Origin of the sequence: Micromonospora sp. ATCC 39149, from assembly GCF_000158815.1 — a bacterium.
GTDB lineage: Bacteria > Actinomycetota > Actinomycetes > Mycobacteriales > Micromonosporaceae > Micromonospora.
Map to the genome: position 1 here is coordinate 5930149 of NZ_GG657738.1, position 57671 is coordinate 5987819.

A 57671-nucleotide genomic window follows, 5' to 3' on the forward strand; every position below is an offset into this window, starting at 1 on the left:
AGAGCCTTTTCCCGGCAAGTTCGCCTGTGACAGTTAGGCGGCCCGGCGCAGGACCTCGTTCTCCTGCTCCAACAACCTGATCCGCTTGCGCGCTTCGCGCAGCTCGGCGGACTCACTGCTGGCTGTCCCGGACGTGGTCCCGGCGTCGACGTCGGCCTGGCGCAGCCACTTGAACAACGTCATCGGGTGAACCCCGAAGTCCTTCGCGACCTGCTCAACGGTCACTCCCGCCTCGCGGTCACGAGCGACCCGCACGACATCATCACGAAACTCTCGGGGGTAGGGCTTGGGCACAGCGATATCCTTCCAGCCTGCCCGCAGGGCAAGCCATCTCAGATGCCACCTATCGGTGCAGCAGACCCCCTCGGGGTCCTGCATGACGACGTGCCCGAGGACGTCGCCGTACCACTCCTCGCGGACCACCGTCGCGCCGGCGGCGACCAGGTCGGGCACTTTCTGCCGGATTAGTCGGGCGCGCTCGACCATGTCCCAGGGGCCTGGACCGGCCACCCGGATATCGATATGCATACGGTTCTTGCCGGACTTGCCCTCTCCGAGACGCGGGAGCAAACGCGGCCCGAAACGCCGGATTGACGCTGACCCTTGGCCTGCTCCGCCTCATGCAACCACTGCGAAGAACACCTTCAGGTCGCAAGCCACCGCCGTGGCGGTGTTAGCCGTGACCGCGTTAGACGTGCGATAACCTGCGGTGGCCTGTAGAGATGCCCGCAGGAACTCGGGCGATACGCCGAGGGGGATACCGAGCGCCCACGCCCATCGGGTCAGGCAGTAGACCAGGGCAACCGCGGCGGCGATGTAGGTGACGGTACGCCCCCAGCGTCGCACAGCCGAAGCCGGCGCAATGTCAGCAACCGGCGCGGCTCAGCGGGTCCGGTAGCGCGCGTAGATCAGTCCGCTGTCGAAGGCACGTTCCTCGACCAGCTCGAGTTCGAGGCGCACGCCGTCGGGAAAGAACCGCTTGCCGCCGCCGACCACGCTCGTGGTGATGAACAGGTGGTACTCGTCCACCAGGCCGGCCGCGATCGCCTGGGCCGCGAGGTTCGGGCCGTCGACGGTGAGGTCGTGATCGGCCTCGGCCTTGAGCTTGCGCACCGCGTCCGGGTCGAAGGTCCGCTCGATCCTGGTCTTTGCGCTGGACACCGATTCCAACGTCGTGGAGTACACGACCTTCTCCGCGGCCTGCCAGTCGCGGGCGTACTGCAGGATGTGCGGCGGCAGGTCGGGCTCGGTGTGCGCGGTCTCCCAGTAGACCATCGTCTCGTACATCCGCCGGCCGTAGAGGTACGTGCCGACGGGACGGAAGACGTCGTTGATGAAGGTGTGCACCTCCGGATCCTCCGCCCCGGTGCCGAGGTTTCCGTCCGCCGCCTCGGCGTAGCCGTCGAGCGAGGTGATCATCGAGTAGATGAGCTTTGCCATGGGTCTCCTTCAGGTGGTGGTGTGGGTGGTGTGCTCGGGGTCGGGTGGAAACACCGCGAGCCGGGCATCGGTGACGTTGTCGAAACGGGCATCCCCTCCGCAGATGAGCACGAAACGCCTGGAGATCGCGGCCTGATAGACCAGCAACCGCCCAGCCGGTTCGAGGTTCTCCGGCACTAGCTGGTGACCGGTCGGCAGGCGGGTGTTAAGCAAGCTCACTGGTCGGCTTTTGAAGACGTAGGGGATCGCCTGGGAAGACCACCCAGTCAGCGTTCAGACAAGGCCCCAGTCGCCTGTCGGCGTGCCGGCTGAGGGGTCGGCTACGACCTGCCGCGAGGTTGCAGCCACGGCGGGTTGACGGAGATTGTTTCGGGAGTGAGGCCGTATTGGTCGGCGACTTCCCGCAGCCGCTGTTCGCCACGGCCGAGGGTGAAGCGGTGTCCATCCGGGTCGCGTACGACGAAGTCCCGCATGCCATAGGGACGGGAGGCCACCGGGTCGGCGATGTCGGCGCCGGCCTGCTGGTACTCCGCGCACAGGGCGTCGGGATCCTCGACGTACACGTAGGCGGACTGCGGGGGCGGTGGGGAGTCGCTCGCCCACGCGGCGAGCAGCAGCATCTCGATCTCGCCGCTGGCCAGTGCGGCTAGGTTGCCGTCGGCGGTGCGCCAGGCGAGGTGAAGGCCGAGCGCTTCCTGGTAGTAGGCGACCGAGCGGTCCATGTCGGTGACCGGAAGCTTCGGCATCAGGTGCAGCCAGGTCGTCAGGTCGGTTGGTGCGTCAACGGTCATGTGGTCCTCCTGAGTGAGTGCGTCCACCGCTTCCAGTAGGCGGCGGACTTCGTCGAGGCGGGCCTCCAGCCGCGCGCGGTGGTCGCGGAACAGTTGGCGCCGTTCCGTGTCGCTGGTACCGGCGAGGATGCGGCGGATGTCGGCGATGGGCATGTCCAAGGAGCGGAGCAGGGCGATCGCCCGGGCGGCGCCGGTCTGGCCGCGCGTGTAGTAGCGGTAGCCGGACTGCGCTTCGCGGCCGTCAGGTTCGAGCAGCCGCAGCCGGTCATAGCGGCGTAGTTGCGGGATGCTCAGGCCGACAAGCTCGGCGAACTGTCCGATCTGCCACCGCCCGGATCGGTCGTCCGTGTGATCGTCGTCCATGAGCCGATTCTGGGAGGCTGACCCGCATCAGGGTCAAGACCCGGACGTCATCCTTCGACAACGTGGATGGCGGCAGGCCAAGGCGGTCTGTGTTCGAGTGGCCGGTGAACCGACAAATGAGGCGGTGGGTTCAGCTACCAGTCCTGCGCCAGGTCCGACTGCTGCGTGGCTGCGCTCGTCGGGGTATACGGGCCCCGGTCCCCGCGGTCGGTGAGGGGGCGCTCGGCTTTTGGGCTGCACTGCGGCGGTCTTTTCGGACACCCGGTGTCGGCGACGCGTGAAATCGGACCCCGGGTCGGCGGGTGAATCTGGACCCCTCTTCGAGGATCGGAGGGGTGTTGAGCATGGAGAACTGGGCGGAGATCCGTCGTCTTCATCGGGCTGAGGGGATGCCGATCAAGGTGATCGCCCGCACGCTTGGGGTGGGTCGTAACACGGTGCGGCGGGCGTTGGCCGCGCAGGGGCCGCCGAAGTACCAGCGGCCGGCGAAGGGTTCGATCGTGGACGCGGTGGAGCCGCAGATCCGGGCGTTGCTGCGGGAGTGGCCGTCGATGCCGGCCACGGTGATCGCGGAGAGGATCGGTTGGACGCGGTCGTTGACCGTGCTCAAGGAGCGGGTGCGCCTGTTGCGGCCGTTGTTCATGGCGCCGGACCCGGCGCAGCGCACGGAGTATCTGCCGGGCGAGTTGGCGCAGTGTGATCTGTGGTTCCCGCCGGCGGATGTGCCGTTGGGGTTCGGGCAGGTGGGTCGGCCGCCGGTGTTGGTGATGGTGTCCGGCTATTCGCGGTGGCTGTCGGCGGTGATGATCCCGTCGCGGCAGTCACCGGACCTGCTGGTCGGACACTGGACGTTGATCTCCGGCTGGGGACGGGTGCCCAAGGCGTTGGTGTGGGACAACGAGTCCGCCATCGGTCAGTGGCGGGCCGGCAGGCCGCAGCTGACGGAGGCGATGAACGCCTTCCGCGGCACCCTCGGCATCAAGGTGATCCAGTGCCGGCCGGCGGACCCGGAGTCCAAGGGCCTGGTGGAGCGGGCCAACGGCTATCTGGAGACCTCGTTTCTGCCCGGACGCCGCTTCTCCTCGCCGGCCGACTTCAACGCCCAACTCACTGAGTGGTTGGTGCGGGCGAACAACCGCCAGCACCGGACGCTGGGCTGCCGGCCGGTGCAGCGGTGGGACGCCGACCGGCAGGTGATGTTGCCGTTGCCACCGGTCGCGCCGGTGGTCGGCTGGCGGCAGACCACCCGCCTTCCTCGTGATCATTACGTGCGCTTGGACGGCAACGACTATTCGGTGCACCCGTCGGTGGTCGGCCGCCGCGTCGAGGTCACCGCCGATGTCGATCGGGTGGAGGTGTTCTGTGATGGTCGGGCGGTGGCCCGGCACGATCGTTGCTGGGCCAAGCATCAGAGCATCACCGATCCCGTCCACCGCCGGGCCGCCGCGGATTTGCGTATCGCCGCGCAACACAAGCCGGCGGCCGCCGTCGACGGCCAGGTCGAACGGCGGCCGTTGAGTGACTACGACCGCCTGTTCGGCCTGGATGAGGTGGCTGCGTGATGGCCGCCAAGACCAGCCGCAACGTCGTCTCGGAGATCGCGTTCCTCACCCGTGCCCTGAAGGCGCCGTCCCTCGCGGCGTCGGTCGAGAGGCTGGCGGAGCGGGCCCGGGCGGAGTCGTGGACGCATGAGGAGTTCCTCGCCGCCTGCCTGCAACGCGAGGTCGCTGCCCGTGAGGCTCATGGCGGTGAGGGCCGCATCCGGGCGGCGAGGTTCCCGGCCCGCAAGAGCCTGGAGGAGTTCGACTTCGACCACCAACGGTCGTTGAAGCGGGAGACGATCGCCCACCTCGGCACCCTCGACTTCGTGGCGTCGAAGGAGAACGTGGTGTTCCTCGGCCCGCCTGGCACGGGCAAGACCCACCTGTCCATCGGCCTGGGGATCCGGGCCTGCCAGGCCGGACACCGGGTCGCGTTCGCCACCGCCGCCCAGTGGGTGTCCCGCCTCGCCGATGCCCACCACGCCGGCCGTCTCCAGGACGAGCTGGTCAAGCTCGGCCGGATCCCGCTGCTGATCGTCGACGAGGTCGGCTACATCCCCTTCGAAGCCGAAGCCGCGAACCTGTTCTTCCAACTCGTGTCCAACCGCTACGAACGAGCCTCGCTGATAGTCACGTCCAACAAGCCCTTCGGCCGGTGGGGCGAAGTGTTCGGCGACGACGTCGTCGCCGCAGCCATGATCGACCGCCTCGTCCACCACGCCGAAGTCATCTCGATGAAGGGCGACAGCTACCGACTCAAAGACCGCGACCTCGGCCGCGTTCCTGCGGCTACCAAGACCAACGACTGAGTAAGGTCATACCCAGGCAAAGGGGTCCGATTTCAGACGTCGCAGCAGGGTCCGATTTCACGCGCCGACGACACCCGGGAGCAAGTTGGAGCTGACGACCCCATCCGACGTGCGCCGGGTTTGGGCGTGGGCCCGCGTCGGCGAGTCTGTAGCCGTAGGGTGGCCTGCCGCCGAGGTGGCAGGGGTTCCGGGCACTGCAGTTGGTCGGCGGCGAACGCGTGTCCGTATTCGCCGACTACGGTCGTGTCGAACCCGTGGCTTGCATCGGGGAGCGTGGCCAACAAGGTGGTGGCCTGCAAGGGCTGCCGCCAATCGTGGCGGCGCGAGTCGCCCACGTCGAAGTACTTGGCCACGATCGCTTCGTGAGTGGCGACGAGCTCGGTGGTGCAATAGCGCCGGTGCTGGGAGGTCATCCGATCCTGGTGCTCTCCGCGGTCAAGCCGGACAGGTAGTCCGGCCGCACTCTGGACGATCCGGGCCGGAGCTGGTGGTAGTCGGTTGCGTGTCCTGCTGCGGTGCTCCATGATCTGGGTCGTGTCTGATGTGAAGGGCGGCCTCCGCCCCATTCGATGAACGCGCCGGTGCCGATGGGTGGATCGGCGGATCTGGCGTGGTTGGACGATGCTCTCCGTGCAGGTGACGTCGGCAGGTACGGTCCTGCTCGGTCGAGGGTGTTCGAAGCCGCCGAGCTCGAACGCGACGGCGTGGTCGTCCGGCACCTGCTGGCTCGCGTTGCCAGTAGTTCTTCCGATGTCCGACCGGCGGTCCCGGCGGTCCTTGCCGATCTGTGTCCGCAGGCGGGTCTGTGGCCGGCAGCCGCTGACGCCGCAGCGGTTGCCCTCGGCGACCCCGATGAGCGGGTACGGCGTGCGGCGGCCTGGTTGTTCGTGGCGGCGGCCGGCGCGGACGAGGGGACTCTGCTGCTGTTCGGGGCGTCTGATCCGGTCACGCGAACGGCGTTGGCGGAGGCGTTGTGGCTTCGGATGCTGCAGCGGGGCGACCGTGGTGACCGGTGGGTCGGCCTGGTCGAGCGGATGTGGCGTGACGACAATCCGGCGGTGCGTTTCCTCGGTGCCTGCGCTGGCTTGCTGACTGCCGCCCCGCCCGATTGGCCGAGGCTGGACACCGCGGTTCGCGGGGACCTGGTGCCGGCCGCCGAGGCACTCGGCGGGGAGGGCGGACGGATCTCGTGGAGTGCTGGCGAGCGGTGGGCGATCGTCCTGCGGCGCAGGGATCGGGAGCAGGACGCTTACGCCGCGGTGGCGCAGTTGGTTCGCGCGGGTGAGGAAGAGTGCGTTCGTCAAGCGGGCCTGGCGATCGCGGCGGAGGCGATGCGGGCGTGGCGGGCTGCCCCGGTCCGGCTGGCACCGGTGCTGTCGGCCGTGTTCCCGGAACGGGCCTCGGCGGTGCGGATCGCAGCTGTCGGCGTGGTGTGCGCTTCGCTGACCGCCACGCGTCTGGTCGCTGAACAGCTCACGCGGATGCTGGTCGAGCCGGCCGTGTCGGCGGAGGTCGCGGTGGCTCTGGGCTGTGTCGGGGATACTCGCGCGGTTCCGGAGTTGTTGCGTCTGCTGGGCGACGACGATCCGCCTTCTCGGCTCGGTGACGCGCTCGCCATGGTGGCGTCGGCGTCACCCGATCCGACGGGCCTGGTCCGGGCTGCGCGGCAGGTGCTGGCCGGCCATCCGGGGTCCTGCCGCGAGGGACCGCACCGGCACAGGTGTCCCACGCGCGTGGCGGTGCGTCTGCTGTCGGCGCTTGGCCCGCATGCGGCGGACGCGGTGCCCGATCTGGCTGCCCGGCTCGCCGACGCGATGCAGCGCGGTGTCCTGCCCGAGGCCCGGCCGGTGGTGGGTGCGCTCGCAGCGATCGGTGCGGCGGCCGCGCCGGCGGTGCCGCTTCTGCGCCGGTTCGCCGTCTCGAACGATGCGGCGGCGGATATCGCCGTGCGCGCGTTGCTCACGATCACGGGGGACCGGCGCATCGCGGACGACTACCTTGGCGCCCGCCCGGAACGGCCCCGCCGTTGTCGCATCGCCCCGGACCTGTTCGACTGGCTGGCCCAGCACGGTGGCCTCACGGATCGGCAGGTCCGGCAGCTGAACCACCTGTTCACCCAGCGGGAAGGATGGGCGTCACCACGGCCCGCCAGCCGCTTCAACGCTTCTGAGCACGCTTCCCCCGTACTTCGACGACGACGCGTTCGCGCCACCGGTCATGAAGGCCCTCGCCGCGATGGGCCCACATGCCCGGCCGGTGATCCCCGTGCTCGATCGTCTGATCACCTCCCGGCACCGCGTTGCGGTGTACCTGGGCGACGCCGACGCCGAGATGCGCGCCGACGATCACCTGCTGCAGCAGGCCCTGGCCGCCCGCGCCCAGATCACCGCCGCCCCCATCTGACCGGCCCCCGCAGGAGCCGCAGGGCCGTCAAGACCAACCGACCCGTGCAACGATCAGGAGGAACCATCGCTGTGCCCAAGACCAGACGTGAGCGTGAACAGGAAAGCTTGCGCCGCCGGCTGGAAGTCCTCCGGCTTCCCGTCGTACCGCTGCGTCATGCCGGCTACCTGACCCCACACCGAACCGACCCACAGTGGGAGCGGATACCTGAGACGGTGGGTGTGGGCCCGGACCATCGCGCCTTCGCCGTCTGGGCCAGTCGAGAGCAACCCGGACGGCGTCTGGTCACCATCCATGACGGCAGCCGACAGCCGGTCCGGTCCGTGCAACTCGACGGGTGCATCCGACCCAGTTTCGTGCAGCCCCTACCCGGCGACCGCATCCTGCTCGTCCGGGGACGAAACCAGGGGAGCGCCAACGCCGAAATCTGGACCTGCGACGGGCATCGCGAACACCACGGTGACCTCGGCGACGCGATCGAGCACGTGCTGACCACCCCCGCCGGCGCTATCTGGGCCGGCTACTTCGACGAGGCCATGGCCGGCAGCGGCCCCCAAACACACGGCCTCGCCCGCTTCACCACGGACCTCGAACCCGACTGGCTCTACCCGCAGCGCCCTGCAATGCCAGAGATCTTCGACTGCTACGCCCTCAACCTGGCCGAGGAGACAGCATGGACCTGCGCCTACACCCCGTTCCACCTCGTCTCCGTCGCTGGCGACACGCCGACCGACCACGGCCGAGCCCCCTACCGCGGCGCCCACGCCCTGCTGACCGACGGCAGCATCGGTGCGTTCATCTCGGGCTACGGACCTGAGTACGACCTGGTGACCCCGTTCCAGATCGAGGCCGCATCGGTGGCCGTTGCCGGTGAGCAGGCCCGGCTCGTCCTGCCCGACGGCATGGAGATACGCCGCGCCCGCATCTTCTGTCGCGGCCCAGAACTCCACGTCATCATCGGCGAATCCTGGTACCGCACCGACCTCGGACTGCTCGGCCAGGCCCGACGACATCGCTGACCACGCCATTGCTACGGCCGCCGCCCAGCACGCTGATGTCCTCGCGACGTTCGCGCGGACGCAGGCCTTTCCCAGAGCTTCGCGTAGCCTAGGTCAACGCGGCGCTCTGCGGGTCCCGACTTGTGGACGAGCAGCCGCGCCTCATCCGGTCGCTCTGTCGTCCAGTGAGACGGGGCGTGAGGAACATCAGAACGGGATGGCGTGCTGCCAGTGTGGTTCCGGCCGATTTGCGTCTACTCCTGGTGTCCAGAAAAAACCTGTCTGGAGCCGGTGGCCGTCGTCCGCGTCGCCGCGCGCCGCAGGCACCACGCCCAGCACGACATCGGCGCGGCGCATCAGTGCGTGGAACCGTCTCAGGTCAGCCTTGTCGGTCCAGCCACGGCGCTGGGCCTCGACCGCGAGACGGGCGTGCAGAGCCAGGTAGTGGGCATGGGGAGTGGTGGTGATGACGCCGGGGATCAGCGCGGCAGCATTGTTCCGATCACCGTTTCGACGGCGAGGGGCCGACGACCAGTGTCCTCAGAGGTTCCCGGCTGGCTGTCCAGGCCGGACCGAGCATCGCGGTTTCCGGCGCTCGCACGCGATCATCGGAGGGGCGATGAGATCCACCGTGCTATGGAAGAAGACTGGCCCAGGTACGGCCCTCGAAGTGACGGAAAGCAGACAGGCCTCTCCACGCCCGCGATGACCCATTTGCTGGGGCAGCCCCGCAGGACGTCGCTCTCCCGCCGCTGAGGGCAGGATCGCGCCTGCAGCGTCTACTACGCTCACTCGGATTCAAGCTGTTGCGTCCGTGTCCCTGACGGTGATGAGGTCGGATGAGTTGGTTGCATCGGCGGGTCGTTCTGGCCTCGTTGCTTGCCGTGGTGGGGCTGACCATCGTCGGGGTCTGGGTGCTCGTTGCGCGGGATCGACCGGTTCCGGAGCCTCGCGAGCGGAGGTACGAGGCATTCACCGCGTGTCTGCTGACCGACGACAAGGGTCTCGCGGGTGAGCAGGCGAAGGCGGCCTGGGCTGGCATGCAATCCGCCTCCGCCGCCCATTCGATCAAGGTGCAGTACCTCGCCGTCGAGGGGCCGCAGACGCCGGCGAACGCGCTGGCGTACTTCAACACCCTGGCCTTGGAGGGGTGTGGGGTTGTGGTGGCGGTGGGTGAGGCGCCGGTGGCGACGGTGGAGCAGGGGAGGGGGCGGTTCCCGAAGCCTCGCTATGTGACGGTGGGGTCCGAGGTGGAGGGTGCCCGGGTTGTGTCCGCTGCCACGAGTGACGGCATCCGCACGGGGGTCGAGGCGGCGGTCGGCGAGGTCTGGGCCGCAACTTCTACCAGATAATCTTGCATACATCCATGCTTGTGTTATTACGGAGCGTCCAGGAAGCTTTGCTCTCGGTGTGATCTGGTCAACGGGGGAGGGCTGCCATGGGCGGTCGGCGGCAGCATGCGCAGCTAGCGGTACGTGGTCGCCCCGGCCGCCGTCGACGCCGGGCCACCGGCCGCTTGGCCGTCGTCCTCGTTCTGACGATGCTGATGACGGTGGCTGCCCCGAAGGCGCCGCTGCATCACCAGGGCAACAGCGGCTTTCCGCTGTCCTGGCTGTCTGACCTGTTGGCGCTCAGGTTCTCGTGGGCCGACCCGGCGACCCCGAAACAGCAGATGGGCCGGTCACCCCAGCGGGGGCACTACGTCGACTCGCCGACGGTGCAGGACCGCAGCTCCGTGCGGCCCGCCCCGGGAGAGTTGGCGCTGCACACGTCGCGCAAGCCCGCCACGGGCAAGCGGACCACCCGATCCGCCGACGGGTTCGACCCCGCGGTTAGCAGGCACGTCCCGGAAGCGTCCACCAGCACCTCCGATGTATTCCAGAACCCGGACGGCTCCTACACCCGTCGCGTGCGGCAGAGCCCGGTGAACTTCAAGGACCGGCAGGGACGCTGGCAGCGGATCGACAACAGTCTCACCTCCGACGGCGGGCGCCTGCGGGCCAGGGCCGTCCCGATCGACGTGTCCCTTGCCGGAAGCACCGATCCGGGGACCCCGCTGGTGCGGATGGGCCTTCCCGGTGGGCAGAGCCTCGGCTACGACCTGGCGGGAGCCGCGCCCAGCACGGCTTCCGTGGAGCGGGGTGTCGCCACGTATCCGGGCGTGTTCCCCAACGTCGACCTGACTCTTCGCGTTAGCGGCAACGCGGTCAAGGAGAGTCTCGTCTTCCACTCGGCGGACGTGGCGACCGAGTACCTGTACCCGCTGCGCCTGACCGGCCTGACGGCGCGCGTCGACGACGACGGTGAGGTGCGCTTCGTCGATAGTGGCGGCAAGGCGGTGGCCGTCATGCCGATCGGGTGGATGCAGGACTCGGCGGTGGACCGGACCGGGGCGAAGGCGACCTCCCACGACATCCGCTACGCCATCGTCGAGCACGGCGACGGGCAGGCCCTGAAGGTGTCGATCGACGGCGCCTGGCTGCGGGACCCGGCACGGAAGTTCCCGGTGGAACTGGACCCGACCACCGGCACCATCGCCACGAACACCGACGACACGTACGTGCAGTCGGACAGCACCACCGCGCGGTTCACCGCGGACAACGTCGCGGTCGGTTCCTTCGGCAGCGGCAGCGCCAAAGCGCTGCTGCCCTTTGCCGCCTTGAGCGCCACCTACGAGGGCAAGCGGCTCACTGCGGCCGACCTGAACCTGTTCATGAGCTACCAGGGACTCGGCGGCGAGTGCGCCGCCCGCCGGTTCGACGTGCACCGGGTGACGCAGAGCTGGTCGGCGGCGTCGGTCACCTACAACAGCTTCCCGTCCTACACGAGCTCGATCGGTAACGCGTCGCCGAGCAGCGCTGCCGCGTGCGGCAACGTCAACGCGGTCCGTACGGTCGGCACCTGGGTGTCCGTGCCGTTGAACGTCGCCGAGGTCAACGAATGGGTGAGCGGTGCGAACAACTACGGGCTCGCCCTGACGGCCTCGGAGACCGACACCGTGGCGTGGAAGCGGTTCACGTCGGCCAACGCCGACCTGGACTGCAACAACAGCGTCTACGGGTTGATCGACTGTGGTCCCTTCATCGACGTCACCTACACCGACAACGTCGCCCCGCAGGTCGACCTGCGGTACCCGTCGAACAACGGCACCGTCGACACCCTCACCCCGGAACTGATCGCCCAGGGCCACGACTCGGACAACTGGCCGGCGAAGGGCCTGTGGTTCAACTTCCTTGTCTACAACGACCAGGCAACGCAAATCGCCAACTCCGGCTGGGTGGCCGGCGGCGTGTGGAAGGTCCCCGCCGGGGTGCTGGAGTGGAAGAAAACCTACCTGTACGCGGTCCGGGTCAGCGACAACTCCTCCACCGGCGCCACCACACCGATGTACGCGTTCACCCCCCAGGTACGGCAACCGCCGGTCACTTCCGCGCTCGCCCAGAACGGCGGCAGGGGCTACGACGGCAACATCGGCAACTACACGACCTCCGACACCGACGCGCAGGTCACCGCCGTCGGACCGGCGCTGGCCGTCAACCGTGACTACAACAGCCTCGACACCAGGACCGACAACGCCTTCGGCCGAGGCTGGTCGTCGATCCTCGACATGCGCGCCACCGAGACCCGCGACGCCTCGAACACTCTGCAGACCGTGACGGTGCGCTACCCCGACGGGCAGGAGGTGGCGTTCGGCCGCAACAACAGCGGCACCTGGGTCGCGCCGCTGGGTCGCTACTCGGTGTTCAAGCCGATCACCGGCGGATACTCCCTGACGGACAAGGACGCCACGTCCTACGAGTTCACCCAGGCCGCCGGGACCGGCGTGCACCGGATCACGAAGATCGCGGACGCCTCCGGCCGCGCGTTGACCTTCCAGTACGGCACCGGCGGCCGGCTGGAGAAGATGACGTCGGCGGCGTCCAATCGGAGTCTGTCGTTCACCTGGTCGACGCCGCCGACCGCCACGGTTGCGCACGTCGCCACTGTCAGCACCGACCCGGTCGTGCCGGCCGACCCGGGAAGCGTCCAGACCTGGACCTACGGCTACGACGGCGACCTGCTGACGTCGGTCTGCGAACCCGACGCCGGCACCCAGTGCGACACCTACGGCTACACGTCGGTGTCGCAGCACGTCAACACCGTCCTCAACAGCGACCCGTACGCGTTCTGGCGGCTCAACGACGCCCCGAACGCCACCGCCGCACCCAGCTCCGTGATCTCCAAGGACGGCGCCGATACCGGCACCTACACCGACGTCACCCTCGGCGGCGCTGCGGCGCTGCCGGACTCGACGTCGACGTCCGCGACGTTCAACGGGATCACGTCGCGCGTCGCCCTGCCCGCGAAGGCCGTCGCCGAAAGCGCGTACCAGTCGATCGGCCTGTGGTTCAGGACCAGCACCCCCAACGGGGTCCTGTTCAGCTACCAGAAGGACCAGGTCACGCCCGGCGCCACCACGACCGCGGCCTACGTCCCCGCCCTCTACGTCGGCTCCGACGGCAGGCTCCACGGCGAGCTGGGCACCGCGAACCCGGCGGGCGCGATGTCCTCGCCCGGCCCGGTCACCGACGGACAGTGGCACCACGTGGTCCTCGCCGGCAACGGCGGCAGCCAGCAACTGTTCCTCGACGGCACGCAGATCGGCAGCCTGACCGGCGCGATCAACCTGCACAGCCTCGACGCCGGCAACGCCTACCTGGGCGCCGGATACCTCGGCGGCGCCTGGCCCAACCAGCCGCACAGCACGCCGACCGCCACCTTCTTCACCGGGTCGATCACCGACGTCGCCTACCACAATCGGGGCCTGTCGGGCACGGACGTCGCTGCGGCGTACGAGTCGGGTCGCGCTGGCACCCCGCAGCTGTCCCTGGTGACCAGCGCCGCCGGGCGGGTCCAGGCCCAGGTCGTCTACCACAGCGTCACCGGCCGGGTCGCCCAGATCACCGACGAGAACGGCGGCGTGTGGAAGGTCGGCGCGCCGGCCGCGTCTGGCTCCAGCCTGGTGTACGTGTCGTCGGTGCTGGGTTCGCAGCCCACGGACTACTGGCGGCTGGGGGACGTCGAGGCGCCGGCCGACGCTGTCAACGTCGTGCACAGCCACGAGGCCCATTACAACGCGGTCACCTTCGACACCAACCAGTCGGACACGAGCCCGTTCTCCGACACCTACGGCGCGATCTTCAACGGCACTTCGTCGTACGTGAAGCCGTACAACCCCGCAAACCAGACCATCCCTGGCATCGACTTCCCGGTCGTCGACGACACCACCGTCGAGATGTGGTTCAAGACGCCGACCAACCACGCCGCCAGCGGCGTTCTCTACTCCTACCAGCGCAACGAGCTGAACAACGCCCCCACCACCACGAACTGGACGCCGGCGCTGTACGTCGGCGCCGACGGCCTGCTGCGCGGCGAGTTCTACAACGGCACCTGGAACGCGCCCATCACCTCCACCACTAAGGTCAACGACGGCAAGTGGCACCACGTCGTGCTGTCCGCGTCGACGACCCGGCAAACCCTCTACCTCGACAACAAGATCGTCGGCTTCCTCGGCGCCATGGTCGCCACCAACGCCACCGTCTCGTACGTCGGCGCCGGCACCACCCGGGGCTGGCCCAGCTCGTCGGGGGACGTCAGCTACTTCAAGGGCAACATCGCCGAGTTCGCCTACTACGACCGGGAACTCCCGCCGGCGGAGGTCGACGCCCACTACCGGGCCGCGAAGAGCGCCGCGCAGACCGGCCCCACGGCGACCCTGACCCCCGTCGCCACCGTCACCACCACCGACCCGGCGAACAAGACGTCCACCGACGTCTACGACATCGTCAACGGCAACCGCCTCATCGCCGCCACCGACGCGCTCGGCCGGACCACCTCCTACGGCTACGACGTCGGCGGCTTCGAGTCCGTGGAGTTCGACCCCCTGGAAGGAAGACGGCCTCCGGCCGCGACGTGCGGGGCAACACCATCCGCTCCACCGTCTGCCGCGACCAGACGACGTGCGACAGCACGTACTACAAGTACTGGCCCGACTCCACCACCGTGAACCTCACCCCGGACCCACGCAACGACCAGCTCATCGAGGTGCGCGACGCCCGCTCGCAGAGCGCCACCGACAACACCCACCTCACCAAACTTGGCTACGACACCGCTTTTTATCCGGGTCAGCGTCACCTCCCCACCCGTCCCGGGCTACGCGTCCGGGCGGACCACGACGATGACGTACTTTTTTCGTGACTACACCCGCGGTCGGGGGCGGCTCTTTTCCCACCCGGCCTTCCACTGACCACCGTGTCGGCCAAGGGCGCCACCCAGCAGACGGAGTACGACTCCGCCGGCGACGCCGTCCGCATCACCGACCCCGCCGGACTGGTCACCGAGTTCACCTACGACGGGATCGGACGCACCCGCACCAAAACCGTCAAGGCCGAGGCACCCTCCGGTGACCTGACCACCACCTACACCTACGACGCGGCCGGGCAGGTCGTCGAGCAACTCGACCCGCCGGTGCTCAACCAGGTGACCGGCGCGACCCACACCGCGAAAACCACGACCACCTACGACGCCGACGGCAACGTCACCTACCGCAAGGTCGAGGACACCACCGGCGGGGACGCGCCCCACGACTCCACCAGCGACTACAACACCCACGGCCAACTGGTCAAGACCGTCGACGCCGTCGGCGCGGTCACCCTCTTCGAGTACGACGACTACGGCAACACCACCGAAACAGTGGCGTGCGCCGTCAGCCCACCCCCGGCAAGCCCCTGCCCGGCCGGCGACGTCCTACGCGCCAAGACGGAAACCTACGACTCGGCCGGACAGCAGCTGACCACCACGATCACCGGCGCCGACGGCACCAACACCCGCGTGTCATCGAAGGCCTACTTCGCCAACGGCAACCTCGCCTCCGACACCGACGCGATGAACTGGGTGACGGAGTACGAGTACGACTTCAACGACAACGTCACTAAGGTCACCCGCACCGACGGCGTCAAGCGGTTCGTCCGCGAACAGAGCAGCTACGACGCCATCGGCAACGTCATCACCCAGCGCGCCGACAACGGCGCCAACTGGACCACCTACAGCTACGACGCCGCCGGCCGGCTCGTCTCCTCCACCGAGCAGCCGGGCGACCTCGAACGCGTCACGAAGTACTCCTACGACGCCGACGACCACGTCACCAGCACCCAGAGCCTCGCCGGGCAGCTCCAGACGCCCCTGCAGACCGTCGAGAACACCTACGACCCGATGGGCCGGGTGACCTCCGAGAGCGTCAGCGTCAAGAGCGCCGCCCTACCCACCGGCTGGTGGCGGATGGAGGAGGCGGCGGGCTACGAGGCGTACGACTCCTCGCCGTCGCAGCGCACCCTCTACTCGTACAACGGCACCGTCGGCCGCTCCGACGGAGCCGCGCTGTTCACCCGCACCAACGTCCTGCAGACCGCGCAGCCGGCGCTGAACACCACCCAGTCGTACTCGGTGTCCGCCTGGGTCAAGCTCAGCGACCTCAACCAGGACCAGACGGTCGTCGGCGAGGGTGGCAACAACAACGGGGCCTTCTTCCTCAAGTACAGCAAGTCCTACAACCGGTGGGAGTTCGCCGCAGCCCGGACGGACACCACCTCCACGACCTGGAGCGCCGCCCGGTCCAGCGCCGCGCCTGCCGTGAACACCTGGGCCCACCTGGTCGCCGTGTTCGACGCCGGCACCAAGGAGATGAGCCTGTTCGTCAACGGCTCGCTGTCGGGCAGCACCACCCAACCCACCCCCTGGAACGCCCTTACCCCACTGGCCGTCGGCGGCATCCTCATCGGCCCCAACGAGGCGCAACTGGTCAACGGCGCCATCGACAACGTGCAGATCTTCCAGGAGGAGCTCAGCGCCGACGAGGTCGGCACCCTCTACGGCGCCGGCAACGGCCGCAAGGCCACCACGACGGTGACTCCGAAGAAACTGACCACCAGCTACACCGTCGACAAACGCGGTCTGATCACCGCCGTGACCGACCCGATGGGCAACGTCACCACCTACGAGTACGACGCCCCCGGCAACCTGGCCAAGGTCGTCGCCCCGCCGGTGTCCACCGAGACGTTCGGCGGCGGCGCGCCCGTGCCGGCGGTGCCCGTGTTTCGCACCGGCTACAACACCTTCGGCGAGCCGACCGAGACCCAGGACCCGCTGACCAACGTCCTCACCACCCGCTATGACGCCGCCGGCCGACCGATCAAGACGATCCGGCCCGCCTACACACCACCCGGCGGCACCCCGATCCCCGCCGCCGAGACCAGCACCGCCTACGACGGGCTCGGCCAGGTCGAGTCCACCACCGACGCGCGCGGCAAGACCACCACCTTCGAGTACGACGCGCTCGGCAACACCGTGCAGGTCACCAACCCGGCCGGCAAGGTCACCACCGCCGCGTACGACAAGGTCGGCGACCTCATCGAAACCGTCGACCCCACCGGCGCCAAGACCACCGCCACGTACGACTACCTCGGCCGCGTCCTCACCCGCAGCCAGGTCGTCCGCCAGCCCACCCCGATCACCAACACCACCACCTACGACTACGGCACCGGCGCGTACGGCAACACTCCCGCCGCCGGACCCTGGCTGCGCAAGGTCACCACCCCGGAGGGCGTCACCACCTCCACCACCTACAACTGGGTTGGCGAACCCCTCACCGTCACCGACGGCGCCAACAACGTGACCACCACCGACTACGACGGTCTTGGCCGCCCGGTCAGGACGATCCTGCCGGACTCGACCAGGACCACCGTCGCCTACGACGGCATCGGTCGCCCCACCATGGTGCAGAACCTCGACGCCAGCAACGTCGTGCAGACCACCGAGAAGATGGGCTACGACGACAACGGCAACCTCACCTGGGTCAAGGACGCCCGCGGCACCACCACCAACTTCGGCTACGACGCCCGGGGCAACCTCACCAGCGAAACCCAGCCGGTCACCAACACGACCGCCATCGGCACCTCCTTCGGCTACGACCTCGCCGGCAACCAGACCCGGTTCACCGACGGCCGCGGCAACGCCTTCTGGACCACCTACAACTCGTGGGGCCTGCCCGAGTCGCGGATCGAACCGGCCACCCCGGCCTACCCCAACGTCGCCGACCGCACCTTCACCATCGCCTACGACGCCCTCGGTCGCCCCGTCCGCCAGGACTCACCCGGCGGCGTCACCGTCACCAACACCTACGACGACCTCGGCCAGCTGAAGCGAGTCACGGGCAGCGGCGCCGAAGCCACCACCGCCGACCGCGTCTTCGACTACGACGACGCCGGCCGGCTGACCTCACTGTCCGTCCCCTCCGGCACGAACACCATCGGATACGACGACCGGGGCCTCCCGCTGACCATCACCGGCCCCACCGGCAGCAACTCCTTCTCGTACAACCGCGACGGCAGAATGGCCGCCCGCACGGACGCCGCCGGCACCACCAACTACACCTACGACATCGCCGGCCGGCTCAAGACCACCGCCAACCCCACCACCGGCATCAACGTCGCCGTCACCTACAACACGACCTCCCAACCGGCGACGATCACCTACGGCACCAACAACAACGTCCGCACCCTCACCTACGACCCGCTGCACCGACTCAAGACCGACACCCTCAAGAACTCCGCCGGCACCGTCACCCTCGGCTTCATCACCTACGGCTACGACAACAACGGCAACGAAACCTCGAAGACCACCACCGGACTCGCCGGATCCGCGAGCAACACCTACACCTACGACCTCGCCGACCGGCTCACCTCGTGGAACAACGGCACCACCAACACGACGTACGCCTACGACGACTCCGGCAACCGCATCCAGAACGGGTCGAGGACCTTCACCTACGACGCCCGCAACCAGCTCAGCACCCAGAACGACGGCACCACCTACACCTACACCGCCCGCGGCACCCTCCGCAGCACCGCCAACGGATCCGTCGCCTACGCCACCGAGACCGACGCCTTCGGCCAGGTCATCACCCAGCAGGGCACCGGCGGCGCCAGCACCACCTACACCTACGACGCCCTGGGCCGGGCGCTCAAACCCGGCTTCACCTACACCGGGCTCGGCAACGACCTCGCCAGCGACGGCACCGCCACCTACACCCGCGACCCCTCCGGAGAACTCCTCGGCACGGGCAGCGGCACCGGCGCCGGATCCCGCTACACCTGGACCGACCAGCACACCGACGTCGTCGCCCAGTTCACCGCCACCGGCACCACAATTGCCGGCTCCACCACCTACGACCCCCTCGGCAAGGTGACAACCACCAGCGGCATGGTCGGCAACCTCGGCTACCAGTCGGAGTGGACCGAATCCCTCACCGGCCGCGTCAACATGCACGCCCGCTGGTACAACACCACCACCGGCCAGTTCGACACCCGCGACAGCGCCGACGTCACCCCCGTCCCCGACTCCATCACCGCCAACCGCTTCCAGTACGGCGACGGCAACCCCCTCACCACCATCGACCCCACCGGACACTTCGGCTGGTCCAGCTTCAAGCGGGGCCTCTCCAGCGCCGCGAGAGTCGTCACCAACCCCGTCTCCACGTTCCGCGCCGCCGCCAGCTACACCGCCTCCACCTTCAAGTACGTCTCCTCCGGCCGCGCCTGGAAAGACGTCAAGTCCAGCGTCAAGAAGGTCACGAGCAAAGCCACCAAAGCCTGGCACACGGTCAAGAAGTCCACCGTCCGCTGGGCGAAGAAGAAGAGCCAAGCCCTCAAGGACGCCTACCACGCCACCCGCAGCTGCATGTCCAAGGGCGTAGGCAAGTGCGTCAAGGAAACAGCCAAGAAAACCGTCAAGAAGACCATCGACAGCGCCAAAGCCACCGTACAGGCCATCAAGAAGGACCCCTGGCGATTCGCCGCCACCGCCGCCGCCGGCCTGATCGCCACCGTCGCCGTCGGTGCCCTGTGCGCCACCGGCGTCGGATGCCTCATCCTCGCCGGCGCCGCCGCAGGAGCACTCGCCTCAGGCACCGGTTACATGGTCGACGTCTCCCGCGGCGACCAGGAGTTCTCCTGGAGCGGCCTCGCCGGCACGATGATCGAGGGCGGTCTCGACGGTGCCGCGTCCGCAGGCCTCGGACGACTCGGGGGAGCAGTCGGCACCAGGGCGCTCGGCGGTGCCGCCAGCCGCCTGCCCAGCCTGGGAAGCCGGATGCCCGGCGGCAGCGCGGTGAAGGCCGGTGGTGGCTCCTCGGCCCGCGCCGCAGCGACCAAAAGCGGCGGAAACCGGAGCGGTGGCGGTGGTGGTTCGTCGGCGCGTGCGGCCGACCGGTCCTCGGGCGGCGGCTCGCCGCAGGCGGGTTCGGGCCGCCGGCAGGAGAACTGCCACAGCTTCGACCCATCGACCCGGGTTCTGCTCGCCAACGGCAGCAGCCGCCCCATCTCCGCGCTCAACATCGGCGACAAGGTGGCGGCAACCGAACCGCACAGCGGCCGGACCGAGGCCAAACGCGTCACCCAACTGCACCTCAACCAGGACCGGAACCTGACCGACGTTACTGTACGCGACACGTCGTCGGGCAAGCGGACGGTCCTGAAGACCACCGAGCACCACCCGTTCTGGGACGCGACCGAACGGCGCTGGGTCGACGCGGGTCAACTCATGCCCGGCCACCGGCTGCTGGTCCACGACGACAAACGCCTCGAAGGCGACGGCACCGGCGCCGGCATGGGCGGCGGCGGACCCGGCCGCCAGGTCACCGTCACCGCAGTACGCAACCACACCGGCAACCAGCCGATGCACGACCTCACCGTCGCCGACATCCACACGTACTATGTGATCACCGGTGACACGCCGGTGCTGGTACACAACTGTGGAGACAGCAGCGGTGACGGCTATACGGACCTGTATCACGGTACGAGCAATAATGCTGCCGCGAGTATTCGCGCAAACGGTGTCGATACTGGATACTCCTCACGGCCCATGGACTTTGGTAACGGTTTCTACACCACCCGCGATTCGGCGCAGGCGGCGGAGTGGGCCGCGAAACGCTATGGCGACAATGGAGAAGTGCTCCATTTTCGCATAGCCAACACTAAGCTGGAGGGGCTCAACTCGATGAAGTTCGTCGGCGACAGCCTCGCGTTGAGGAAGTTCGTCAACTACTATCGTGGCGGTGGAACGGATGCACCCTTCGATATGGTGGAAGGTCCGATGTTGGGTAATCCGGGTCGGTTTATGCGAGGTGGAGAACCGCGCTGGTTCGGAAATCAAGTTGTATTCTTTGGTGATACTGGCCAAATGCTAGATGCTGCGTTGCAGTGAGGAATGCCCATGTCAGAGTTTCAGATGCCTGCGTCGCCGGATGTTGCTGAGTTGCTGAACGCAATTGCTTGTGAGATGGTCGACCAGTTTGGGATCACGCGGGCGGAGGCGGTAGCTCGGATCAATGAACAGTGGCATCGTCAGGACCTTTCGTCGAACGACGAGATCATCCTCCATGAGGATGAATACTTCTGGGCCTTGTTCATCTACTTCGGCGGCGAAGTGCCAAATTGGAGCCGAGATGCCAATCGGTCCGAATGGATTCCGAAGCCTGTGCCTACGCGCGACTCCGGCTACTGGCCGATGCCCGATTGATCACCCTTCCGCGTGACCCCAGTTCCATGCCGCGGTCCCAGGTCAGGGTGTTGAGTAGCCGAGGGGCCATCGGTGTCGTGACCGCGGATCTCCCCAACACCTCCACAGGCCCTCGACCAGCCGTCCTTGTTCGTGTGCATGAGTGGGCGGATGGTGGGACTCGCGGCGACAGCCGGACTGGATCCAATCGCTTACCTTGATGTGGCTGCCGGTACGGCGGCGCTTGGACTACAAGCAGAGGTTCGTGGTGTCGCTGGACGTGCGGCCTGGGCATGCGGTGGCCGATATCGGGTGCGGTCCGGGAACCGACCTTCCTCGGTTTGCCGATGCGGTGGGTGAGGACGGGGTGGTCGTCGGGGTGGACCGGGAGCCTCGGATGCTTGAGGAGGCGAGGCACCGCCTGGTTGACCGGTCGAACGTGCGTTTGTCTTCGGGCGACATCCACGACCTGCCGATAGCGGACGTCAGCGTCGGTCGGGCGCGGGTGGATCGTGTGCTGCAGCATGTGGCGGACCCGGCGAAGGCGGTCCGGGAGGTGCGCCGGGTGCTTCGGCCCGGGGGTTGTTCGGGATGGCAGAGCCGGACTGGGACGCGCTTGCGGTCGCTGACGTGGATGTCGACATTAGCCGGCGGTTCGCCCGTTTCGTCGCGGGCCGGGTGCGTAATCCGACGGTCGGCCGGAGCGCGCAGTGCGTTGTCTTCTGGGCGGCCTGAGCCGCTATCGCGACTCGCCGGCTCGGCTGGGTGAGGCAGGGCGGCTCGTTTGCAGTCCCTCGGGTGCACCGTGGTGAGGTTGAGGCTCGGCCCGGGCGTCATGATGCCGGGCCGGGCTACGATCCGGAGTCGTTGGCGGGTCCCCACTTAACTTTCGGTGGTCACGGCGCTGGTCACAGCCTCGAGTATGGATGGCGATACCGGCGGGCATCACGGTATCGTGGACTATCGAATGGTCCGGTTCTGCGTATTTATCGGCATGATTCGTCACGCCGTGATACAACTGTGATGTAACTGGGGGTCAAGGGGTCGTCGGTTCGAATCCGGCCGTCCCGACACAAGAAAAGCCCTGACTAGCGGAAACCCTGGTCAGGGCTTTTGCGTTCGTCTATGGATTTTTGAACCGCCCCCCGAAAACCCTCCGATTACCCGGGGCGGCAACCAGGTTTGTCATCCATCGTCATCGTCGTGCGCCCCGGGCGTGGGGCGTCCGTTCCGGTCGGCGCCGAGGCGCTCGAGGACTACGGAGACGTCCGGTGCTTGGATGGGCTTGGCGATGTAGTAGGTGGCGGTGACACTCCTCGCTGGAGTGCCCGAGCTGCTGCGGCGCTCTTGGTGTCGGTGTCTTCCTTGATGAGGGTGGCCACGGTCTTGCGGAAGGTGTGCGGGGTGACCCAGGCGAGGTCGGTGTCGGCGCGGGCCTGCACCGGCTCGCTGTTCGCCTTGCCCGTGGTCCGGGTACCCTCCCACCAGGCCGTTCTATCCTGGTCGCTGACGTCCGCGCCGACGGCATCGGCATGAGCATCATGGGAACCGATGAGCGCGGCATCCTGGACGCCGCCGAGTACGACTTCACACAACCCACCGTGACGTTGATCGGCAATGAGACCACCGGTCTCAGCTCCGGCTGGCGCGAGGCATGCGACCAGCTCGTCCGGACCCCCATGTTCGGGTCGGCCAGCTCCCTGAACGCGGCGACCGCCGCGACTGTCATGCTGTACGAATCGGCACGTCAGCGGGCCGCCGCCCGGCGGTAGCGCACTGATCGCAGGCAGCCACCCGGTCGGCTGACCGCCACCACCGCGCTACCTGACCCGCAGCGCCCGCCTGCGGGCAGGCGCCGCAGCCGGGCACCACAAGGGGGCGCGGACGTCGTCCTCCCCATGAGCGTGCCGGGCGGGCCCGGCGACCACCGGGATGCCGACGACGGCTGCTATTTGGCTGCGGCGCGGGACCGGCGGCGGAGCGGGGAGTTGGGCTTGGACGCGGCTAGCGGATCCCAGTCGGGGCTGATCGGGGTGAGCTTGGACGGGTCGGCGATCACGGCACCGTTCTTGACTTCGGCGCTGAGCGGGCGGCGGAGGATCGCTCCGGCGGTGCCCAGGCCGCTGCTGACGGCGCCGACGATGCCGCTGCCCCAGATGGTGCTGGCGCCGGTGAGCCACAGGCCGCGAATTTCGGTGCGCGGGCCGGGTCGGCGTGGACCGATCTGGTCGGCGGCCATCTCGATGCCGTAGCAGGAGCCGAGGGTGGACAGCGTGAACCGTTCATGGGTGAGCGGGCTGGACGCCTCCTGCCAGACGATGTGCTGACGTAGGTGCGGGATCACGGTGGTAGCGCGGTCGATCAGCTGCTCGGTGAGGCGTTCCTTGAGCACGGCGTACTGCGGATCCTTCCGGTAGCCGTCGCTGCTGGGCCAGAACGTGCCCTGCGGGGCGAGGCACATCACCTCGAGGGTGGAGTGTCCGGACGGAGCGGCGTGCGGGTTTCCCGGATCCTTGGTGGTGGCCGAGGTGAGGAAGATCGGCATCTCGTCCGGGATCCGGCCGTCGTAGATGTCGCGGTAGACCTGTTCCACATCGGCGTGTGGGTAGCACCAGTACGTGCTGTTGGGCAGCTGGTCGGCGAGGTCGATGTCGAGTCCGAGATAGACGCTGAACAACGGCAGCGCCATCCGGTACTTCTCCACCCGGGCGACGGTGGCCGGCGCCAGGTGGTCGCGGCCGACAAGGTCGAGGTAGGTGCGCTTGAGGTCAGCGCCCGACACCACGATCGGGGCGCGGATCGCCTCGCCCCCGTCGAGCTGGACGCCGACCACGGTTCCGTCGTCTGTCAGGATGCGTGTGACGCGCGCCTTGGTGCGCACCTGGCCGCCGTGGGTCTGGATGACGTCGATGAGATGAGCCGGAATGACCTGACCGCCGCCGCGCGGGTACCAGGCGCCGCCGGTGAGGTAGTGGTCAAGGAAACCGCCGTGCAGCGCCACCGAGGTCCGCGACGGCGGCACCCCGTAGTCGCCGGACTCGCCGACGATCACCGCCCTGGCTAGCGGACTGAGCCGGCACGCGGCGAACAGCCAGGTCAACGGCAGTAGCCCGACGGTGGCCAGGGTCGGTGCCGCCCGGACGATCCGCAGCATGCCTGCGATGGTCCGCCCGGGGATCGTGGCGGCACGCAACTCGGCGCCGATCCGTCGCAGGATGCCTACGCATAGCCGTAGGCCACGCTCCTGGTGAGGGAACGCCTCGACCAGCCGAGCCAGGTAGGTGTCCCAGTCGCTGGGCACCCGGAACGTGAGATCAGGGAACACCAGCGTCGAGTGGCAGTCGGGGTCGAGCTGGCGGAAATCGATCCGACCGTCCAGTCCGAGGCCGCGCAGTGCCGCCGTCATCCGCCCTTCCGGGTGGCACTCGCCGATGTAGTGCATGCCGACGTCGAACTCGTACCGGTTCCCCTTGCGCCGGAAGACCTGGCTGCAGCCGCCGGCTACCTGGTTCTGTTCGAGCACGAGGGTGCGCTTGCCGGTAGCGGTGAGATACGCGGCGCAGGTGAGCCCGCTGAGGCCGGAGCCGATCACGATCGCGTCCCAGTCGTTCATGTGAACCACCTCCACCGAGCAGCATATCATTCGATATATCATTTGCTATAGCACTAGGATCAGTCCGTGGCTGAACGTCGTACCGATTCCACCGTGCGTGTCCGCCTCCTGGAAGGCGCCGCTCGCCTGCTAGCCGAGGAAGGCCCTTCGGCACTCACCCTGCGCCGAGTCGCCACCGAGGCCGGCACCTCCACGATGGGGGTGTATACGCACTTCGGCTCGATGGCCGATCTTGCCGACGCGGTGGTCACGGAAGGCTTCGCCCGGCTGGCCGCGCGACTCGCCGAGGTGCCACGCACGGACAACGCGATCACCGACCTGGCCGGCCTGGCCCGCGCCTACCTGGTCAACGCGCGCCAAAACCCGCACCTGTACGCCGTCATGTTCGGTACCGCCCCGCTGGGCATGTACCGCCCCCAGACCGCCGACGAGCGCAAACGCGGCCGGCACGCCTTCGAGGAGATCGTGGAGACCTGCGGCCACGCCGTGAAACAGCGACGACTGCGACCGGCCGACCCGCTGGCGATCGCCAGCCAACTATGGACCGCGATGCACGGCTACGTGATGGCCGACGTCGGCGGCTACTTCGGCGAGGACGGCACCGAGCATGTCCTGGTGCCCATGCTCGTCACCATGCTCAGCGGCCTCGGCGCCGATCCAGACACCGCACTTGCGTCGATCAAAACACTCACGGCGACCGACGCCACCCCCCTCTAGCCCGTTCAGAAACTGCTCGACGAGCGCAGTCACCAGACCGGCCCACCGCACACTGTGCCTGTTGCTGGAGATCACCCGGACACCACGACAGCTCGACGACCGCTGTGGCAGCACGGGAGCAATCGAGCCGCGCGGCTCTGCACCTCGTACGCGGTGTCGATGCCGGTGTCGCCGAGCAGGTCGCGGACGGGGGCGCAGGGCGTCGGCGGAAGCTGCTCGGTGCGTCCCTTCGTGCCCAGATCGCGGTAGCCGGTGGCGAGGATGCGCCGGTCGGCCGTGAGCTGCTCGCGCTCACCGGTGATCCGCTCGGTCAGGTCTAGGGTCACGCCACCGGCGTCGTGCCGGGCCGCGGTGATCAGTCGGTTGCCGAGCAGCGTCATCCGGCGCCGCTCGTCCAGCTCGTCCTCGTACATTCGCAGGTAGAGGGCGTCGATGACGTCCCGGTCGGCCGACGAGTAGTTGGTCGGACACAGCTGGTCGCGGAGCCGCTGCTTGCCGTCCTCGGAGGCGCTGTAGTAGTCGGTCGCAGGTTCGGGGCACCCGGCCCGGACGTGTTGTGGTGCGGCGACATGACCGAGATCGTCACCGACCAGGGGAAACTCTACCTGGCGACAGTGATCGATCTGTTCAGCCGCCGGTTGCTCGGCTACGCCATGTCCGAGTACCACGACGCCGCGCTGATCGTCGCGTCGCTGAACATGGCCGCCGCCACCCGCTGTGGCACCGTGGACGGGGTGATCTTCCACTCCGACCGGGGAGGACGCCAGCGAGGCCTACGAGACCGCCTGCCGGCGTCTGGGCGTGCTGCAGTCCATGGGCCGGGTCGGCTCTGCGCTGGACAACGCCGCCGCGGAATCCTCAACTCCACCATCAAGGTCGAGTACATCCACCGGCACCGGTTCACCACCCGGGTCGAGGCCCGCCTGAAGATCTCCACCTGGATCGTCGACTTCTACAACCTGCGCCGCAGGCACAGCACCTGCGACGGAATGTCACCCATCGACTACGGACACTTCATGGTCGAAGCCAAGAGGACCGAAGCTGCATAACGGAACCCTCCACGATTCCGGGGGATTGACATGCGATGATCTCTGGCATGCCCCACACTGCACCCCCGTCCGTACGTTTCGTCCGCCTGGGCCCGGCCGTCTTCGAGGCTCTACTCACCGGCGACCTGGCCACCGCCCGGACGCTGACCGGTGTTCCGCTCTCGGAATGGTTCCTCTCCGACGAGGTCGACTGGCTGTGGCGGATGCGACTACTCCAGATCGCCGCCGACCCGTCCGCCGAAGACTGGGTCGTCCGCGCGGCGGTAACGGTGCCCGACGGCGTGGTGGTGGGCGCCGGTGGCTTCCACGGACCGCCCGACGCCGCCGGCATGGTGGAGATGGGATACGGCACGGACCCGGCGTTCCGCCGGCGTGGTTACGCTCGGGCCATGGTGGCCGCGCTGCTGGAGTGGGCGGCCGCGGAGCCGTCGGCGATCACGGTCCGGGCTAGTATCCGCCCGGACAACGAAGCCTCACTGGCCACCATCGCCGGTTTCGGTTTCATTCACGTCGGCGAGCAGCGGGACGAGCAGGACGACACTGAATACCTTTTCGAGCGTCCGGCCCGATCCGCCGGTTGATTCGCCCGACCGCCGCCGGGAGCGAAAGTCCTGGCGGCGGTCGCTCCGCCACCCGCCACGGTCGCACGGACGGCGGGGCCGGACCGGGCGCGGTGTCGGCGACTGACCCGGGCGGTCAGCTGGTAGGCCGGCGGTGGCCCCAGGCAGCACTGCCCAAAAGTTAACGACCTGGGGCTCAATTGACGTGGGTGTTGTGGTGGGTTCGTCGGGCGGCGGCGCGGTCGCTGGCGAGGCCTGTGACGGCGCGGATGGTTTCGGGTAGAGCATCGTGGCGGCCGGTGAAGCGTTGCAGGGTGCGCCACCATTTTATATTGGCGATGGCGTGTTCGGCGGGGATGCGTTGCGAGGACTGGGCTTTGCGGGCTGTTTCGTACGCGTTGATCTGGTCGGGTGGGGTGTCCTTCTTGGGCTTCAGTGGTGGGGCGATGACCTGTCCGGGGTGGTCTTTGGCGAGGCCGCGGTAGCCGACGTCGACCAGGAACCGCACGTCGGGGTAGTTTCCATGCGAGGCAGGTGCAGCAGCATCGTGTAGCGGGTCGTGCGTTCCACAAGGGTGCCGATCGCGGAGCGGTCCAGTCCGATGATGAGTCACCCTCCCAATGGCCGGGCACAGCACGATCCGCTGCCTCGGCGGGCCGTTCGCTGATCATCACCTCGGGGGTGACCATGCCGTCGCGAGGCTGCCGGGCCCGGGCGCGTGGCACCCGAAGGGCGCGCCCAGTCCGCAGGCAGGCGACCAGCTCGCGCTTCAACGCGCCCCGGCCTTGGACGAACAGCGCCTGGTATATCGCCTCGTGCGAGATGCGCATGTCCTCATCATCGGGGAAGTCGATGCGCAGCCGGCGCGCTCTTCCTCGCCCAGACCGGCATGACCCTCGAACCCCGAACCCCCATGATCAAACAGACGCCCGTCTTTCAATCTCTGTATGAAAGTCAGCGCCTGGCCCACGAATTGCTACTCTCGACATTCCAAAGTCAGCCAGCATCCGTGGAGTAAATCATGAATGTCCTACTTCGTCGCTTGTCAATGGCGCTCTTCTGCGCCGCGGTCATCGTGGCCGGCACCGGCGGTGCGGCCGCGCGCGACAGCCAAGACCGTGGCACCGCCGATGTGCCGGGGAACCCGCGGATCAGTGCGCACGGGTGTGCACACTGCCCGAAGAAGGCAGCTCTTCCCGAAACTTCACCGTCGCAATCTTGATCTGGAGTTGATCGGCGACCGAGGGGTCTGCCGCGCCGAGTACGTCCGCCGCGTGCTGCCAGGCGTGGCGGGCCGCGTCGGTGTCGCCGGCGGCGTGCAGGGCATCGCCGAGGTCGTTGAGTATGGTGACCTCGCCGTCCCAGTCGCTCATCTCCCGGGTTATCCGTAACGCACGCTCGAAACAGGCGATGGCCTTACGGTCGTGGCCTAGGTGGTGGTGTGCGTAGCCCAGGCTGTGCCAGGTGGCCGACTCCGCCAGGCGGTTGCCGAGCTGCTGGTGTAGCCCCAGCGCTTGTTCACAGCGGGTGATGCAGCGACGATGGTCGCCGGCTCGGGCGTGGCCCCAGCCGATTGCGTTGAGGGCAAGGGCTTGACCGGCCAGGTGGTTCACCGCCAGGTACAGGTCGAGCGCCCGCTCAGCGTGGGTGATCGCCTCCTGGTGGCGCTCCTGGGCGAGGAGCAGATCACTCAGGATCCGATGGCCGATGGCCTGGCTGACCGGATCGTTCCACCTCGCCGACACGTCGATGCTTCGCCGCGCATAGGCCTCGGCCTCGTCGTACCAGCGCAACTGGGTCAGCGCGATGGCTAGAAGGCGCAGCGCGTGAAACTGACCGGTGGCGTCTGCCAGCCGGTCGGCGGCCTGCAGCGCGACCCGTCCGATCGCGGCGAGATCCGACCATTGCCTGCGTCGTTGCAGGAACGTCCCCAGGACCCAGGCCAGCTGCCAGGCGTGCTGGTCGAACCCCGCGTTGGCGGCGAGTTCGGCGCTGGCGACCAGCACCGGGTACTCGATCGCGAACCAGCTCATCGCCTGGGCTTCGTCGGAGAATTCCTCGACGACGACCGTGTGGAGTTGTGGGGTGAGAGTGATCGGATCGCGGTTGGGGTACAGCAGCCGCTCGCCCGCGTAGGCGCTGTGCAGGTAGTAGTCGAACATCCCGTGCAGAGCCGCTCGCCGATCCGGTTCGGCCGTCCGATCGTCGGCGAGTTCCCCCGCGTAGGCATGAAGCAGGTCATGCAGCGCGTACCGCCCCGGCGTGTGTTCGGTTAACAGGCTGGCCAAGTCGAGCTCGACCAGCAGCGCACGGACCTGGGCCGGCGACTCGCCGATGAGGCTGGCCGCCGCCGTCGCCGAGAACTCTGTCCGCGGGTGCAGGCCGACCAGCCGGAACAAGCGCGCCGCCGGTTCGGTGAGCGCGGCGTACGACAGCGCGAACACCGAACGGACACGTCCGGTCGGGTCGCCGGCATCGAGTACGGTCAGCCGCTGTCCGGCCCGGCGGAGCTCGGCTGCGATCTCGGCCAGGCGAAAGCCGGTCTGCTGGGCGCGGGCCGCGACGATGTTCAACGCGAGTGGCAGTCGGGCGCACGCCGCGACGATCCGGTCGGCCGCCTCGGGCTCGGCCGAGACGCGGCTGTGGCCGAGCCTCCTGCGGAGCAGGTCATAGGCGTCCGCGGGGGAGAGCACGTCGAGGCTGAGCGGGTGCGCACCCTCGGCCGCGACAAGGGAGGTCAGCCGGTTGCGGCTGGTCACCATGGCCAGCGCCGAACGGGTGCCGGGGAGCAGCGGACGGACCTGGTTGGCGTCGCGGGCGTTGTCCAGGAGTACCAGAATCCGCTTGTCGGCCAGCATGCTCCGGTACAGGGCGGCCCGCGCGTCGAGGCTCGGTGGGATCCGTTCGGGCGGCACGCCGAGGGCGACGAGCAGCGCGTGCACCGCCGCGGTCGGCGATATCGCCCGCCGGTCCGGGTCGAAGCCGCGGAGGTTGATGTAGAGCTGACCGTCGGGGAACTGGTCGGCGACCCGGTGGGCCCAGTGCACGGCCAACGCCGTCTTGCCCACGCCGGCGGAGCCTGACACCGCTGAGATCACTACCGCGCTGGGCGCGCCGGCCGGCAGTTGGGCCAGCAGGTCGTCCAGGCGAGCCAGCTCCTCCGCCCGCCCGGCGAACCAGAAGGCGCCCGCGGGCAGTTGCCGCGGCACCGTGCTCATACCACCGACGACGACGCCTCCGCCCAGCGGGGCCGGCTGGTCGATGGCGGGGTCGCCGCTGAGGATCTGTTCGTGTACCCGGCACAGCTGCTCGGTGGGCTCCAGGCCGAGTTCGTCGATGAGATAGCGCCGCGCCTCCTGGAACACCGACAGCGCCTCCGCAGCACGGCCCGTCCGGTACAGCGCGATCATCAGCAGGCTCCACACCCGCTCGCGCAGCGGATGTTCGGCGAGCAGGCCGCGCAGCTCCGGGACGAGGTCACGATGCGCGCCTGACTCGAGGTCGAGTTCGATGCGTTCCACGATGGCCTCGACGCGCCCCTCTTCATGCCGGTCACGCTCGGCGTCCAGCAGCGGGCTGGACAGGCCCGTGCAGAACGGGCCGCTCCACTGGTCCAGGGCCGCCCGCAAGGCCACGATCGCGCCCGTGAGGTCACCGGCGGCCCGAGCGCGGCGCGCCTCGGCGAGCCCGGTATCGAATCGGCTGAGGTCCAGGTCTTCAGCCGGCACGGCCAGGCGGTAGCCGGCGTCGGTCCAAGTGAGCCTGTGCGATTGCGTGCGAGGGGCCCGGGCCGGCTCCAGCACCCGGCGTATCCGGGCGACATGCTTTTGCACCAGGTTTACGGCGTATGCCGGTGGCGCGTCGCCCCACACCGCCGCAATGAGCTGATCCCGGTTGACCGGCCGGTTGGCTCGCGACAGCAGCACGGCGAGGACCACCCGTTGCTGAATCGGACCAAGGTTCAGCTCGCTGTCACCACTCCGCACCCGTAACGGGCCGAGCACCTCGAAACGCATGTAGCCACCCGGATCGGCTAGGTTGCTATGGTGCTCAGAGTATAGTGGACTTCATCAATGTCTGTCCTGATTAGTTTTCCAAAGTGCAGCAGGCAAAAGGCGTAGCCACCAGTAATCCCGTCTTATCTGAGCCCACCGCAACCAGCATCGATCCCGGCTCGCAGTTACGGCCCGGCTGCCGGCAGGCGTGGGACCATACCCGCGTCCTGCTCGACCGCCGTAAACAACGCAGTACGCCCTTGCCGCCGCTCCCGCCCGTCGACCTCGGCGCCGCCAGCGAGCAGCCGACACGCCGCGTCAAGGTCGGCGACACGGGCCGCCGCATGCAACGGCGGATCCACCGCTCCTGTCGTCGGAACCGTCTCGTCGGGCGCACCCCATCATGTCATCCACGCGCCCGTCGAAGCCCAGCAGCCGTCGCTCGATCTGTCCGTGGGTCAGCCAACCGGGTGTCGACCGTAACCGTCAGGCGGGCCCCGCCGTCGGTGGGATCGCTGAGCCGACGCCAGCGGGTCGCCGCGCGGCTGCGATCGTCCAGCGTCGATCCGCTCGCCGAGGTCCCGTCGCCGGGGCAGCCAATATGTCTCCGCAGCTCAGATCAGCACAGCTTCAAGGACGTAGGGCCTTCCGGGCTCGTTGAGGCCCTACGTCCTTGAAGCTGAGTTGATCGTGAAGTCGGAGGCCCCTGGTTCCTGAAAAAGTGAGCTTCAGGATGAAGGTGGCGTCCGGCATGCAGTTGTGCGAGGTGCGGCGGCAAGTGACTTTACTGGTCAGCCCTCCAGGTATGGCTCCAACGAAGTCCAGCCGGAAGTCCAGCGACTTGTCCAACCGCATCCCGACCATGGGAACCAGGGCATACACATCGCTGCGATCGGTGGAGATCCAGCAAGAGGGGAGTTTCATGTTCGACGTCGTCTGCGTCGGGTTCGGGCCCGCGAACATCGCGCTCGCCGTAGCGCTCGACGAGATCTGGCCCGCGGCGCGTGTCAATTTCGTAAAACGGGATCCGGCTCCGTGCTGGCAGCGGCGATGATGCCCGACGGCGCCGACATCCAGAACCATCCCGTCAGCGACCTTGTGACGCCGCGCAACCCGCGGAGCCGCTACACGTTCGTCAACTTCCTGCACGAGCAGGGGCGGCTCTCCAAGTACCTGAACCTGCCGGTGGACCGTCCGCTGCGCAAGGAGTACGCCCGCTACATCCAGTGGGTCGCGGAGACCGTGCCCGCCGACGTCGACTATGGCCGGAACGTCACGGCGATCCGGTTCGCCGGGAGCGGGGCGGAGGTGCGTACCACCGACGGCGGCTCCTACCTGGGCCGGCCCGTCGTCGTCGCGCCGGGCCGCAGCCCGTACCTGCCGACGGTCTTCGACGGAGTGCCGTTCCCGCGGGCCGTCCACACGTCGCGCTTCCTGCCCGGCATCGCCGACTGGACCGGGACTGGGCCGGCACGCTGGCGGCCGTGGGCGCCAGCCAGAGCGCCATCGAGGTGATGCTCGACCTGTCCACGCGGTTCCCGGCCGCTCGTATCGTCAACGTGATGTCGGGCTACGGATACCGGTTCAAGGACACCAGCCCTCCCACCGGCGCTATCTGATCTCCGTCGCTGCGGCCGTCGTTGTTGTCGTGGCCGCCGCCGTCCTGCTGGTTCCCGTCGGGCTGCCGGTTCCCATCGGTGCCGGCATGCCTGCATAGCGTGATCGCTCCAGGCTCCTGCCACGGGGGCTCGATCATTTCAACGAGATGGGAGTAGTTGGTTTGTCCACCACTATCGATGTTTCTGTCCGCGCCAATGCGATCGGATCTGATCCGATGGCTGTTGTCGAAGAAATCTCCGCCTGGCTGTCCACACCCGCTGAGGAGGTCGACCGGGAGCTTGCTGGCGAGCTCGACCGGTTGCGACTCGCTGTTTCGGTGATGAATGCCGACGCCGCTGCCGGCGACCGGCACGCCCACTACTGCCAGCAACTCCTTCTGGCCAGGATCTACCAGCTGACCATGCAGATCCCCGAACAGCCGACCGCTGAGGGATCGGTGGTGGTGCACGAGGTGATGCGGCTGCTCGAGACCGCGACGCTGGCCGCCGAGGACGGCCGGATCGAGCCGGGCATCCTGGAGCAGGCGCCGGCCCAGCCGAAGGCGTACCTGTCCTGGCTCAAAAGGACCGCCCGCGCACACCGGGTGTTCAAGCACCCGTACTACCAGGACTTCATCAAAGACCACGCGACGGTCGACGACCTGCGCAATTACGTGATGCAGGAGTCGGTGGTCGACGGCCGCTTCGACGACCTGCTGGCGATGATGCAGGTGGGCACCAGCGGCGGCGCCAAGATGGAGATTGCCACCAACTTCTGGGACGAGATGGGCAATGGCAACCAGGCCGAGGTCCACACCCACCTGTTCAACGAGATATTCGAGGTATTCGAGATCACCTCGGCGGAACTGGAGACCGGGCTCAGCGCGAACGCCCTGCTCAACGGCAACCTGGCGGTTCTACTGAGCCGCTACCGCAACTTCTATGCCGAGGCCGTCGGCTTCCTCGGGATGACCGAGTGGTTGGTGCCCGACCGATTCGTGCAGGTGGTCAAGGCATGGGAGCGGCTCGGCCTGCCCGATGCCGGCATCGTCTACCACCGGCTGCACATCACGATCGACGCGCAGCACGCCGCCGGCTGGTTCCACAACGTGGTGATCCCCGCCGCGTCCTCGCCCGCCATGCGCCGCGGCATAACGCGCGGCGCCCTGTGGCGGCTGAACTCCTCGTGCCGCTATCTCGACGAGCGAATGCCCAACACCTACCGCTGACCGCCGCGCACATCCTGCCAAGAACACACAGGAAGGCAAGACGTTCCATGGCACTGAACCACCAGCACTTCACCGTGATCGACCTGCCGGCGCCACCGGTGGACGTCCTGCACAGCTACGACCGCTGCCCGGTCGACGACTACATGGGTAATGGCACCCGCTACAAGCGGTTCTCCCAGTACCGGATGCATTGGGAGCAGGACCAGGGTTGGAACTTCGAGCTGCTGCCGCACCGGGACTACACCACGTTCACCAAGTTCAACCCGGTGGCCGGCGGTATCCGTCGGGTCTACCAACCGATCGAGGCGGACTTCACCAAGATGATCGCCGTCGGCGCCGCAGCCTTCCCCCTGGACACCAGCGAGAGCTGGCAGATCAACGTGCACCAGAACCGGACGCGGGCCGAGGCTGATCGGGTGGGCCCGCTGACCCCGGAGGGCGTGCACCACGACGGCCACGAGTTCGTGATGATCGCCGTGCTGAGGCGCCACAACGTCGCCGGCGCCGAGACCCGGCTGTGGTACGACGGCGCCGAAGCGCCGTTCTGGAGCGGCACCCTCGAGGCCGGGCAGGCGGTGCTGCTGGACGACCGGGCGATCGCGCACGACGTGACCGACGTCGAATCCGCGGATGGCGGCCCGGCGCACCGCGACATCGTGATCGTGGCGTTCTCCCGCTGGCAGGAGAGGTGGTACGGCGACGAGCACGACCGTGCGGCGTTGACCGAGCCCGGGGTCACTGGCAGCTGAGCATTGTGGGTCCCGCCAGCGCCGTCCTTAGTACACGGTGCCGCCGGCTGGGCCCGCCCGTGATGGGGATTGACGAGATGACTCACTTCACCAAATACCAGGCCCTTGGTAACGACTATGTGGTGATCGACCCGAGGGACGTCGCCTTCGAGCCGACCGGACAGGACGCCCTACTGTTGTGCGACCGGAATTTCGGGATCGGCGCTGACGGGGTGCTCTACGGCCCGATCGGCCCGGTGCATGCGAGCCGACCAGTGCAGCTGCGGATCTTCAACTCTGACGGCAGCGAGTGCGAGAAGAGCGGCAACGGCATCCGGATATTCGCCCTGCACGTGGCCGCGCGGCACCTGCCCGGAGTACGGGAGTTCACCGTGCGCACCTTGTCCGGCGACTCGTCGGTGCGCATCGTCGACCAGCCGGCCGGCGTCGTCAGCGTCGGCATGGGCGAGCCGTGTTTCGAGGCCGCAGCGGTGCCGATGCTCGGCATCACCGGGCTCGCCGTCGAGCAACCGCTGCTCGTCGACGGCCGGCAGCTGACGGTGACCGCCCTCAACCTGGGCAACCCGCACGCCGTGGTGCTCACTGAGCACCCGACCCGCGAGCTTGCCTGCGCGCTCGGACCCTTGATCGCCGAGCACGAGCGCTTCCCGACGAGGACCAACGTTCAGTTCCTGCGGGTGCTGGACCGCCGGACGATCCAGATTGAGGTCTGGGAGCGCGGGGCCGGCTACACGCTGGCCTCGGGCAGCAGCGGCTGCGCGGCGACCGCGGTGGCGCACCGACTCGGCCAGGTCGACACCGGCGCCGAGATCACCGTGCGGATGGCCGGCGGGGAGATCGGCGTGACCGTGGCACCGGACGGCACGGTGACCATGACCGGCAGCGCCGAGCACGTGCTGAGCGGCACGCTGGCTGCCGCGCTAGTCGCCCGGCTCGGCAACCACGCCGGTCAAGACGCCGCGGTACCGCACTCTGAGCCCGCGGCGGTGCAGGCATGAGCGCCGGGATCAGCACCGAGTACCCGATGCGGCGGTGGGTGTTCGAGGACGCCGCCGGCCGGTACGACATCGACCTCGGCGACAGCAACGTGCAGTGCCGGCAACTGGCGTCGCTCGTCGTCCCGGCCGACATCGAGCTGAACTACGGCATGGACCGTGGAACTCAGCGGCTCCGCGAGCTGATCGCCGAGCAGTACGGCGACCGGGCCGACTCGGTTACGGTGACGCACGGGGCGCAGGAGGCGCTGTACCTCCTGTACAACGTGCTGCTGCGGCCGGGCGACCAGGTGATCACCTTCCGGCCGGGCTGGCCGCAGTCCTGGGCCGTGCCCGCCCTGCTGTCCGCCCAGGTGGACGTGCTCGACCTGAGCGACGATTTCACCATCGACATGGACGCGGTGCGGGCCGCAGCCCGCCCGAACCTGCGGTTGGTGGTGGTGAACACACCGTGTAACCCGACCGGGAGGCGTGCCGGGCAGCACGAGCTGGCCGCCCTCGCCGACCTGGTCGGCGGGACCGGCGGGTACCTGCTGCTGGACGAGGAGTACTCGCTGGACCTGGCCTCCTCGGCCGCGGTTGGCAACGACCGGGTGCTCTCGGTTTCCAGCCTGTCCAAGGTCTACGGCCTGCCCGGGCTGCGGGTGGGCTGGTTGTACGGGCCGCCTACCGTGGTCGCCGCGTGCGCCGACCGCAAGCACCTGACGTCCATCTCGAACTCGGTGCTTTGCGAGGCGCTGGCGTGCGAGGTGCTCGCCGATCGTCAGTTCTACGCCGCCGAGTACCACCGGCTGACCGGCGGCGGCCTACGGCTGCTGCGCGACTGGGTGGCGCGGCACCCCGGCAAGCTGCATCTCTTGCCGCCCGACGGGACTCCGTTCGCATGGTTGGAGCTGACCACGGGGGAGTCTGCCTTGTCGTTCTGCCGCCGAGTGCTCGACGCCGGTGTGCTGCTGATGCCGGCCGAGACGCTCGGCGGCCAGGGCGGTGTGCGGCTGTGCTTCGCCCGTGAGCAGCGAGAACTGGCCGAAGGGCTGCGTCGCATCGACGCCGTACTGCAATCGGTTCCGGTCGACCGGGATCCCCCAACCACGATGTCGCCGAACCACGGCCCGGGCCGAATGGAGTACGTGAGCAGATGAGAACCGCCAACGGAGCGCAGGCGCTCGACCGAGCCGTGGCCGCCGAGCCGACCCGGCTTCCGCTGTCCTTCGGACAGGAGCAGTTGTGGTTTCTTCGTCAGCTGAATCCCGATGAGATCGTCTACAACCTGGGATTCGCCTACCGGCTGCGCGGGGCGCTGGACGTCGGCGTGCTGCACGCCAGCCTCAGCCGGGTGGTGAACCGGCACGACATGCTGCGGTCCACGTTCGGCACCGAGGACGGCAGACCGTACCAGGTGATCGGCCCGTGCCGCGAGGTCGAGCTGATCGTGACCGACCTGAGCGACCTGCCCGCCGTTGAGCGCGAGCAGGCGCTCCAGGACGCACTGGACGCCGAGAGCCGCACCCCGTTCGACCTGACACAGCCGCTGTACCGCTTCAAGCTCTGGCGGCTGGGCGGCGACGAGCACGTGTTCTGGTTCGGCTGGCACCACATCGTGATCGACGGCTGGTCGTCGGGTTCGGTGATCGCCGAGCTGACGGCCACGTACCGGGCGCTACTCGCCGGATCGGAGCCGGCGCTGCCGCAGCCGGTGATGAGCTACGCCGAGCACATCGCGCAGCAGCGCGAGCGGCTCTCCGGCGAGGCGCTGGAGGAGGAGCTGCGGTACTGGGAGCAGTCGCTCGCCGGGCTGCCGGTGCTGGAGCTGCCGACCGACCGGCTGCGCCCCACGGTACCCAGCGGTCGCGGCGACATGCTCAGCGTGGACTGCGACCCGGAGCTGCTGGCCAGCCTGCGCGAGCTCGCCCAGCAGCACGGTGTGTCGCTGTTCATGGTGCTCACCGCCGCGGTGACCATCGTGCTGGCGCGCTACTCCGGCGAGGAGGACATCCCGCTCGGGGTACCGATGCTGGGCCGGGTCGACCCGGACCTGGAGGACGTGGTCGGCATGTTCATCAACATGGTGGTTCAGCGCACCAGCATGGCCGGCGACCCGACCTTCGCCGAGCTCTTGGAACGCATCGCCGACGCCAATCTCGATCTCTACGAACACCAGGAGATCCCGCTGGAGCTGGTAGTGCAGCGGGTACAGCCGATCCGCGACCCCAGCCGCAACCCGCTGTTCCAGGTGTCGGTGCAGGTTCTCGGCGACAGCATGTCCGGAGCGGGCTTCCAGCTACCCGGCATCGAGTCCGAGCAGGTGAAGCTCGGCTCGGTGCTGGCCATGTTCGACCTAGTGATCAACTTCTGGGAGTCGGCGGACAGCCTACGGCTGGACATCGGCTACGCCACCGACCTGTTCGACCGCTGGCGGATCGAAGGGCTGGCGGACCACATCCAGACCGTGCTCAGCGCGGTCGCTGCCGAGCCGTCCCTGCGGGTGTGGCAGGTGCCGATGCTGTCCGAGGCCGAGCGGTCCCGGATCCTGGCGGCCGGCCGCGGTGAGGTCGTCGAGTACCCCCACGACGCCGTGCACGTCACCGTCGCGGAGGTGGCTAGGGCCAAACCGGACACGGTGGCGCTGGTCTGCCGCAACGTCGAGATGACGTATGCCGAGTTGGACCGGCGGGCCGACCTGGTGGCCCGGCTGGTGCGCTCGCACGGCATCGAGCACGAGGACATCGTGGCCATCGCGATGGACCGCGACCTGGACGCACTGGTCGCCATGCTCGGCGTGCTCAAGGCCGGTGCGGCGTTCACCATGCTCGACCCGAGCCACCCGGCCAAGCGGCTGGATTACATGTTGCACGACACCGCCACCCGGCTGCTGCTCACCCGCACCAGGCACCTGCCGCAGCTCCCATCGGCCAGCGGCTGGGCCGTCGTGGCGCTGGACGCCGAGTGGGACTCTATCGAGGCCATCCCCGCCGGCCGGCCACTGGCCGAGTGGGCCACGGGCCGGTCGCTTGCCTACGTGCTCTACACCTCCGGCTCGACCGGCCAGCCCAAGGGCGTCATGGTTGATCACCGCGATCTCCAATGCTTCCTGCAGGCGTACCGGCGGACGTTCGACTTCGGCGCCGGTTCCCGGATGCTGCAGCTGCCCGCGCTGACCTTCGACATGTCCATCGGCGAAATCTTCACCGGCCTCACCGTGGGCGCGACGTTGGTACTGGTGTCGCCGGAGGAAGGGCTGTCGCCGGACGCACTGAGCCGGCTGATGCGCGACCAGCGGGTGACCTACGCCGGCCTGTCGCCGGCCATCCTGTCGGTGCTCGATCCCGACCCGTACCCCGACCTGCGCGGGGTGATGAGCGGTGCCGACGCGGTGCCCGCCGAGATGGTCAACAAGTGGAACCTGCCCGGCCGGATCTTCGTGGACCTCTACGGTCCGACCGAGGCCACGGTGGCCTGCACCGAGTACGTCTGCGAGCAGGTGGACTGGCGTACCCCGCCGCCGATCGGCCACCCGGAAGTGAACCGGCTGGTGTACGTCGTGGACCGGGCCGGCAACCTCACCCCGCCGGGCATCGCCGGTGAACTGCTGATCGGCGGCGACGACGGGCTGGCCCGCGGCTACCTCAACCAGCCTGAGCTGACCGCGGAGACGTTCATCCCCGACCCGTTCCGGCCGGCCGGCCGGGTGTACCGCAGCGGCGACCTGGTGCGCTGGCGGCCGGACCTGGAGCTGGAATTCCTCGGTCGCATCGATCACCAGGTGAAGCTGCGTGGGCTGCGCATCGAGCTCGGCGAGATCGAGTCGGCGCTGCAGCTGCACCCGCAGGTGCGGATGGCCGTGGTGCTGCTGCGGCCGGACTCGCGCGGCGAGAAGCAGTTGGTCGGCTACGTGACCGCCGAGTCCGAGCCGGCGCCGAGCATCGCCGAGCTCAAGCGGCACCTCGGCGAGCAGGTCCCGGAATACATGGTGCCCACGGCCTGGGTGGTGCTCGACGAGTTTCCGCTGACCACGGCCCGCAAGATCGACCGCAAGGCGCTACCGGCACCGGTGGAGCAGAACGAGCCGGCGGAGGCTGAGTTCGTACCGCCGCAGACCCCGACCGAGGCCGGCGTCTGCGAGATCTTCGCCGAGGTGCTGGCGCTGCCGCGAGTGGGCCCGCTGGACAACTTCTTCGAACTCGGCGGCAACTCGCTGCAGGCCATGCGAGCGGTCAGCCGGATCAACAAGAAGTTCGGAATCAAGATCAATGTCCGGATGCTCTACGGCAGGTCAGCGGTGAACGCGATCGCCGCCAAGATAGAGGAAATGATCGATGCCTGACTCGCTGCCGAACACGGTCGTAGCGATGCGGGAGACGGGTACGCGCACGCCGCTGTTCTGCGTGCACCCCGTTTCCGGCTCGGCGTACTCCTACCTCGGGCTGGCCGGGTTGCTGGGCGACGACCAGCCGGTGTACGGCTTCGAAGCGCCCGGCTACGACGACGATCGCCCGCCCGCCCGCACCCTGAGGGAGTTGTCCGAGTACTACGTGTCGCTGCTATGCACGCACTGGCCCGGCCGGCCGGTGACCTTGCTCGGCTGGTCGTTCGGCGGGGTGGTGGCCTACGACATGGCGCAGCAGCTGGTCGCGGCAGGGGTCGCCGTGCCGGCGCTCGTGCTGGTCGACGCCGATGTGCCGTATCGGGCGCCGCTGCCGCCGGAGAAGGCGATGCTGCTGAAGTTCCTGCACGATCTGACGGCGGTGGCACATACCTCGACCGACGCCGCGGCCTCGTCGACCCCCTTGGCCGGCGAGCTCGACGCGATAGTGGGGCCGCAACCCGCGGACGCCGACCCGGCGGCGGTCTTCGACGCGATCGAATGCGCGGCGATCCTGCCCGAGGAGGTGGACGCCGAGATGCTCCTGCAGCGCTACCGCATCTTCCGGGCGCACGTGGCCGCGCTGTTCGACTTCGAGGTGCGCACGCCGTATCACGGGCCGGTGACCCTTATCAGGGCCGCCAAGTCACCCGATGATCAGATGCGTTGGGATCGGGTGGCACCGGACCTGCGCAAGTACACCCTCGAGGGCGACCACCATTCCATCTGGACCGGGAACGGCCTGTCAACCATCGCCGGCATTGTCGCGGGCCTGCAGCGATGAGCTCCACGCGGTCTCGTGGCGTGCTGTGGCGCAACCCGGACTTTCTCAAGTTCTGGGCTGGCGAGACGCTGTCGCTTTACGGCACGCAGGTCACCACGCTGGCGCTGCCGCTGACCGCGATGCTGGTCTTCGATGCCGGTCCCGAGCAGGTCGGGTTCCTGCGATTCATGCAGCTGGCACCGTACCCGGCCTTCGCGCTGCTGTTCGGCGTGTGGGTGGACCGGGTGCGGCGGCGGCCGTTGATGCTCGGCGCCAATTCGGTGCGGGCGGTGCTCATCGGGCTGGTGCCGGTGCTGGCCGGGATGGACAGGCTCACGCAGCCGGTGCTGCTGGCGCTGGCGTTCGGCATCGGCGTGGCGTCGGTGCTGTTCGACGTCAGCTGGATGTCATACCTGCCGGGCCTGCTCCGCGACAAGAAGTACCTGGTGGAGGCCAACTCCAAGCTGTCGATCACCGCCAGTTCCGCAGATGCTGCCGGGCCCGGCCTGGCCGGCGTGCTGATCAGTGCGCTCACCGCGCCGGTGGCGATGGTTGTCGACGCGGCGAGCTATCTGGTCTCGGTGGTGTTGCTGGCCGCCATCCCCACCCGGGAGCCGGCGCCCTCATCGGCCGCGGTCCGGCGACATCTGCTGGCCGAACTGGCCGACGGCCTGCGGTGGGTGTTCGGTAACAGCTACCTGCGGTCGATCGCCTTCGTCGGCGCCTTCTGCAACTTCTTCACCATGGCTACGTCGACGATGTTCATCGTCTATGCGGTGCGCGATGGCGGCCTGTCCCCGGCGCAATTGGGCGTCGTCTTCTCGCTCGGCGCGGTCGGCGGGCTGCTCGGCTCCCTAGTGTCCGGCCGGCTGCTCGCCCACTACACGCCCGGCCGGGTCTACTTCTGGTCGCTGGCCGCGACGTTCATCGGCCCGGTGCTGATCCCACTGGCCGCCGGGCCACACTGGCTGGTTTTCGGTCTGTTCGTGGCTTCGTTCCTCATCGCCTACGGCGGGCTCGCGGTGTCCAACGTGCTGATCGTGAGCCTTCGGCAGACGGTGACGCCGCCGCACCTGATGGGCCGGATGAACGCGGCCATTCGCACCTTGCTGTTCGGCGGCGGCGCTCTCGGCGGCCCGGTGAGCGGCCTGCTGGCCGGCGCCGTCGGCCTGCGCCCCGCGTTGTGGACCATCGGCGCCGCCGCGGTGCTGATGCTGCTGCCGGTGCTGCTGTCCCCGGTCAGCCGACTGGCGGCGATGCCGGAAACCCGTTCCAAGGCACCACTCAATCCGATCGATCCGATCCCGAGCGTACGAGGGAGTAACACCGAAAATGGTTAAACGAGGACGGGTGCTCGCCGCAGCACTATCAGTGGTGTCCGGGCTGGCGATGGCAGGCCCGGCACCGGCCGGGGCGGCACCGGCCGGGGCGGCACCCACCACCGGGCCGGTGGCCTACACTGTGCTGCTCGCCGAAGATGGTCGGCATGATGCTGCACTGGCCGCCATCCGCGCAGCTCAGGGCACAGTGCTGCGTGAGAACCGCGCGCTCGGGCTGGTCGTGGCGGAGAGCTCGGCCGCCGATTTTGCCGAGCGCGTAGTGGTACCGGGGGTGCTCGGTGCGGCCCGCAGCCGGGCACTCAGCCGCAGCGGGGGCAGCGTCGGCCGCGACCTCGGCGTCGGCGCCACGGTCGCCGACGTGACCGGCTACAGCCCAGCCGGTCCGTCCCGAGCCGGTGCGGTCACGGCCGCGGTTGGCATGGACCCGCTGGACGCCAAGCTCTGGGGCCTGCGGATGGTGCGTGCCGACAAGGCCCGCGAGCGTCAGCCGGGCGACCACCGGGTACGGGTCGGTGTGATCGACTCCGGGATCGACGCCACCCACCGTGACCTGGCCACGAACGTCGACCTGGCCGCGTCGCGCAACTTCGTGGCCGACATCCCGAACGACGTGAACGGCGTGGTGATCGACGGGCCGTGCGAGTTCGCCGGCTGTGTGGACCCGCCCGGGCACGACGACTACGGCCACGGCACCCACGTCGCCGGAACGATCGCTGCCGCCGCCAACGGGTCCGGCACCTCCGGCGTGGCGCCCGGTGTCACGCTCGTGGACATCAGGGCCACCCAGGACAGCGGCTGGACTTTCCTGCAGCCTTTCCTCGACGCCCTGACCTACGGCGCGGACATCGGGCTCAACGTGATCAACCTGCCGTTCTACATCGACCCGTGGCTCTACAACTGCCCGGACAACCCCGCCGACACGCCCGCGCAACAGCTCGAACAGCGCATCACGATCGAGGCGGTAAACCGCGCGCTTGATTACGCGCACCGCAAGGGCGTCACCCTGATTTCGCCGATCGGCTTCGCCCACGACGACCTCGGGCACCCCAATCCGGACACGCTCAGCCCGACCTTCCCGGCCAACTCTGCCTACACCCGGCAGATCGACGGCGCCAGCTGTGCGGCCATGCCCATCGAAGGGCGCCACGTGATCGGCGTCAGCGGCCTCGGGCCGTCGGAGGGCAAAGCCGACTACTCCAACTACGGTCTCCCCGAGGTCGAGCTCGGCGGCCCCGGCGGCTTCCGCAAAGACGGGCTGGGCACCCCTTCATTCGATGCCAGGGAAAATCAGATCCTGTCGACGTACTCCCGCGCCGCAGCCACCGGCAAGGGCTGGCTGACTCCGGAGGGCGACATCACTCCGCTCGGCGATGCGCAGGGGATGCTCAAAGATTGCACCCAGGACGGCACCTGCTCGTTCTTCCGCTGGGCCGAGAGCACCAGCCGGGCCGCCCCACATGTCTCCGGCGCGGCCGCCCTGGTGATCAGCCAGTATGGCATCAAAAACCGGGGTGGTGGCCGGATCAGCATGAACCCGGCCAGCGTGCGGCACGTCCTGCTGACCAGCGCCCGCCGGCACCCTTGCCCGACACCGCGCCTGGTGTCCTACGCCGGCATCGGCCGTCCGCCAGCGTACGACGCCTACTGTGAAGGCACCGAGTGGCACAACGGCTTCTACGGCTACGGCATCGTCGACGCATATGCCGCAGTCACACGTCGGCACCCCTAACCTGAGTTCTAACCTGAGGCCGGGTGGTACCGACCCCGGCTGATCACAGGAACAGCCCTTGATCGATGATCTTCCTTTCTGGGGAAGAAAACCGAATCAAGGGCTGTCTGATGATCAGTGTGCCTGACGTGGATCGGGCTGGTGCTCTCGAGCGTCTGGTCGGGTTCCGGGCCGAGTTCCATCGCTGTCTGACCGCTCGCGGGGACGCGTTGTTCGAGCTGGTGGACGCGGTGTTGTGCGGGGACACAGCGGTGCGTTCACTGGCGGAGCTATCGCTGGCCGGGCAGCATCGCCGGGGTCACGGCTCGTTGTATGCCGGGCTGAACCGCGGCCGCATCGACGTCGACCGGCTGCGCACCGCGCTGTCCGTAGTGCCGGTGCCGCGAGCCGCGGACGGCAGGATCGTGCTTGCGGTGGACGTGACGTGCTGGCTGCGCCCGGAAGCACACACCAGCCCGCAGCGGGTGTTGTGTCACACCTACGGACGTACCAAGGACACCCACATCGGTGTCCCGGGCTGGCCCTACTCGAGTTCAACCCGGCCACTGTGGACGCCCTCGGTGAGCAGCAGCCCGAGCATGAACGCCGCGCCGATCAGGGCCGCCTGCACGGCCCGGCCGAGCTGACGGCTGATGTTGGGCCGGATGAACAGGCCTGCCACGGCCAGGCCGAGCAACGTGAACTGCCACACCGCCAGCCCGATGAGAGCGACCGCGAGCACAGCCATCGCCTTGGGATAGCGGCGCAGCCAGTACCAGCCTAGGAACGCCACCGCGATGAACACCACGTTCGCGGCCAGGCTGGTGAGGTAGGACCCGGCAGTGCCTGCCTGCAACTGCGGCACGCCCTGCGCGGTGGCGACGATCGCCGCGGCGTAGACCGACAGCAGCACCGTGATGGGGTCGTCGAACGACGACCAGGCGGCCAAGATCGACTTGGCCCGCGCCGACATGCGCGGATTGCCGACGATCGCCGCGACGGCAAGGGGGTCGATCTGCGCCACCGCGACACCGAGCACGAGGTACAACGGGTTCTGGAACGCCAGTGCCAGGCTCACGCCGATGAGCGCGGCCTTGGCAACCACGCCGATCGTCACCGCGGCGACGATGGTGCGCCAGTCCTTGCGGGCGTGGGGCAAATCGATGCCGAACGTGCTGCCGTACAGGCCGACAGCCAGCAGAATCGTGGTCAGCAGCAGGTAAGTCGGTGCGGACTCCAGCCCTGATGCCCCGGTCGCACAGGCGACCAGCAGGCCGAGGCCGGCCGGAATGATGAGCTTGCCCAACGCCAGCACCGGCGTGCCTCCACATCGCTTGACGACAGCCGATTATCACGTGGGTGACTGCGGCGCATGCGGACTCGCCCGCCGGCTGAAGGGCTTCTGCCGATTGTGCTGGTGCCAGGCCCGCCTCGACCGGCTCGCCCTGGCCGACGACGCCCGCAATGCGGTCGTCCTCGCGCCGTATCTGCCCGAGGTGCGCCACCATCAGCTGTTCCTCGCAGGCCTGGACCGGCGTTACGCACCGCCGCCGACCATGCCGCGCCGCTACGGCGCCAAGGGACGCGGGGGTGGCTGGCGGGGGGGACGCCCGCCCAAGGCGCCGCCACAGGTCGCCGGGGCGCCGGTGACCCGCTGGGTGCAGCCCGCCTTGTTCGATGCCGGGCATCTGCGAACCCAGCCGCCGCTCGTGGTCGAGATCCTCACCCTCATGGACGTCGTGGACGATGACCCTCCGGCCGCTCTGGAGGGCTGGCTGACCAGGAAACTCGACGGGTCGACGCGCGGCGGGTTTGCACGAGTCGTTCGACCAGGGCCTGTTCACGCTCGCACCGGTCGGAAGACGCCAGACAGCCGGATCAGGCGGGGCGGTCGCGGAACTCGAAGCGGTAGGGCCCGCTCGACCCGCCGGCGTAAAGATGGCGGCCGTCCGGGCTCCAGGCGCAGGCGATGAGGTTGCCGTCGACGCGGGTCATGGCGACGACCGGGCCGCGGTGGAAGTCCCAGATCCAGACGGCGCCGGAGGCGGAGCAACCGGCGACCCAGCGCCCGTCCGGGGTGACGGCCATCGCGCTGGGTTGGTCGGGGTGGCCGGTGAGTTCCTTGCCGATGCGCTTGTCGGCCACGCCCGTGGCGAAGACGCCTCCGAACCGGCCGGCTATGAGCAGCAAGTCTCCGTCGGGTGTCGTCGTGAACGCGCTCAGATGCCGGGCCCGGCTCCTGACCCGGGTCCGCTGCAGACCGGAGCGGGTGTCCCAGGTGCGTATCGTCCCGTTGTCGGCGGCCGTCGCCAGCCAGGAGCCGTCCGGTGCGAATTTGAGAGCGTGCAGCCGTCCGACGAGGGCGAAATGGCACTGCTCCAGGCCGGTGGACACCTTGTGGACGGTCACGACGTGGTCGTCGGCGATGGCGATCCAGGCGCCGTCGGGGGAGACGGCGACGGCACGGATCGAGGCGCGGTGGACGACGGGCGGGCGTCCGGGTGGGCGGGCGTAGTCCTCCCGGTGGCTGTGGAGACGGGCCCGGGGCTTGTCGGCACCGACATCCCACAGAAGCACGTCGGAGCCGTCGGCGATGGCGACCCAGTCACCGTTCGGTGCGGCGGCGACGGCAGGCGATTTCCGGCTGATGGCGGCGGTCTCCCCGCCGGTCCGCGGGTCCAGGAAGCGGACGCCGTAGTCGGATCGGGCGATGACGAGGCAGGTGCCGTTCGCCGCGAGCGCCATCGCGGCCACCGGGGTGCCGGACGAGGTGGGGACGCGATCCGTGCGGGTGCGGTTGTCCCAGACGCGGATCGTCGCGTCCTCGCTCCCGGAGACGAGCCAGCTGCCGTCGGGCGCCAGGGCCACCACACGGACGTTGCGGAGGTGTCCGTGCAGGACGGTGCCCCGCCGGACGTCGGCGAGATTCCAGACGCGGATGGTGCGGTCGTGGCCCGCGGTGGCGATCCAGGCGCCGTCGCCCGAGACCGCGATCTGATCGATCCAGCCCTCGTGCCGCGGCCCCGTGGCCCGGACCCGTCCCGTCGCGGTGTCGCGGATGTGCACGGTTCCGTCTATGTCGCCGGTGGCGAGCCCGCTGCCGTCCGGCGTGATCGCCACCGTGGTGATGAACTGGCTCGGGGTGGGGATCCCGAGGATCCGACGGCCGGTGGCCGCGTCCCAGAGTTGTACGGCGTAGCCGGAGCCGAACGTGGCGATGCGCGTGCTGTCGGGCGAGACGGCCAGATGGCGGATGGAGAAGAGGTTGCCGAGGCTGGACCGCTGCCGTCCGGTCGTGGTGTCCCAGATGCGCACGAACCGGTGGAAGGTGAGCGTGGCGAGCCAGGAGTTGTCCGGGGCGATCGCCACCTCGTTCAGCCGCCATAGTCGCCGACCGATCCGGGCGAGCTGCCGGCCGGTGAGGGTGCTGCGAAGGGTCACGGTGCCGAAGAGGCTGCGGGCGACGAACGTCGCGCCGTCCGGTGCGAGGGCCTGCACGGTCCCACCGCCGTCCACCTTCGTGCGCAGGCGACCGGTGGCGGCGTCCCAGGTCAGCACGGAGATGTGGTCGGCGGCGACCACGGTGTCGCCGTCCGGGGTCACCGCCAGAGCGCTGGCGAAGTGGTCGTGACCGGCGAGCGTGCGCAGCAGCCGCGAGCTGGGCAGGTCGGGAAGCGGCCAGGTGCTGACCAGCCGGGGCGTCGTACGGGCGGCGATGATCCGCTTGGCCGGGCCGCCCCAGTCCCGGTCGTTGGCGACGCGGTCGAGGAGGATGTCGGCGCATGCGTGGGCCGGCTGGGCCGGCCCCAGAAGGTGGTCGGCCTGCGCGAGCAGATGCTTGAGCCGGGTGGCGCGCGGGCTGTCGAAGGGCGCCAGGTCCGCCGCCGGGGCTGCCGGTCCGGCGTCCTCGAGCCGGGTGAGGATCCAGCGCAGGTCCAGGGCGAGCGCCTCGGCCTCGTCCCGGCGGCCGGCCGCCAGTAGATGTTCGATCAGATGGTCCCGCAGGTATCGCTCGGTGTCCGGCAGCTCCCACCACGGCCCGGTGTGGACGGCGTCCAACAGCCGGCGATGCAGCCGGGCAGCGTGGGTGAGCGTCTTGGCCAGGTAGTCCCGGATCACGTCGTGCAGGCTGATCCGGCCGCCGTCCGCCGGGGACAGCGTCACCAGCGCCAGGTCGGCCAGGCGCGCGCACCAGGCCGCGGTGTCGATCTCGGAAGCCTCCCAGAGCGCCGCCACCAGCCGCACCGGCACGGACTCGTCCTCCGCGAAGATCGCCAGCTGGGCGAACCGCCGGTGCTCGCCCTCGCTCAGCAGGCCGGTACTCGCCTCGATGGTGGCCCGGACCGCCTTCTCCCGCTGTTCCGGGTCGTTGACGTCCAGCGTCTGCGAGGACGCCCCGCTCAGCTCGTCGACCTCCAGCGCGCCGTCCCGTCGCAGCCGGGCCAGCAGGTCCTGCGCCACTGCCGCCAGGTCGGGCCGGGACCGGGCCTGATCGAGCAGGATCTTGTTGACCAGGCGGAGCAGGAGCGGCCAGTTGCCGGTCTCCACGAGGAAGCGGTCGATCACGGGGTTCGGCAGCGGGCCGGGCAGGTCGGCGGTGAGCACGCGCCGGGCCTGCTCCGGTGACATCTGGTCGACCTTGACCGGCACGCCGTGCTCGACCAGGGACGGGTTGCGGGTGGTGACCAGCCGGGCGCACCGTCCGGCGACCGGGAAGGTGGCGAGCTGGTCGGGAAACCACACGTCGTCGAGGACGATCAGGCGGCGGGGGCCGTCGGCGAGCACCGAGGCCAGATGGTCGGCGGCCTGTCGTACGTCGGTGAACGGCTGCGCCCGCGCCGGATCGATCTGCCGGACCAGGTCGTTGACCTTCTCGACCAGCGCGCCGCGGCGGACGTCGCGGCCCAGGGTGACCCAGTGGATGCGCCGGCCGAAGCGGCGTAGCACCCGGGGGTGGGCGCGGACCAGGCGGGCGACAGTGGTCTTGCCGAAGCCGCCGGCCCCGTGGACGGCGGTGGTGATCCCCACCGTGGTGGCGCCGGGCTGGAAACGGAGCGCGCGCACGATGCCGGCCATTTCGCGGGGGCGGTCGACGACCCAGGGCTCCGGGCGCTGGGTGGCGGGGACCGACGTGACCAGGCTCTGCTCGTACCCCTGCTGGGCCCACCAGACCAGCACCCCGGCCACCGCGACCGCCGTCGCCGAGGCCGCCAGCCAGCGCAGCGGATGATCTTCCATGGTGGGGAACCAGGCGGCGTCGCCGCCGGTGGCGACGTTGAGCGCCACCCCGGACACGGCCGTGGCGATCGCCGCGAGGAAGGTCGCGGCGACCACCGTGATCGCCCATCGACGGCGCATGATCCCATCAAACTAGTCAGTGGAGCCCGGATGCCACCCCTGCCTGGCCTGTTCCGGGCGGTCGGCGGAACTCGAAGCGGTAGAGCCGATGGGACCCACCCGCGTAGAGACGCCGACCCCGGTACGCCCACTCGCCGACGCCGATCGCCGTGGCCAGCCAGTCCGGTGCGGCCACCGACAGTGTTTCCAGGCAGGCACGCTGCCCTTCGGGAACGCCGCGCGGGCCACCATCACCGTCTGATCAGGAATTTGGACCCGCAACCGCGGCTGCATCGACACCCGCACACCCCATCCCGCAGCCGCCGACGGAGAGAACACGACCGCGAACAGTGATCATCACCCCGCAACCGGCCAGGACGAACGATCCCGACGGCGCGTCAGGAATTCGGCAGCTCGGTCAGCAACCCGACGGTGATCTGCGGCTCCAGACGGCGTTCTTTCGAGAAGCCGGGCTCACGGAACCCGTCACCCTCGTCGGCTTCGAAGTACAACGTGGTGACGTCGTAGAGCAGCAACGTCGCCGGGCCCGAGCGCACGTGGGCGGCGCAGGCGCGTGCCGGCGGGGCACGCCACGGACCGCCAGCCGGATCAACCGCCGGCTCAGCGTCGTCGGCGGCCCTACCTCCTGTGGCGTACACCCGTAGCCGCCGTTTGACCGGTCGCGTACGACGGCGCCCACGCCCCGGCCTCGTCCAACACCCGCAGCGAGTCGCGCTCGCTGGCCGGCTCGATGATCCTGGCCAGCACCAACGCCTTGAACACCTCGTCGGACTCGGCAGCCGCGGCGCACCCCAGAACCTGATACCCGTGACCCAACGCGTTTAGCAGATGCCCGGCCCGCGTGGACGTGATCGGCAGCGGAGCACCTCCGCCTGCCGGACCGTCCGGCAGCCGCAGGTCCAACTCGGCCTGCCCCGCGGCCAGCCGCTGCCGCGCACCGCCTTGAGTAACTCCAAGTCCGCATCGGTGTGCGCAGACCCGATGTGCTCGATCCCGCGATCCCCGGCACTGCGAGTGCACGATCTGCACCGCCCGCGCCCCGGAAGCCGTCCTCACCGTCCTCACCGTCCGCACGTACGCCACGAAGCTGAGGCATCTGCGGGGGCGGTCAGGGCTGGGTTGGGCGGTAGGTGAGGACGACGACGCCGGAGCTGAACGTGGTGCTGTCGATGAGTTCGACGGCGGCCTTGCTCTCGGGCCGGAACAGGGGCTCGCCGCCGCCTTTGATGACGGGGTAGATCCAGATTCGGTACTCGTCGAGGAGGCCGTGTGCGGCTAGGTCGTCGGTGAGCCGGCCGTTGCCCCAGACGAGAATGTTCTTGCCCGGCTCATTCTTAAGCGCGGTGACTGTCTCGATCAGCTTGTCGCCCGGAATGATGTGGGAGTTGTCCCAAGCGGGCGTGTCCAGGGTGGCGGAGACGGCGTACTTGGCGATGCTGTTGACGTGGTCGGCGTAGGGGTTGCCGCCCATGTTCGGCCAAGCCTGTGCCATGCCTTCGTAGGTGACCCGGCCGAGCAGCAGCGCGTCGCAGCCAAGGGTGAGTTCGAGCGCGTAGGCCATGGCGTCTTCGCTGTTGTGCTGCATGGACCACAGGTGCGGGTTGTCGATGAAGCCGTCGAGGGTGGTGTACGTCGAGGCGATGATCTTGCGCATGATCGGTGGTTCCTTTCGCGTGTCGTGTGGCGATCGACTTGCCACAGACCATATAGTCAAGAATCGTGACAGTCAAGAATCGCGACGAAACTGGGGATGGTATGGGTGACGAGCTGGTCGAGCCCGATGTGGGCATGTTGACGGGCCAGTACATGCGTGCCGTGCAGGAGGAGCTGTTCGAGACCCTGGCCGAGCGGGGGCACCCCGATGTCCGGCCGCGGCATGGGTCGGTGCTGGCGTTCCTCGACCGTGCCGGGACCCGGCCGACGGATCTGGCCCAGCGCTCCGGTCAGCACAAGCAGATCGTCGGCACGATCGTCGACGAGCTCGTGCAGCTCGGCTACGTCTCGCGTGAGCCCGATCCGCGCGATCGGCGGGCCAAGTTGGTCGTGCCGACCGCGTCCGGGCTCGACGAGATCGCGAAGGCGCGTGCCATTCTCGCCGCCATCGAGCGCCGCCACGCACAGGCGCTCGGCGTCGAGGCATACGCCACCTTCAAGCGGGCTCTCCAGGAGGTGGCCGGCCTGCAGCGCCGGTGGCGCCAGACCCGCGACGCCGGCGGGTAGCTCGTTGTGGGCAGACCACGTGAGCTCTCGTGTGGCACCGCACCAGTGGGTTCGACCGCTCGCTGAACGTGGAGTCCGTCGCGCGCTGACCATTCCGCGATCGGTATGGCGACGGCCTCAACCCTCAGCCAGCCGTGCACGTCTGGTACCCCACGAGGTTCGGCGGTGACCCGGTGGCCCGGGCTCGAAAAGGGGCCGTCAGGGTCGGTCTCGTACGATCTTTCGTGGTGTTCTGGCGTATTTTCCGGTCGTCCGCCTTCGGCTTCGCCGAGGATTCCATTAGCTGCTCGGGCCGCAGCTCAGCTCTCCAGGTTAGGGGGAACCCGGCTCCGGGCCGGCGGTGTGAGTTCGATTCCCGATTTGCGAGGTGACGGTGAGGTCTGGGGAGCCGGCTGAGTCACCTCGCAAGGACGGACACCACACCATGTCCACCCACGAGGTGGTGCTCCTGCTGGAGACGGACCCGCACCGTGGTTTGAGCGGGGAGCAGGCTGCGCGCCGTCTGGAACGGTACGGACGCAACGTGCTGCCTGCCGCCGGTCGCGGTGGTCTTCTGCGGCGGGTGCTGCGACAGTTCCACCACCCGCTGATCTACGTGCTGATGGCGGCCGCTGTGATCACGGCGGTCCTCGACGAGTACGTGGACTCGATGGTGATCTTCGGCGTCGTACTGATCAACGCGGCGATCGGGTACGTGCAGGAGTCCAAGGCGGAGGCCGCGTTGGACAGCCTGCGGTCGATGGTGCGCACCGACGCGCGGGTGTTGCGCGACGGGCAGGAGAGGATGATTTCCTCGGACGAACTGGTTCCCGGCGACCTGATCGTGCTCGAGGCAGGCGACAAGGTGCCGGCCGACCTTAGGCTGGTACGGCTGGCCGAACTTCGGGTGGACGAGTCGGCGCTGACCGGCGAGTCGGTTCCGGTGACCAAGGACGAGGCGGAACTGCCGGAAGTGACCGACGTGGCGGACCGGCGCAACATGGTCTACTCGGGCACCCTGGTGACGGCGGGCAGTGGTGCCGGCATCGCGGTGGCTACTGGTGCCGAGACGGAGTTGGGGCAGATCCACCGGCTGGTGGGTGCGGCCGAGACGTTGGCGACCCCGTTGACCCGCAAGTTGGCCCGGTTCAGCAAAGTGCTGACGGTGGCCATCCTTATCCTGGCGGCGGCGACCTTCGGTGTCGGTGTGCTTCGTGGGCAGGACGCGTCCGAGACGTTCACCGCGGCCATTGCACTTGCGGTGGGGGCGATCCCCGAAGGGCTTCCGGCGGCGGTCACCATCACGTTGGCCATCGGAGTGACGCGGATGGCGCGACGACGAGCGGTGGTCCGCCGGCTGCCGGCGATCGAGACATTGGGCAGCACCACGGTCATCTGCTCCGACAAGACGGGCACGTTGACGGAAAACCAGATGACGGTGCGGGCGGTGTGGACGCCGGACGGCGAGTTCACCGTCACCGGTTCGGGCTACCGGCCCGAGGGGGAGATCTGCGACGGTTCGGGCGCCCCGGCCAGCGAGGCGACAAGTCAGGCACTGCACTGGTCGCTGCTCGCGGGCGCTGGCTGCAACGACGCCCGACTACGCGAGGAGAACGGCGAGTGGATCCTCGCCGGCGACCCGACCGAGGGCGCGATGCTGGTGGTCGCCGGGAAGGGCGGCATCGACCGTGACCGGTTCGATGAAGAGCGTCCGCGTACCGCCACGATTCCCTTCAGCTCCGAGCGGCAGTACATGGCCACCCTGCACAGTGAGCACGACTCCGGACGCGAGGTCGTACTGGTCAAGGGCAGCATGGAGCGGGTCATGTCGATGTGCCGATCCGAAATGGGTGCCGACGGACACCGCCGTCCGCTGGACGCCGAGGCGGTCCTCTGCTCGGCGGAGAACCTGGCCGGCCGAGGACTTCGGGTCCTCGCGACGGCCGTGCGTCCGGCCGGCGAGTCCGCCGGCTTCGGCGAGGAGGACCTGCCCGGCACCCTGAGCCTGACCGGCCTTCAGGCCATGCTGGACCCGCCCAGGAGTGCCGCCGCGCCTGCGGTGCAGGCCTGTCACGCAGCTGGCATCGGCGTGAAGATGATCACCGGGGACCACGCGACGACGGCCACCGCCATCGCCGCCCACCTCGGCGTACTCAGCGACGATCATGAGGGGCGGGTGCTCACCGGCAGAGACCTGGAGGCACTGCCCGCCGAGCGGTTGCCGGAGGCAGTGGACCGCGCTGCGGTGTTCGCCCGGGTGTCGCCGGAGCAGAAACTGCGGTTGGTCGAGACGCTCCAGCAGCGAGGCCACGTGGTCGCGGTGACCGGTGACGGGGTCAATGACGCTCCGGCCCTGCGTCAGGCGGACATCGGGATCGCCATGGCGCGCTCCGGGACCGAGGTGGCCAAGGAGGCCGCCGACATGGTGCTCACCGACGATGACTTCGCCACCATTGAAGCCGCGGTCGAGGAGGGCCGCGGGGTGTTCGACAACCTCACCAAGTTCATCGCCTGGACGCTGCCGACGAACCTTGGTGAGGGGCTGGTCGTCTTCGTGGCCATCGTCCTGGGCACCACCCTGCCGCTGCTACCGACGCAGATCCTGTGGATCAACATGACCACCGCTGTCCTGCTCGGCCTGATGCTCGCCTTCGAGCCCAAGGAGGCCGGCATCATGCGGCGACCGCCGCGCGACCCGCGTCGGCCGCTGCTGACCGGCGCTCTCGTGGTCCGGATCGTGCTGGTGGCCGCACTGCTCGTCGCCGGTTCCTGGTGGCTGTTCCAGTGGGAACAGGCCCGCGGTGCCGGTGTGGCCGAAGCACGCACCGCTGCGCTCAACCTCTTCGTTGTGGTGGAGACGTTCTATCTGTTCAGTTGCCGGTCCCTGGTCCACTCGGCCTGGCACGTGGGCTTGTTCTCCAACCGGTGGATCCTGGCCGGTGTGGCGCTGCAGGCCGTCGCCCAGCTCGTCATCACCTACCTGCCGGTGATGAACAGCGTGTTCAACACCGCGCCGATCGGCGGCGGTGTCTGGCTGCGCATTCTGGCGATCGCGGCCGCCGCCGCAGCCGTGGTTGCGATCGACAAGCGACTACGAAGGCACCTGATGTGACCTCGCGGGACCCGACGACGGCTGATCAGTGCGGGCTGTGCCGTCTGCCCGCTGATGAGTGGCTGCTGGGCTACGAGGGCTTCGACGCCGCCGCCGAGGGGACGCGGGAGGCGTTGCTGGCGCTGGGCAACGGCTATCAGGTGACCCGCGGAGCGGCGACCGAGTCCACCGCCGACGGCGTGCACTATCCCGCCACCTACGTCGCAGGGCTCTACAACCGGCTGACCTCGAACGTCGACGGCCGCCGCCGGGTCGATGAGAGCCTGGTCAACCTGCCCAACTGGTTGCCGTTGACGTTTCGCCACCCGGACGGGCCCTGGTTCTCCCGCCCGGTGTTCCACGTCGCGCACCAACACGTGGCGCTCAACCTGCGGCAGGGCACGGAGCGGCGGGACATGGTGGTCCAAGACCCGCGCGGTCGGTGCACCCGCGTCGTCCAGGAGCGGATCGTCTCGATGGATCGTCCGCACGTGGCCTGTCTCCGTACGACCATCACCGCCCTGGACTGGTCGGGACCGCTACACGTTCGTAGCCTTCTGGACGCCCGCGTCACCAACGACAACGTCGCCGAGTACGGTGCGTTGGCCCGGCACCACCTGACCGACTGTGCCACCGGGCACCAGGGGGACGCCTGCTGGCTGACCGTGCGGACCACGCAGTCCCTCATCCGGATCGCCCAGGCCGCCCGCACAGTGCTCTACCAGCATGACGGGCCGGTCTCCCGCCAACAGCTCAGCGGCCCCGGGCACGTCGGGCACGAAATCCACCTGACCATGACATCGGGAACGCCGGTCGTGATCGACAAGATCGTCGCCTCGAACACGTCCCGGGATCGGGCCATCTCCGAACCGCTGGACGCCGCGTTGGGCGAGATCACCACCGCGCCACCGTTCCCCGCCCTACGGGATGCGCACCTCCTGGCCTGGGAACAGCTCTGGCGGCGCTTCCACCTCCGCATCGGCGGCCACGATTTAATGTGGGAACGGCGGGCCCTCAATGTACACCTGTTCCACGTGGTGCAGACTCTGTCCGGGTACACCGCGGACGCCGACGCGGGCGTGCCCGCACGGGGGTGGCACGGCGAAGGCTACCGGGGGCACGTCTTCTGGGACGAGCTGTTCGTCTTTCCGCTGCTCAACCTGCGTACCCCCGAGCTCACCCGGGCCCTGCTGCTCTACAGGCACCGCCGGTTGCCCCAGGCTCGCAGACTCGCCCGCGCGCTCGGTCTGGCCGGCGCGTTGTTTCCGTGGCAGAGCGGCAGTGACGGCCGCGAGGAGACACCCGACTGGTTCCACAACCCGCTCTCCCAGCGGTGGATGCCCGACAACTCCCGCCGGCAACACCACGTCAACCTGGCCGTGGCCTACAACGTCTGGCAGTTCCACCAGGCCACCGACGACATCGATTTCCTTGCCACCTACGGGGCCGAACTCCTCGTCGACATCGCCCGGTTCTGGGCAGCCGTCGTCGCCCATGACCCGCGGGACGACCGCTACCACATTCGGGGCGTGATGGGCCCGGACGAGTTCCACGACGGCTACCCCGACCGCCCAGGATCAGGTATCGACGACAATGCCTACGTCAACGTTATGACCGCCTGGGCTTTCGCCCGCGCGGCCGACGCCTACCGCATCCTCGGTGGGCACCACACCGACGACCTTTGGCGGCGGCTGGAGGTCAACGACTCAGAAGTCGCCCACTGGGACGACCTCAGCCGGCGCCTGTACGTCCCGTTCCTGCCCAACGGCCTGATCAGTCAGTTCGAGGGCTTCGCCGACCTCGACGAACTAGACCTGGAGGCATATCGCGACCGGTACGGCGACGTGGGCCGCCTCGACCTCATCCTCGAGGCCGAGGGCGACCACACCAACCGCTACCAGACGTCGAAGCAGGCGGACGTCCTGATGCTCTTCTACCTGTTCAGCGCGGAAGAAGTCACCGCACTCCTGCACCGGCTGGGCTACGACTTTGACCCCGCGACCATCCCGGCCACCGTCCACCACTACCTCGCCCGGACCACCCACGGGTCGACCCTCAGCCGTGTGGTGCACTCCTGGGTCCTCGCCCGCACCGAACGCTCCAAGTCCTGGCACCTCCTGCGTGACGCATTCGCCACAGACCTCTCCGACACCCAGGACGGCACCACCCGTCAGGGCATCCACCTCGGCGCGATGGCTGGCACAGCCGACATCCTCCAGCGCTGCTACACCGGCCTGGAGACCCGCGACGATGCGCTCCATCTCCACCCGCAACTACCGGACACCCTCACCCACCTCGACTTCGACCTGCGCTACCGGGGACACTGGCTCCGCATCCACTGCAGCCGCCACCTGGTGTCTGTGCGCGCACTCCCCACCACCGCCCCGCCAGTGACCGTCATCGTCAACGGTCAGGCGTACCGGCTCACCGGCGAGAGCTGTGTGCGCCAGGATCTCGCGACCGGGCAGCCACGCCCGTAGGCGCTCGACAGCCGACGCGTCCGCGTCGACAAGGCCCGAAGACGGCAAGCTGGCGGAATCTGCCGCTGCGGGTGGTCCACGCCTTCATCTGGCCGCTGTTCAACGTACCGCCCGACCCGCCGAGGCTGGGCCCTCCAGAGGGCGAACTGCGCAACCAGGATGACCGAACGGCCCGCCGATCTCGGTCGGTAACAGCACCTGGGTCGCCTTGTCCAGCGCAGACGCCGCGGTCCCGACCGTGGGCAGCGGGTCATGTGGCAACCGGTCGTCCACGCGGTGAGCGCCCCGTCCCCGTTCCGGTCCACGGTGACGTCCCGTCGACGCGCCGGGTGGTCATCGAGATGCCGGGCCAGGTCCGGCTGGTTCCCATCGGTCGGCTACGACACCAACCGCCGAAACGGGTGGTGCTGGAGGAACGCGCCGACGTGGGTGGCGATCTCCCGGTCGGTCATGATGCTGGGCTGGCCGACCCGGCGCTTATTCGGCGAAGGGGCGGGTAAGCGCCGGCGCGACGGCGGGAAAGGGTTGTGTGGTGGAGTTCGTCAACTGGTCTGGCAGCCTGGCGTTCACGCCGGGTGAGCACGCCGAGCCCGCCACCGAGGACGAGGTCCGCGACCTGGTGCGCCGCGCGCGGGAGACCGCCACCACGGTTCGGCCGGTCGGTTCGGGCCACTCGTCCAGCCCGCTGGTGCGCACCGGCGGGATCCTGCTGAGCCTGGACCGGCTCTCCGGGGTGATCCATGACGACGGGAATGCAGCGACGGTCTGGGCGGGGACCCGACTCAAGGACCTGGGGGAGGGGTTGTACGACGCCGGTCTGGCCATGGACAACCTCGGCGACGTCGACTATCAGTCCATCGCCGGGGCCACCGCTACCGGCACCCACGGCAGCGGCCTGGGGTTCGGCAATCTCAGCACCCAGGTCGCC

General features: G+C 68.7%; 40 protein-coding genes and 4 pseudogenes (1 of these 44 running past the window's edge). 29 read left to right on the forward strand and 15 right to left on the reverse strand.

The annotated features are described in order from the left end of the window. Nucleotides 1-33: 33 nt before the first annotated feature. The 4 genes from MCAG_RS33955 to MCAG_RS29895 all read right to left on the reverse strand — a co-directional run bounded on the left by MCAG_RS33955 (nt 34) and on the right by MCAG_RS29895 (nt 2594). Complete coding sequence (locus tag MCAG_RS33955; protein ID WP_369751383.1) at nt 34-591, reverse strand: transposase; 558 nt, start codon at nt 589-591, stop codon at nt 34-36. Between the two features lie 291 nt (nt 592-882). Beyond that, nucleotides 883-1440, reverse strand: coding sequence for a dihydrofolate reductase family protein (locus MCAG_RS26030; RefSeq protein WP_007075940.1), 558 nt, complete (start codon nt 1438-1440; stop codon nt 883-885). Nucleotides 1441-1449: 9 nt separating this feature from the next. After that, nucleotides 1450-1659 (reverse strand): hypothetical protein, encoded by a 210-nt coding sequence (locus MCAG_RS32880; protein WP_198141628.1) that lies wholly within the window; start codon nt 1657-1659, stop codon nt 1450-1452. A 101-nt stretch (nt 1660-1760) separates the two neighbouring features. Then, nucleotides 1761-2594 (reverse strand): VOC family protein, encoded by an 834-nt coding sequence (locus MCAG_RS29895; RefSeq protein WP_007075941.1) that lies wholly within the window; start codon nt 2592-2594, stop codon nt 1761-1763. Between the two features lie 335 nt (nt 2595-2929). Here MCAG_RS29895 and istA point away from each other — a divergent pair, with 335 nt between their 5' ends. From istA to MCAG_RS31350, 9 genes are all read left to right on the forward strand, one after another. Then, nucleotides 2930-4156 (forward strand): IS21 family transposase, encoded by a 1227-nt coding sequence (gene istA / locus MCAG_RS26045; RefSeq protein WP_007071708.1) that lies wholly within the window; start codon nt 2930-2932, stop codon nt 4154-4156. Continuing rightward, the gene (gene istB, locus MCAG_RS26050; protein ID WP_036372296.1) at nt 4156-4944 is read left to right on the forward strand and encodes an IS21-like element helper ATPase IstB; all 789 of its coding nucleotides are present in this window, start codon (nt 4156-4158) and stop codon (nt 4942-4944) included. Before istA ends, istB begins: the two co-directional genes overlap by 1 nt. A 671-nt stretch (nt 4945-5615) precedes the next feature. Beyond that, nucleotides 5616-8366 carry a hypothetical protein gene (locus MCAG_RS32890; protein WP_157548227.1) on the forward strand — a complete coding sequence of 917 codons (2751 nt, stop codon included), beginning with the start codon at nt 5616-5618 and terminating at the stop codon, nt 8364-8366. A gap of 818 nt (nt 8367-9184) precedes the next feature. Next, a complete protein-coding gene (locus tag MCAG_RS31915) occupies nt 9185-9697 on the forward strand; it encodes a hypothetical protein (RefSeq protein WP_007075943.1) in 513 nt (170 codons plus the stop codon). Between the two features lie 200 nt (nt 9698-9897). After that, entirely contained in the window at nt 9898-14391 is a 4494-nt protein-coding gene (locus MCAG_RS26080; RefSeq protein ID WP_198141629.1) for a LamG-like jellyroll fold domain-containing protein, read from the forward strand. Further along, the gene (locus tag MCAG_RS26085) at nt 14388-14582 is read left to right on the forward strand and encodes a hypothetical protein (protein WP_036375298.1); all 195 of its coding nucleotides are present in this window, start codon (nt 14388-14390) and stop codon (nt 14580-14582) included. The genes MCAG_RS26080 and MCAG_RS26085 overlap by 4 nt, the downstream gene beginning before the upstream one ends. Before the next feature lie 45 nt (nt 14583-14627). Further along, nucleotides 14628-20642, forward strand: coding sequence for a LamG-like jellyroll fold domain-containing protein (locus MCAG_RS26090; protein ID WP_255349022.1), 6015 nt, complete (start codon nt 14628-14630; stop codon nt 20640-20642). Between the two features lie 9 nt (nt 20643-20651). Beyond that, on the forward strand, nt 20652-20957 hold the full coding sequence (locus MCAG_RS26095; protein WP_036375305.1) for a hypothetical protein: 306 nt from the start codon (nt 20652-20654) through the stop codon (nt 20955-20957). A gap of 199 nt (nt 20958-21156) precedes the next feature. Then, the gene (locus tag MCAG_RS31350) at nt 21157-21705 is read left to right on the forward strand and encodes a methyltransferase domain-containing protein (protein ID WP_083802349.1); all 549 of its coding nucleotides are present in this window, start codon (nt 21157-21159) and stop codon (nt 21703-21705) included. Nucleotides 21706-22121: 416 nt separating this feature from the next. On the opposite strand, the pseudogene MCAG_RS36380 reads toward MCAG_RS31350, so the two are convergent. Next, nucleotides 22122-22375, reverse strand: a pseudogene (locus MCAG_RS36380) (tyrosine-type recombinase/integrase); the annotation flags it as partial. 93 nt (nt 22376-22468) lie between these two features. Between MCAG_RS36380 and MCAG_RS35240 the strand changes: the two are divergent. Beyond that, nucleotides 22469-22708 carry a TrmH family RNA methyltransferase gene (locus MCAG_RS35240; RefSeq protein ID WP_232290281.1) on the forward strand — a complete coding sequence of 80 codons (240 nt, stop codon included), beginning with the start codon at nt 22469-22471 and terminating at the stop codon, nt 22706-22708. Nucleotides 22709-22884: 176 nt separating this feature from the next. Here MCAG_RS35240 and MCAG_RS26110 read toward each other — a convergent pair whose 3' ends face one another. Continuing rightward, entirely contained in the window at nt 22885-24549 is a 1665-nt protein-coding gene (locus MCAG_RS26110) for an NAD(P)/FAD-dependent oxidoreductase (RefSeq protein ID WP_036375309.1), read from the reverse strand. A gap of 93 nt (nt 24550-24642) precedes the next feature. Here MCAG_RS26110 and MCAG_RS26115 point away from each other — a divergent pair, with 93 nt between their 5' ends. Next, the gene (locus tag MCAG_RS26115; protein ID WP_050778064.1) at nt 24643-25266 is read left to right on the forward strand and encodes a TetR/AcrR family transcriptional regulator; all 624 of its coding nucleotides are present in this window, start codon (nt 24643-24645) and stop codon (nt 25264-25266) included. A gap of 71 nt (nt 25267-25337) precedes the next feature. Here MCAG_RS26115 and MCAG_RS31360 read toward each other — a convergent pair whose 3' ends face one another. Then, a complete protein-coding gene (locus MCAG_RS31360; protein WP_157548231.1) occupies nt 25338-25934 on the reverse strand; it encodes a SidA/IucD/PvdA family monooxygenase in 597 nt (198 codons plus the stop codon). Here MCAG_RS31360 and MCAG_RS32900 point away from each other — a divergent pair. Together MCAG_RS32900 and MCAG_RS26130 are read left to right on the forward strand one after the other, a co-directional pair. Then, nucleotides 25818-26315 (forward strand): DDE-type integrase/transposase/recombinase, encoded by a 498-nt coding sequence (locus MCAG_RS32900; RefSeq protein WP_255349004.1) that lies wholly within the window; start codon nt 25818-25820, stop codon nt 26313-26315. The genes MCAG_RS31360 and MCAG_RS32900 overlap by 117 nt on opposite strands. 47 nt (nt 26316-26362) lie before the next feature. Next, nucleotides 26363-26896, forward strand: coding sequence for a GNAT family N-acetyltransferase (locus MCAG_RS26130; protein ID WP_036375315.1), 534 nt, complete (start codon nt 26363-26365; stop codon nt 26894-26896). 175 nt (nt 26897-27071) lie between these two features. Here the strand turns inward: MCAG_RS26130 and MCAG_RS32905 are convergent, their stop codons facing one another. From MCAG_RS32905 to MCAG_RS36385, 4 genes and pseudogenes are all read right to left on the reverse strand, one after another. Further along, the gene (locus MCAG_RS32905; RefSeq protein WP_050778065.1) at nt 27072-27383 is read right to left on the reverse strand and encodes a hypothetical protein; all 312 of its coding nucleotides are present in this window, start codon (nt 27381-27383) and stop codon (nt 27072-27074) included. Between the two features lie 11 nt (nt 27384-27394). Beyond that, nucleotides 27395-27744 (reverse strand): annotated as a pseudogene (locus tag MCAG_RS31365) (IS30 family transposase); the annotation flags it as partial. Nucleotides 27745-28026: 282 nt separating this feature from the next. Further along, a complete protein-coding gene (locus MCAG_RS26140) occupies nt 28027-30891 on the reverse strand; it encodes a BTAD domain-containing putative transcriptional regulator (protein ID WP_007075953.1) in 2865 nt (954 codons plus the stop codon). Between the two features lie 164 nt (nt 30892-31055). Continuing rightward, nucleotides 31056-31232, reverse strand: a complete 177-nt coding sequence (locus MCAG_RS36385) for a hypothetical protein (protein WP_369751336.1) — start codon at nt 31230-31232, stop codon at nt 31056-31058. Between the two features lie 560 nt (nt 31233-31792). Here MCAG_RS36385 and MCAG_RS36390 point away from each other — a divergent pair. The 12 genes and pseudogenes from MCAG_RS36390 to MCAG_RS31370 all read left to right on the forward strand — a co-directional run. After that, nucleotides 31793-31924 (forward strand): SidA/IucD/PvdA family monooxygenase, encoded by a 132-nt coding sequence (locus tag MCAG_RS36390; protein ID WP_369751384.1) that lies wholly within the window; start codon nt 31793-31795, stop codon nt 31922-31924. Then, nucleotides 31906-32385, forward strand: a complete 480-nt coding sequence (locus tag MCAG_RS26145; RefSeq protein ID WP_050778067.1) for a SidA/IucD/PvdA family monooxygenase — start codon at nt 31906-31908, stop codon at nt 32383-32385. Before MCAG_RS36390 ends, MCAG_RS26145 begins: the two co-directional genes overlap by 19 nt. After that, nucleotides 32355-32489: a lysine N(6)-hydroxylase/L-ornithine N(5)-oxygenase family protein gene (locus MCAG_RS35245; protein ID WP_232290282.1), complete on the forward strand. Its 135-nt coding sequence runs from the start codon at nt 32355-32357 to the stop codon at nt 32487-32489. The genes MCAG_RS26145 and MCAG_RS35245 overlap by 31 nt, the downstream gene beginning before the upstream one ends. 161 nt (nt 32490-32650) lie before the next feature. After that, the gene (locus tag MCAG_RS26150; protein ID WP_232290283.1) at nt 32651-33697 is read left to right on the forward strand and encodes an iron-containing redox enzyme family protein; all 1047 of its coding nucleotides are present in this window, start codon (nt 32651-32653) and stop codon (nt 33695-33697) included. Between the two features lie 47 nt (nt 33698-33744). After that, nucleotides 33745-34446: a 2OG-Fe dioxygenase family protein gene (locus tag MCAG_RS26155; RefSeq protein ID WP_007075957.1), complete on the forward strand. Its 702-nt coding sequence runs from the start codon at nt 33745-33747 to the stop codon at nt 34444-34446. Between the two features lie 77 nt (nt 34447-34523). Further along, complete coding sequence (gene dapF, locus MCAG_RS26160) at nt 34524-35444, forward strand: diaminopimelate epimerase (RefSeq protein ID WP_007075958.1); 921 nt, start codon at nt 34524-34526, stop codon at nt 35442-35444. Then, entirely contained in the window at nt 35441-36583 is a 1143-nt protein-coding gene (locus tag MCAG_RS26165; protein WP_157548235.1) for a pyridoxal phosphate-dependent aminotransferase, read from the forward strand. Before dapF ends, MCAG_RS26165 begins: the two co-directional genes overlap by 4 nt. Then, on the forward strand, nt 36580-39765 hold the full coding sequence (locus MCAG_RS26170; RefSeq protein ID WP_007075960.1) for a non-ribosomal peptide synthetase: 3186 nt from the start codon (nt 36580-36582) through the stop codon (nt 39763-39765). The genes MCAG_RS26165 and MCAG_RS26170 overlap by 4 nt, the downstream gene beginning before the upstream one ends. Continuing rightward, nucleotides 39758-40588, forward strand: coding sequence for an alpha/beta fold hydrolase (locus tag MCAG_RS26175; RefSeq protein WP_007075961.1), 831 nt, complete (start codon nt 39758-39760; stop codon nt 40586-40588). The genes MCAG_RS26170 and MCAG_RS26175 overlap by 8 nt, the downstream gene beginning before the upstream one ends. Before the next feature lie 20 nt (nt 40589-40608). Then, nucleotides 40609-41907: an MFS transporter gene (locus MCAG_RS26180; RefSeq protein ID WP_007075962.1), complete on the forward strand. Its 1299-nt coding sequence runs from the start codon at nt 40609-40611 to the stop codon at nt 41905-41907. A 10-nt stretch (nt 41908-41917) separates the two neighbouring features. Continuing rightward, the gene (locus MCAG_RS26185; RefSeq protein WP_007075963.1) at nt 41918-43636 is read left to right on the forward strand and encodes a S8 family serine peptidase; all 1719 of its coding nucleotides are present in this window, start codon (nt 41918-41920) and stop codon (nt 43634-43636) included. A gap of 110 nt (nt 43637-43746) precedes the next feature. Continuing rightward, nucleotides 43747-44238 (forward strand): annotated as a pseudogene (locus MCAG_RS31370) (transposase); the annotation flags it as partial. On the opposite strand, the gene MCAG_RS32915 reads toward MCAG_RS31370, so the two are convergent. The 4 genes and pseudogenes from MCAG_RS32915 to MCAG_RS26205 form a co-directional block, all read right to left on the reverse strand. After that, nucleotides 44160-44930: a hypothetical protein gene (locus MCAG_RS32915; RefSeq protein ID WP_007075965.1), complete on the reverse strand. Its 771-nt coding sequence runs from the start codon at nt 44928-44930 to the stop codon at nt 44160-44162. The pseudogene MCAG_RS31370 and the gene MCAG_RS32915 sit on opposite strands and share 79 nt — an antisense overlap. A 563-nt stretch (nt 44931-45493) precedes the next feature. Beyond that, nucleotides 45494-48973 (reverse strand): NB-ARC domain-containing protein, encoded by a 3480-nt coding sequence (locus MCAG_RS26195; RefSeq protein WP_007075966.1) that lies wholly within the window; start codon nt 48971-48973, stop codon nt 45494-45496. Between the two features lie 392 nt (nt 48974-49365). Further along, nucleotides 49366-50002 (reverse strand): annotated as a pseudogene (locus MCAG_RS35250) (IS1634 family transposase); the annotation flags it as partial. Between the two features lie 79 nt (nt 50003-50081). Then, nucleotides 50082-50627, reverse strand: coding sequence for a dihydrofolate reductase family protein (locus tag MCAG_RS26205; protein WP_036375327.1), 546 nt, complete (start codon nt 50625-50627; stop codon nt 50082-50084). Between the two features lie 65 nt (nt 50628-50692). On the opposite strand from MCAG_RS26205, the gene MCAG_RS26210 reads away from it, so the two are divergent. The 4 genes from MCAG_RS26210 to MCAG_RS26225 all read left to right on the forward strand — a co-directional run. Further along, nucleotides 50693-51193: a MarR family winged helix-turn-helix transcriptional regulator gene (locus MCAG_RS26210; RefSeq protein ID WP_232290284.1), complete on the forward strand. Its 501-nt coding sequence runs from the start codon at nt 50693-50695 to the stop codon at nt 51191-51193. 424 nt (nt 51194-51617) lie between these two features. Then, nucleotides 51618-54284 (forward strand): HAD-IC family P-type ATPase, encoded by a 2667-nt coding sequence (locus MCAG_RS26215; RefSeq protein ID WP_036375330.1) that lies wholly within the window; start codon nt 51618-51620, stop codon nt 54282-54284. Beyond that, complete coding sequence (locus MCAG_RS26220; RefSeq protein WP_157548239.1) at nt 54281-56743, forward strand: glycoside hydrolase family 65 protein; 2463 nt, start codon at nt 54281-54283, stop codon at nt 56741-56743. Before MCAG_RS26215 ends, MCAG_RS26220 begins: the two co-directional genes overlap by 4 nt. Before the next feature lie 532 nt (nt 56744-57275). After that, nucleotides 57276-57671, forward strand: partial view of a D-arabinono-1,4-lactone oxidase gene (locus MCAG_RS26225; RefSeq protein WP_232290285.1) — the beginning only. Its footprint extends 816 nt past the window's final position; the window shows 396 of its 1212 coding nt (coding positions 1-396); it begins with the start codon at nt 57276-57278; the stop codon falls past the right edge of the window.

Bases quoted from the DNA above. Each gene is read 5' to 3' on its own strand.
- MCAG_RS26195 (WP_007075966.1), bottom strand. From the start codon at position 48,973: ATGCGCCGTCGATGGGCGATCACGGTGGTCGCCGCGACCTTCCTCGCG.
- MCAG_RS26155 (WP_007075957.1), top strand. From the start codon at position 33,745: ATGGCACTGAACCACCAGCACTTCACCGTGATCGACCTGCCGGCGCCA.
- MCAG_RS31350 (WP_083802349.1), top strand. From the start codon at position 21,157: ATGTGGCTGCCGGTACGGCGGCGCTTGGACTACAAGCAGAGGTTCGTG.
- MCAG_RS26170 (WP_007075960.1), top strand. From the start codon at position 36,580: ATGAGAACCGCCAACGGAGCGCAGGCGCTCGACCGAGCCGTGGCCGCC.
- MCAG_RS31915 (WP_007075943.1), top strand. From the start codon at position 9,185: ATGAGTTGGTTGCATCGGCGGGTCGTTCTGGCCTCGTTGCTTGCCGTG.
- MCAG_RS26030 (WP_007075940.1), bottom strand. From the start codon at position 1,440: ATGGCAAAGCTCATCTACTCGATGATCACCTCGCTCGACGGCTACGCC.
- MCAG_RS26110 (WP_036375309.1), bottom strand. From the start codon at position 24,549: ATGAACGACTGGGACGCGATCGTGATCGGCTCCGGCCTCAGCGGGCTC.
- MCAG_RS29895 (WP_007075941.1), bottom strand. From the start codon at position 2,594: ATGGACGACGATCACACGGACGACCGATCCGGGCGGTGGCAGATCGGA.
- istB (WP_036372296.1), top strand. From the start codon at position 4,156: ATGGCCGCCAAGACCAGCCGCAACGTCGTCTCGGAGATCGCGTTCCTC.
- MCAG_RS26130 (WP_036375315.1), top strand. From the start codon at position 26,363: ATGCCCCACACTGCACCCCCGTCCGTACGTTTCGTCCGCCTGGGCCCG.
- MCAG_RS35240 (WP_232290281.1), top strand. From the start codon at position 22,469: ATGAGCATCATGGGAACCGATGAGCGCGGCATCCTGGACGCCGCCGAG.
- MCAG_RS26140 (WP_007075953.1), bottom strand. From the start codon at position 30,891: ATGCGTTTCGAGGTGCTCGGCCCGTTACGGGTGCGGAGTGGTGACAGC.
- MCAG_RS26215 (WP_036375330.1), top strand. From the start codon at position 51,618: ATGTCCACCCACGAGGTGGTGCTCCTGCTGGAGACGGACCCGCACCGT.
- MCAG_RS26165 (WP_157548235.1), top strand. From the start codon at position 35,441: ATGAGCGCCGGGATCAGCACCGAGTACCCGATGCGGCGGTGGGTGTTC.
- MCAG_RS26095 (WP_036375305.1), top strand. From the start codon at position 20,652: ATGTCAGAGTTTCAGATGCCTGCGTCGCCGGATGTTGCTGAGTTGCTG.
- MCAG_RS26205 (WP_036375327.1), bottom strand. From the start codon at position 50,627: ATGCGCAAGATCATCGCCTCGACGTACACCACCCTCGACGGCTTCATC.
- MCAG_RS36390 (WP_369751384.1), top strand. From the start codon at position 31,793: ATGTTCGACGTCGTCTGCGTCGGGTTCGGGCCCGCGAACATCGCGCTC.
- MCAG_RS26175 (WP_007075961.1), top strand. From the start codon at position 39,758: ATGCCTGACTCGCTGCCGAACACGGTCGTAGCGATGCGGGAGACGGGT.
- dapF (WP_007075958.1), top strand. From the start codon at position 34,524: ATGACTCACTTCACCAAATACCAGGCCCTTGGTAACGACTATGTGGTG.